The following is a 57,374-nucleotide window of genomic DNA, read 5'->3' as shown; positions in this document are numbered from 1 at the left end:
GGCCCGGCCCACCGGCGCCACGGCGGGCCACACCCGCGCCACCGGCGGCGAACTCGGCCCGGTCGAGAACGAGGACTACGTCAACTGCCTGCTGCGCTTCGCCTCCGGCGCTCGCGGCGTGCTGGAGGCCTGCCGGGTCTCGGTCGGCGAGCAGAACAACTACGGCTTCGAGGTGCACGGCACGAAGGGCGCGGTCTTCTGGGACTTCCGCCGCATGAACGAGCTGGGCGTCAGCCGCGGCACGAGCTACCAGGACCAGCCCGTCAGCACGGTGTACGTCGGCCCGGGCGCGGGCGAGTTCGGGGCGTTCCAGCCGGGTGCCGCGAACGCCATGGGCATGGACGACCTGAAGGTGATCGAGGCCCACCGCTTCCTGCGCTCCGTCGCGGAGGGCAAGCCGCACGGGGCCACGCTCGCGGACGCCGTGCACAGTGCCGCCGTACTGGAGGCGATGGTGCGGTCGGTCGAGAGCGGGTCCTGGGTCAGTCTCCGGGCATAGCGGAGGCCAGCGACTCCACGCCCTTGGCCAGGGCGTCGAGGACCGAGCGCGGGGGTCTGTCCGGCACTCCCGGCGCCCATCGCCTGCGCTCTGTCCTGGCTGCGAGCGGGAGCTCCACCTGGACTCCGCCTCGGCGGGTCAGGTTCACCGGGTTCCTGGAGTGCAGGCCGCGCAGCTTCACGGGTATCTCGTCGAGGTCGGTGACCGGGTCGAACTCCGGCCGCAGGGCGTCGAGTCCGTCGGCGACGAGGCGTGCTGCCCGCCGGTTGCCGCCGCCGAGGAAGATGGCCCGTGGTGTCGCGGTCCTGTTGTGGCCGTGCAGGGAGACCGTGAGCGCCACGCGGGAGAGGAAGTCCCGCAGCAGGGTGCAGTGCCCGACCGCCATACGCGGGGAGGGGATGTGCACCGGATCGGGCACACCCGGCTGGGTGAAGACCAGACTGGTGGCGCCGCACCGCTCGGCGAGCGACCCCGCCAGCTCGGCCGTACCGCCTTCGTTGCTGCCGTGCAGCGCCAGCAGTCCCAGCTCGCTGCCCGTCGTGAGCGTGGCGAGCAGGAGGACGCCCTCGATCTCCACGTATTCGCTGCTCGTCGTCACGCGGCTCCTCGGTTCGTCGCCTGCGGGGGCAGGTTGTACGGCGTCACCACCTGGATCGCCGACGGCAGCGTAGGCCCCGCGGGCCGCAGCGCGCCGTGGGCGCGCATCACGGTGTGGCAGGCCTCGCGCATGTCCTGGCGCAGGTCGTGGTGGAGGACGGCGGACAGGCGGTGCTCGCGCAGCAGGCGGGTGTTGTCGTGGTCGAGGTCGTGCGCGACGAACACCGCGCACTCGCGGCCCAGGTCCTCGAAGGCGCGCAGGGTGGCGTTGTTGCCGCCGCCGATCGAGTAGACGGCACGGATGTCGGGGTCGCGTTCGAGGGCGGCGCGGACCAGGTCGTACTGGGTGGCGTCGAGGCCGTGGCCCTCGGCGATCTCGACCAGGGTGCGGTCCGGGTGGCGGGTGCGCATGGCGCTGCGGAAGCCCATCTCGCGCTCCTCCTCGTTGCGGAAGAAGCCGCTGCTGAGGCTGGTGAGCACGTTGCCCGGGCGGTCGCCCAGCCACTGGCCCATGAGGTACGCGGCGGTCGCTCCGGCGGCCCGGTTGTCGATGCCGACGTAGGCGAGGCGGGCGGTGGCGGGCAGATCGGTGACCAGGGTGACGACGGGGATGCCTGCCTCCGCGAGACGGCCGACCGCGGCCGTCACCTCGGGGACGTCCGGGGCCTTGAGGATCACGCCCTGCGAGCCGCGGCGGGCGATCCGGTCCAGCGTCCTCGTCAGCTCCGCCACCGGGCCGGTCTCGCGGAAGTGGAAGCGCGAGCGCACGACGGCCGGGTGCAGGGAGGGCAGCTCCGCCTCCAGCGCGGCCCGCACGGCGGTGGAGAACCGCTCCGGTGTCTGCATCACTATGTCGATCATGAAGGTGCGGCCGACCAGCCGGACCTGGGTGCGCTGCCGGTCCAGGTCGGCGATGGCCTGCTGGACCTCCCGTGCGGTGCTCTCTCGGACGCCGCCCCTGCCGTTCAGGACCCGGTCGACGGTGGCCTCACTCAGGCCGGCCTGACGTGCGATCTCCCGGATGGGGAAGGGGTGGCCCACCGCGGGCTCCTTTCATCGGCTCTTGAGGGGTTTTTGATGGCCGCCTGCTGGTTGTTCGACGGGATTGTCATGACAAGAATGACAGGGCTGAGTCGCCCCTGTCACCGAGAGGACACCGATGTCCTTCACCGCCGTACACCACCGTGCCTGGCTCTCCGAGCAGGACTGCGACCTCGACTCGTTCCGCGCGCTGGTCGAGCGGACGGCCGACCCCGCCGACTACCCGCACGCCTCCGGGGTGGAGCGGAACGTCCTGCTGTACGACGCCGAACGCGTCCGTGCCGCGAAGGACCGCCGGGGCGTCCAGGAGGAGCTCGTCAGGGCCCTCACCGACGGCCCCGGAGTGGTCGTCCTCCGGGGCGCCTTCCCCGACCACGCGGTGGTCGACCGGGCCACCGAGGTGTTCGACGCACTGATCCGCGAGCAGGACGCGGCGGGCACGACGGCCGGCGACCACTTCGCCAAGCCGGGCGCGAACGAGCGGGTGTGGAACGCGCTGGAGAAGGCGGCCCTCTACGACCCCGCGGCCTTCGCCGACTACTACGCCAACCCGGTCCTCGCGCTGGTCTGCGAGGCCTGGCTCGGCCCCGGCTACCAGGTGACCTCCCAGGTCAACGTGGTCAACCCGGGCGGCCTCGCGCAGACCGCGCACCGCGACTACCACCTCGGCTTCCTCTCCGACGAGAGCGCCGCGGCCTATCCGGCGCACGTCCACCGCCTCTCCCCCGTACTCACCCTGCAGGGCGCGGTCGCGCACTGCGACATGCCCGTGGAGTCGGGACCGACGCTGTACCTGCCCTTCTCGCAGACGTACGAGCCGGGCTATCTGGCGTGGCGGCGGCCCGAGTTCCAGGCGTACTTCAAGGAACACCACGTCCAGCTGCCGCTCGCCAAGGGCGACGCCGCCTTCTTCAACCCGGCGCTGTTCCACGCCGCCGGGACCAACCGCACCACGGACGTGCGGCGCATGGCCAACCTGCTCCAGGTCTCCTCGGCCTTCGGCCGGGCCATGGAGACCGTCGACCGGGAGGCGGTGGCGAACGCCGTCTACCCCGTGCTGCTGCGCCGCAAGGCGGACGGCGCGGACGAGGGCTGGCTGGAGAACGTGATCGCCGCGAGCGCCGAGGGCTACCCCTTCCCCACCAACCTCGACAGCGACCGGCCGGACAGCGCTCACTTCGGGCTGGCCCCGCCCTCCCAGGCGGACCTCGTACGCCGGGCGCTGCGCGAGGGCCGGCTCCCGCGGGCGCTGCGGGACGAGCTGCGGGCGAGCGCCGAACGCCGCACCAGCTGACGCAAGCCGAAAGGACAACAGAGATCCATGGGACTTCTCGACGACAAGGTCGTCCTCGTCAACGGCGGCAGCCAGGGAGTCGGCGCGGCCATCGCGCGCGCCGCCGTCCGTGAGGGGGCGGTCGTGGCCGTCACCGGCCGGCGTGCGGAACCCGGCGAGGCGCTGGTGACCGAACTGACGGCCGCGGGCGGCAAGGCGATGTTCGTGCGCGCCGACCTCTCCGACGCCGAACAGGCGAAGGCCGCGGTCGGTGACGTGGTCGCCGCGTACGGGCGGATCGACTGCCTGGTCAACTCCGCGGGCCTGACCTCCCGGGGCACGCTGCTGGACACCACACCCGAGCTGTTCGACCAGCACATCGCGATCAACCTCAAGGCGCCGTTCTTCGCGATGCAGGCCGCCGTCGCCGACATGGTCTCGCGCAAGGCGCCCGGCACGGTCGTCAACATCATCACGTCCTCGGCACACGGCGGGCAGCCGTTCCTGGCCCCGTACGTCGCCGCCAAGGCGGGTCTCATCGGCCTGACCCGCAACGCCGCGCACGCGCATCGCTGGGACCGCGTGCGGATCAACGGCCTCAACATCGGCTGGACGGCGACCGAGGGCGAGGACGCGACACAGAAGACGTTCCATGGTGCCGACGACAACTGGCGGGACGAGGCCGCGGCCAAGCTGCCGATGGGCAAGCTGGGCCAGCCGGACGAGATCGCGGACTTCGTGGTCTTCCTGCTGTCGGAGCGGTCGGGCGTGGTGACCGGATCGGTGATCGACTGGGACCAGAACGTGCTGGGCGGCCTGGACTGATTTTCAAGCCCGTCCGGCGTTTGAGGACGAGCCCGAAGGGCGATCGGGGTCCGGGGCGGAGCCCCGGCAACGGACCGCAACAACACACCAGAAAGCAGCGGAGCTCATGCGTATCGGAATCCTCGGCCTCGGCCGCATCGGCGCCTTCCACGCCGAGACCCTCTCCGGGCTCGACGTGGTCGAGTCCCTCGTCCTCACCGACCCGTTCGCGGACGCCGCCAAGTCCGCCGCTGAGCGGTTCGGCGGCGAGGTCGTGGACTCGCCCGAGGCCCTGCTGGCCGCCGGCGTGGACGGCGTCGTGGTCGCGGCCGCGACGGACGCCCACCCGGGGCTGATCCTGGCCGGCGTCGAGGCGGGCATCCCCGTCTTCTGCGAGAAGCCCGTCGCCAGGACGATGGCCGAGGGCGTCCAGGTCCTCAAGGCCGTCGAGGGCACGGACGTGCCGATCCAGATCGGTTACAACCGCCGCTTCGACACCGGCTTCGTGAACGCCCGCGCCGCCGTGCAGAGCGGCGAGCTGGGCAAACTGCACACCGTACGGTCGACCACGCTGGACCCGGCGCCGCCGCCGGCCGCGTACATCGCCGCCTCGGGAGGCATCTTCCGCGACTGTTCCGTCCACGACTTCGACATCATCCGCTGGGTGACGGGCCGCGAGGTCGTCGAGGTGTACGCCGTCGGCGGCAACCGTGGCGCCGAATACATCAAGGAGGCGGGCGACGCCGACACCACCGGCGCGATCCTCACCCTCGACGACGGCACCATCGCGGTGGTCTCCAACTCCCGCCACAACGCCCGGGGTTACGACGTCCGGATGGAGATCCACGGCTTCACGGACTCCATCGCCGTGGGTCTGGAGGACAAGCTGCCACTGCGCTCGGTCGAGCCGGGCGTGACCTTCCCGGCCGGCACTCCGCACGACTTCTTCATGGACCGCTTCACGGCGGCCTACCGCGCGGAACTCACCGCGTTCACGGAGGTCGTGGCCGGCGCCCGCCCGTCGCCCTGCACGATCGCGGACGCCCTGGAGGCCGGCTGGATCGCCGACGCGTGCACGCTGTCGCTGCACGAGCACCGCCCGGTGACCATCGCCGAGGTCCGCACCGCCTGAGCTGCGGCCCCCTCTCTCTCGTGCTCCGGGCGCGGGCCGGCCTCCGGCGCCCGGAGCACGAGTGCGCGAATCGCCACGTTGCCCCTGTCGGCCACGACCACCAGATCTCCTCGTACGACCATGAGGTCCCCACACGTCGGACCGAACGAGGCGCAACGCTTGTGAGCACCGGCGAGATGTCCCGGCCGCACGCCGACACCCGCGAACGTGAACCCGCCCTGCCCGGCGGGCGGTTACGCGGCGAGCGGGGTGTGGTCGTCAGGGGAGCCGGACCGAGCGGCCTCTTCGAACTGATCGAGCGCACCGTCGCCCACGCCCAGGACCTGCCCGCCGCCACTTCCGCCCGCCCGCGGCACACTGACCCTGCACGACCGGACAGAGGAGAAACCGACGTCATGAGCGAACCGGCCCGCGAACCCCTGCGCATCGGCGTCCTGGGCGCCGCCCGGATCACCGAACGCGCCCTGATCGGCCCGGCCCGCACCACCGGGCACCGCCTGGTCGCCGTGGCCGCCCGCGACCGGTCCCGCGCCGAGGCCTTCGCCGCCGAGCACGGCGTGGAGCGGGTCGCGAACTCCTACGCCGCCCTGTTGGCCGACCCCGAGGTCGAGGTCGTCTACAACCCGCTCGCCAACGGTCTGCACGGCCCGTGGAACCTGGCCGCCCTCGCGGCCGGCAAGCATGTGCTGAGCGAGAAGCCGTCGGCGAGCAACGCCGAGGAGGCCGCCGAGGTGCGGGAGGCGGCGGCGAAGGCCGGCACGGTCTTCATGGAGGCATTCCACTACCTCTTCCACCCGGTCACCAGCCGCCTGCACGAACTCCTGGAGAGCGGCGAACTGGGCGAACTGCAGCGGGTGGAGACCATGGTCGCCATCCAGGCTCCGGCCGACGCCGACCCGCGCTGGTCCCTGCCGCTGGCCGGCGGCGCCGTGATGGACCTGGGCTGCTACAGCCTGCACGCCCAGCGGATGCTGGCGCCCCGGGCCGGCGGCGCTCCCCGCCTCGTCTCGGCCCGCGGCGGGGAGCGTGCGGGCGCACCCGGCGTCGACGAATGGCTGGACGCCGACCTGGCCTTCCCGAACGGTGCCACCGGCTCCGCCTGCTGCCACATGGCGTACGACAAGCTGGAGATGAGCTGCCGGATCATCGGCAGCCGGGGCGAGGCACTGGCCCCGAACTTCGTCCTCCCCCAGGTGGACGACCGCATCGTGGTCCGCACGGCGGACGGCGAGCGCACGGAGCACCTCGGCATCCGGTCCTCGTACACATACCAGTTGGAGGCGTTCGCAGGACGCGTGCGGGAGGGCACCCCGTTGCCGCTGGATCCGGACGACGCGGTGGCGACGATGACGCTGATCGACGAGAGCTACCGGGCGGCGGGGTTCGCACCGCGGCCGCGGACCCGGGTGTAGGCAAACCGCCGGTGGGAGGACTTGCGGGGCGCGGAGGGCTGGCGCGCGCCTGCGGACCCCTCGTCGCCTTCACGGACGACGACACCCTCGTCCCGCCGGCACGGCCATGGCTCTGCGATGATCGGCGCCATGGCCGCACGCATCGCCCCCGCGCACGTCACCGACATCCAGCAGGTCCTCGCCGACCACTCCCGCTACTGGGGCGAACGGGATCTCCGGGATCTCCATCTTCTGGCCCTGGTGCAGGAGTTCGGCGAGACCTGTCTGGTCGCTCGTTCCGACGACGGCGTTCTCGGGTATCTGATCGGCTTCGTCACGCCTGGCGGCACCGGATACGTGCATCTGATCGCGACGCGGGACGACGCCCGCGGCAGCGGTCTGGGGCGCGACCTGTACGGCGCCTTTGCCGAGGCCGCGCGTCGGCAGGGGGCCGTCCGGCTGAAGGCCGTCACAAGCCTGGGCAACAAGGGGTCCACGGCCTTCCACCGCAGTCTGGGCTTCGACGTCCGCGTGGTGGAGGACTACAACGGTCCCGGCGAGGACCGGGTGGTGTTCAGCCGGGCGATCGGCTGATGTCGTACAGAGCCGGCCGCTCGACCAGCTCCACCGCCACCCTGCCGCCCTCCTCCAGCGCCCGCACGCCCGCCTCGCACACCGCGGCGACGGCGTAGCCGTCCCACACGCTCGGGCCGACGACCTCACCGCGGCGGGTGGCGTCGACCCATGCCTGGACCTCGCGGTCGTAGGCGTCGGCGAAGCGTTCGATGTAGTCCTGGATGATGGTGCCGCCCCAGCGGCCGGCCATGTTGGTGACCATGGCGTGGCCGTCGCCGATGCGGGCGGTGCCGCGTTCGCAGACCACCTCGGCCTGGACCTGGTAGCCGAAGCCGCAGTTGACGAAGATCTCGACGTCGACGATCGTGCCGCCGTCGGTCTCGAAGACGACGAACTGCGGGTCCTGCACCCCCTCCGGTGCGTTCGCGGACGGTGTCGGGCGCAGGACCGTGACGGCGGTGATCTCCTGGCCGAGCAGCCAGCGCGTCACGTCCATCTCGTGCACGACGGAGTCGTTGATGAGCATCTCGCTGCGCCAGCCGGGCGGGGAGGCGAGGTTGCGGTGTCGGTTGTGCAGCATCAGCGGCCGCCCCAACTGACCTGTGTTCAGAAGGGACTTGAGCTTCATGTATTCGGCGTCGTAGCGCCGCATGAACCCGACCTGGACCCGGCGGCGGCCCAGCTTCTGCTCCGCTTCCAGCACCCGCAGCGCGGAGGCCGCGTCCGGTGTCAGCGGCTTCTCGCACAGCACGGGCAGATCGTGCTCGAACGCCGTCAGCAGGGCCGCCTCGTGGGCGGGCCCCGGGGAGGCGATCAGCACGGCGTCGACGTCGGCCGCCGCCATGGCGGCGGCCGGATCGGAGTAGGCGGTGCAGCCGTCGATACGGGCCGCGACGTCCTTGGCGCGTTCCGCATCGACGTCCACGACGGCGGTCACCCTGGCCCCGCTGATGACCTCCTGGACACGGCGGACGTGGTCGGCACCCATCTTGCCGGTGCCGACGACCGCGACCTGCAGTGTTCCTTGCCGAGCCATGGTCGTTCGTCCCCCTTCGGAGGGTCAGGCGCCGCAGGACCTCAGGAACTTGCGGGTGCGCACCGCGATCGGCAGCGGCTTGTCCGGCTCACACGGGTACATGTCCTGCTCGACGATGGCGAACAGTTCCACGCCGAGCTTCTGCGCGGCCTCCATCACGGGCCCCAACTCGGGGACGCCGACGGGCGGTTCGCACATCACCCCCTGCGCCACGGCAGGTCCGAACGGTGTGCCCTTGGACCGTACGTCAGCGAGGATCTCCGGGTCGACCTGCTTGAGATGCAGATAGCCGATGCGTTCGCCGTAGGTCTCGATCAGCTTGACGCTGTCGCCGCCGCAGTAGGCGTAGTGCCCGGTGTCCAGGCAGAGGTTGACCAGTTCGGAGTCGGTCGAGTCGAGGAAGCGCTCGACGTGGTCCTCGGTGTCGATGTGGGTGTCGGCGTGCGGGTGCACGACGATGTCCAGGCCGTACGTCTCCTGCACCTCGTGGCCGAGCCGCTCCATGCCCTTGGTGAGGTATGCCCACTGCTCGCCGGTCAGCTCCGACGGCTCCAGGATCTCGGCGGTCTTGTCGTCCCGCCAGAAGGACGGGATGACGACGAGATGCTTGGCGCCCATCGCCTGGGTGAGCGCGGCGACCTGGCTGACGTGCTCCCAGGTCGACTCCCACACGGAGGGGCCGCGGTGCAGGCCGGTGAAGACCGTACCCGCCGAGACCTTCAGGTCACGCCTGTTGATCTCGTCGGTGAGGCGGGCCGGGTCGGTCGGCAGATAGCCGTACGGGCCCAGCTCGATCCACGGGTAGCCGGCCTCGGCGACCTCGTCGAGGAAGCGTTCCCAGGGCACCTGCCGGGGGTCGTCCGGGAACCAGACGCCCCAGGAGTCGGGGGCCGATCCGACCCGGATGCGGTCCAGAGCACCTGCCATGTCAGGAGGTTCCTTCCGGGCTGGCCGCCACGGGTGCGGTGAGGTCTTCCTTCTCCGGGAGTTCCTCGACGTCGACGCCGCTGACCTGGGACAGCTCGTGTTTGAGTGCGGCGAGTTCGGCGCCGCCGGCCATGTGGTTGGTCAGCTCCTCCAGCGTGATCTGGCTACGCTCGGCGGAGAGTTCCATGGTGCCCAGGCGCAGCACGCTGAAGTGGTCGCCGACCATGTAGGCGTGGTGGGGGTTGTGGGTGATGAAGATGACGCCCAGGCCGCGCTCGCGGGCGGCGGCGATGTACTTCAGCACCACACCCGACTGCTTGACGCCGAGGGCCGCGGTGGGCTCGTCCAGGATCAGGACGCGGGCACCGAAGTAGACGGCGCGGGCGATCGCGACGCACTGGCGCTGGCCGCCGGAGAGGGTGCCGATGGGCTGTTCCAGGTTGTCCAGGACGATGCCCATCTCGCGCAGCTCGTGATCGGCGGTCTGCTTCATCTTCTCTATGTCGAGGCGGCGCACGGGCCAGGGGCCCTTGGTCATCTCGGAGCCGAGGAAGAAGTTGCGCCACACCGGCATCAGCGGGACGGTGGCCAGGTCCTGGTAGACGGTGGCGATGCCGCGGTCGAGGGCGTCCCGGGGCGTGGTGAAGCGCACCGGAGCGCCGTCGACGAGGAACTCGCCCTCGGTGTGCTGGTGCAGCCCGGAGATGATTTTGATGAGGGTGGACTTGCCGGCGCCGTTGTCGCCCAGCACACAGGTGACCTGGCCCGGGCGGACCTTCAGGCTCACCCCGTGCAGGGCACGGATGTTGCCGTACGCCTTGCCGGCATTGCGCAGCTCGACTATCACGCCGTCGTCCGTGCCAGGGGCGGCGTCCTGGAGGATGGCTCCGTGGGTTTTGCTGGTGTTGTCTGTCATCGCATTCACCTTCGGGTCATGGTGCGCTGGACCCACAGATTGATCAGGACGGCACCCAGGAGCATGACGCCGAGGAAGGCCTTGAACCAGTCGGGGTTCCAGCCGGCGTAGACGATGCCCTGCTGGACCATGCCGAACATGAACGCGCCGAAGACCGGGCCGATCGCCGAGCCGTAGCCGCCGGTCAGCAGGCAGCCGCCGATCACCGCGCCGGAGATGTAGATCAGCTCGATGCCGACGCCCTCACCGGACTGCACGGTGTTGAACGTGAACAGCTGGTGCATGCCCACGAACCAGGCACCGAAGCCGACCAGCATGAACAGCGAGATCTTCGTGAACGCGACGGGCACGCCGACCGCACGGGCGGAGTCCTTGTTGCCGCCGACCGCGAAGGTCCAGTTGCCGTACCTGGTGCGCAGGAGCACCCAGGTCGCGATCGCCGCGAACAGCAGCCACCAGAACACGGTGATCTTCACCTGCACGCCGCCGATGTCGAAGCTGGAGGCGAAGACCTTCCTGGCCTGGTCGAAGCCGTCCATGTTGCTGATGTCGTCGGTGGCGACGTTGCCGGTGACCAGCTTGGTCACCGCGAGGTTGACGCCCTGCAGGATCAGGAAGGTGCCCAGGGTGACCAGGAAGCTGGGCAGCCCGGTCTTGACGACCATCCAGCCGTTGAAGAAGCCGATCGCCAGCGAGACGACCAGCGCGGCGATCACACCCACCCACACGTTCATGGTGAGCTGGTAGCTGATCATGGCCGCGGTCAGCGCCGAGGTGATCACCCCGACACCCGCCGACAGGTCGAACTCCCCGCCGATCATCAACAGCGCCACCGGGATCGTCACGATGCCCAGGGTGGAGGACTGGTAGAGGATGTTCGCCATCGAACTGGCGTCACGCACCGGCGGCGCCGAGATCAGGAAGAACACGTACACCGCGACCGCGCCGAGGAAGACACCCACCTCAGGGCGGGCCAACAGCCGCACGACCAGGGGCCGTTCAGCCGTCCGCCCGTCGGTCTCCTGGGGGCCGGGGGCCGGCGGTGAAGTCACCGCCGGCTCGGCATGCTGGGTCATACTGATCACCGGGTTCCGTTGGCGGCGAACTTGGAGACGGCGTCGACATTGGACTTGTCGACGAAGGCCGGGCCGGTCAGCACCGGCTGCTCACCGCCGCCCATGTAGTTGCCGTTGTTCTTGTACAGCCACAGCGAGTCGATCGCCAGGTAGCCCTGGAGGTAGGGCTGCTGGTCCACCGCGAACTGGATCGTGCCCTTGCTGATGGCGGTCGTCAGGTCCTTGTTGAGGTCGAAGGTGGCGATCTTGGCCTTGCTGCCGGCGTCCGAGACCGACTGCACCGCGGTCAGCGCGTACGGGGCGCCGAGGGCGGTGACGTAGTCGATGGAGGAGTCCTGCTTCAGCTTGGCGGTGATCGTCGACTTCACCGACGGCATGTCCGTGCCGTTGACGTAGAGGACGTCGGTCTTGCCGGAGAAGGTCTTCTTCACGCCGTCGCAGCGCTGGGTCAGGCCGACGTTGCCCTGCTCCTGGATGACACAGACGGTGTGCTTGGCACCGAGGTCGTTGAGCTTCTTGCCGAACGCCTCGCCGGCCACGGACTCGTCCTGGCCGAAGAACTCCATCAGGCCGAGCTTCTTCCAGTCGCTGACACCGGAGTTGAGGCCCACCACGGGTATGTTGGCCGACTTCGCCTTGCCGACGACGGCCTTGAGGGCGTCCGGCTTGGCGAGGGTGATCGCGATGCCGTCGACCTTCTGGTCGATCGCGTTCTGCACCAGGTTGGACTGGTTGCCCGCGTTCGGGTCGGACGAGTAGATCAGCTTGATGTTGTCCTTGGCCGCGGCGGCCTCGGCACCCTTGCGGACGATGTCCCAGAAGGTGTCGCCGGGCGACTGGTGCGTGACCAGCGCGACCGTCATCCGAGGCGTGGTCGCCTTGCCTGCCGATGCGTTGGCGCCGCCCTCCTCGGACTTCTTGCCGCCGGAGCTGCTGGAGCAGCCGGCGAGGGTGAGGGCAGCCGCTGCGGCCACCGCGACAACGGGGGCGATTCTGCGGGAGCGGGGGTGAGAAGAGCGGTCCATCTTTCCTGGCACCTCACTGTGCGTTGCGGGGGAAAGGGAGAGGGGGATCAAGATGATCCAGCGGCCCGGGATCTTGGCATGCCCGGGTCGTCTGCCGCAAACGCGGCGGTCTGCCTGGGACGGGATCAAACCCCTGGCCGCGCCCGCTGTCAATACTTTGTTAAGACATCATTTCACGAGCTAGTCCGAATGTAAGTACAAACTATTGACAGTGTCACCCTTCGCGGCCTAAACCTGGGGGGCGGCAGGCCCTCTGGGACCCGCATCCCCAGACCAGCTCGAGGAGCGTCGCGCATGGCCGAGTCAGACCAGTCCTTCGACTTGATCACTATGGGCCGTATCGGAGTCGATCTCTACCCTCTGCAGTCGGGGGTGCCCCTGGCCCGGGTCGAGACCTTCGGCAGGTTCCTCGGCGGTTCGGCCGCCAACGTGGCGGTGGCCGCCGCCCGGCTCGGCCGGAACACCGCGGTGATCACCCGCACCGGGGACGATCCCTTCGGCGCCTATCTGCACGAGGCGCTGAAGGAGTTCGGCGTCGACGACCGCTGGGTTGCGCCCGTCGCCGCGTACCCGACCCCGGTGACCTTCTGCGAGATCTTCCCTCCGGATGACTTCCCTCTGTACTTCTACCGGCAGCCTAAGGCTCCTGACCTGGAGATACATTCCGAGGAACTGGACTACTTCGCCATCAGGGCGAGCCGGGTCTTCTGGATCACCGGCACCGGCCTGAGCGAGGAGCCCAGCCGCTCCGCCACGCTCGCCGCCCTCAAGGCGCGTGACAAGGCGGGTACGACGGTCTTCGACCTCGACTGGCGGCCCATGTTCTGGCGCGACCCCGAGGAGGCCCGCCCGTACTACGCGGAGGCGCTGGGGCACGCCACGGTCGCGGTCGGCAACCTGGACGAGTGCGAGGTCGCCACCGGTGTCCGCGAACCGCGCGCCTGCGCCGAGGCGCTGCTGGAGGCGGGCGTGGAGCTGGCGGTCGTCAAGCAGGGCCCCAAGGGCGTCCTCGCGGTGCACCGCGACGGCACCAGCGCCGAGGTCCCGCCGGTGCCGGTCGAGGTGGCCAACGGCCTCGGCGCGGGCGACGCCTTCGGCGGCTCGCTCGTACACGGACTGCTGGCCGGCTGGGAGCTGGCCGAAATCATGCGGTACGCCAACGCGGCCGGCGCCCTGGTCGCCTCCCGTCTCGCCTGTTCCTCCGCGATGCCCACCGAGGCCGAGGTCGAGGACCTCCTCGCGCGAGCCACCCTCTGAAACGGAGCTTCCCCTTGTCCCTCAGCATCCCCGACCTCGTCTCGGTCAGGGCCCGCCATCCCGAGGCCGTCGCCGAGGCGGCCGCCCGGCGCACCCGCCGCCCGCTCATCGGCGACAGCGGCCGACTGATGATCGTGGCCGCCGACCACCCGGCCCGCGGCGCGCTCGGCGTCGGCGACCGGCGGCTCGCCATGGCCGGCCGCGCCGAGCTGCTGGAGCGCCTGTGCATCGCGCTGTCCCGGCCGGGCGTGGACGGGGTGCTGGCCACCGCGGACATCCTGGAGGACCTCCTCCTGCTCGGAGTGCTGGAGAACAAGGTCGTCATGGGTTCCATGAACCGTGGGGGCCTGGCGGGCGCCGTCTTCGAGATGGACGACCGCTTCACCGGCCACCGCGCCGAGGACATCGCCCGGCTCCGCTTCGACGCGGGCAAGCTGCTGCTCCGCATCGACTACGACGACCCGGGCTCGCTGACCACGCTGGAGTCCACGGCCCGCGCGATCGACGACATGGCCGCGCACCGGCTGCCGCTGTTCGTCGAGCCGTTCCTCTCCCGCCGGATCGACGGCCGGGTTGTCAACGACCTGTCCTCCGAGGCCGTCACCAAGTCCATCGCGATCGCCGCGGGCCTGGGCGGCACCTCCGCCTACACCTGGCTGAAGCTCCCCGTCACCGACGACCCGGACGACATGGGCGAGGTCCTGGAGACCTCCACGCTGCCGACCGTCCTGCTCGGCGGCGAGGTGGGCGGGTCCGCAGAGGCACAAGCGCAGGCGTACGAGCGCTGGCGCAAGGCCCTCAGGCTGCCGACCGTGCAGGGCATGGTCGTCGGGCGGTCGCTGCTCTACCCGGCCGAGGGCAGTGTGGAGACGGCGGTCGACACGGCCGTGGGCCTGCTGTGACATGGAGGAGTGCTGTATGACATACCACCGGAGTGCCATATGACATACCACCTTCCCGCCGGAAAGGCCCTGGGCGGCCCGTACGTCGTGGACGTCACCCCGGAGAAGGCCGGCTGGGGCTACTCCAGCCTGCGCGTCCTGGAGCTCCCGCCGGGTGGCACGCACACCTTCGACACCGGCGACAGCGAGTGGATCGTGCTGCCGCTCAGCGGCGGCTGCACCGTCGCGACGGCCGACGACTTCGGCCACGACACCTTCGAACTCACCGGCCGCGACAGTGTGTTCAGCGGCGTCAGCGACTTCGCGTACGCGCCGAGGGACGCCCGTACGACGGTCACGTCCGCCGGCGGCGGACGGTTCGCGCTCACCGGCGCGCGCTGCACCCGGCGTCTGCCCGCCCGCTACGGACCGGCTTCGTCGGTGCCGGTGGAGCTGCGTGGCACCGGGAACTCCTCGCGGCAGGTCAACAACTTCGGGGCTGCCGCCCGCGCCGGAGGCGCTGATGGACAGGGTTTCGAGTGCGACAAGCTGATCGCAGTCGAGGTGATCACCCCGGGCGGCAACTGGTCGTCGTTCCCGCCGCACAAGCACGACGAACACCGGCCAGGGGAAGAATCAGTGCTCGAAGAGGTCTACTACTTCGAGTTCGCCGACCACGACGGCATCCCCGGCCTCGGCTACCAGCGGGTCTCCCCCTCCGGGCAGGGCCGCAACACGGATGTGCTGGCCGAGGTGCGCGGCGGCGACATCGTACTGATCCCGGACGGCTGGCACGGGCCCTCCATGGCCGTGCCCGGCCACCACATGTACTACCTCAACGTCATGGCGGGCCCGGAGCCCGAGCGTGCCTGGCTGATCTGCGACCACCCCGATCACGCCTGGGTCCGCGACACCTGGCCCGAGCAGCCCGTCGACCCCCGCCTCCCCCTCTACACGGCACCGGAGAAGTCCTGATGAGCACCACCACCCGCCGCCTGACCGTCGCCCAGGCACTGGTGCGTTTCCTGTCCGTCCAGTACACCGAGCGCGACGGCGTGCGCCGGCGGCTGATCGCGGGCACCTGGGGCATCTTCGGCCATGGCAACGTTGCCGGGATCGGCCAGGCCCTGCTGGAGGCGGGCGAGGACGCGATGCCGTACCACCAGGGCCGCAACGAGCAGGCCATGGTGCACGCGGCCGTCGGCTACGCCCGCCAGCTCGACCGCCTCTCCGCGCAGGCGGTGACGACGTCCATCGGCCCTGGCGCGACCAACCTGGTCACCGGCGCCGCGCTCGCGACCATCAACCGCCTGCCGGTCCTGCTCCTGCCGGGCGACTACTTCGCCACCCGGGTGGCCGACCCGCTGCTGCAGCAGCTGGAACACCCCACGGAGGCGGACGTGTCGGTCAACGACACCCTGCGCCCGGTCTCCCGCTACTTCGACCGCATCACCCGCCCCGAGGCCCTGATCCCCTCCGCCCTCAACGCCATGCGGGTCCTCGCCGACCCCGCCGAGACCGGCGCGGTCACCCTGGCCCTCCCCCAGGACGTGCAGGCCGAGGCGTACGACTGGCCGGAGGAGTTCTTCGACGAGCGCGTCTGGCACGTACGGCGGCCCGCGCCCGACCCGTACGAGCTGGCGGAGGCGGTGGCGGCGATCCGCGCCGCCGAGCGCCCGCTGATCGTCGCGGGCGGCGGCATCCACCACAGCCGGGCGGAGGAGGCGCTGAAGGCGCTGGTGGACGCGACCGGCATCCCGGTCGCCTCGACGCAGGCCGGCAAGGGCTCGCTCCGCCACGACCACCCCGCCGACCTCGGCGGCATCGGCCACACCGGCACGGCGGTCTGCGACGACATCGCGCGTACGGCCGACCTGGTGATCGGCGTCGGCACCCGCTACACGGACTTCACCACCGCCTCCAACACGCTCTTCCAGCAGCCGGGCGTCCGGTTCGTCAACCTCAACATCGCCGCGTTCGACGCACACAAGCTGGCAGCGCGGACTCTGGTCTGCGACGCGCGCGCGGGGCTCACAGCGTTGACGGAGGCCCTCGCCGGACAACGTGTGAACTCGGTTTACGAGACCGAGTACCGCACCGGCAAGGAACGCTGGGAGCAGGTGGTCGACGCCGCTTTCACCGCCGCCGACGAGAACGCCGTACCCACCCAGACCCAGGTGCTCGGCGCCCTGGACGCGGTGGTCGGCGACGAGGACGTCGTGATCAACGCGGCCGGCTCGCTCCCCGGCGACCTGCACAAGCTGTGGCGGGCACGCAGCCCCCGCCAGTACCACCTGGAGTACGGCTACTCCTGCATGGGCTACGAGATCCCGGCCGGCATCGGCGTCCAGCAGGCCGCTCCCGGCACCCCGGTCTGGTCCCTGGTCGGCGACGGCACCTACCTGATGATGCCGACCGAGATCGTCACCGCCGTCCAGGAGGGCCTGCCCGTCAACCTCGTCCTCATCCAGAACCACGGCTACGCCTCCATCGGCGGTCTCTCCGAGTACGTCGGCGGTGAGCGCTTCGGTACCGCCTACCGCTACCGGGCCGCCGACGGCACCTTCTCCGGCGCGCCGCTCCCCGTCGACCTGGCCGCCAACGCGGGCAGCCTCGGCATGGACGTGCTGCGCGCCAAGACCGTGCGCGAACTGCGCGAGGCGCTCGCCGCGGCCCGCGCCTCCGACCGCCCGACCTGCGTCTACGTCGAGACCGACACCGTCACCTCGACCGCTCCCGGGGCCGAGGCCTGGTGGGACGTCCCGGTCGCCGAGACCGCCTCCCGCGATGCCGCCGTACAGGCCCGCGAGGAGTACGACCGCAACGTCACCGACCAGCGTCGCCACCTCTGACCTCCCCCCCCGCACAACCCCTTTGTGAAAGGCCCCCGCACATGAAGACCATCACCCACTGGATCGACGGCAAGCCCGTCGAGTCCGCCTCCGGCCGGCACGGCGCCGTGTACAACCCGGCGACCGGCGCGCAGGAGAAGCAGGTCGGATTCGCGACCGTCGACGAGGTGGACGCCGCCGTCGCCGCCGCGAAGGCCGCCTTCGAGACCTGGGGCGTCTCCTCGATCGCCAAGCGCACGGCGATCCTGTTCAAGTACCGCGAGCTCCTCGACGCCCACCGCGACGAGATCGCCGAGCTGATCACCGCCGAGCACGGCAAGGTCCACTCCGACGCGCTCGGCGAGGTCGCGCGCGGCATGGAGATCGTCGAGCTGGCCTGCGGGATCAGCGTGCAGCTGAAGGGCGAGCTGTCGACGCAGGTGTCCACCCGTGTGGACGTGGCCTCGATCCGGCAGCCGCTCGGCGTGGTCGCGGGCATCACGCCGTTCAACTTCCCGGCCATGGTGCCGATGTGGATGTTCCCGCTGGCCATCGCCTGCGGCAACACCTTCGTGCTCAAGCCGAGCGAGAAGGACCCCTCGGCCTCGTTCCGCCTGGCCGAGCTCGCTTCCGAGGCGGGTCTGCCCGACGGCGTACTGAACATCGTGCAGGGCGACAAGGTGGCCGTCGACCGCCTCCTGGAGCACCCGGACATCGAGGCCGTCTCCTTCGTCGGCTCCACGCCGATCGCCAAGTACATCCAGCTCAAGGCGGTCGAGCACGGCAAGCGCGTCCAGGCCCTGGGCGGTGCCAAGAACCACATGCTGGTGCTGCCGGACGCCGACCTGGACTTCGCCGCCGACCAGGCGATCAACGCGGCGTACGGCTCGGCGGGCGAGCGCTGCATGGCCGTGTCGGTGGTGGTCGCGGTCGGCGACACGGGCGACGAGCTGGTCGCGAAGATCGCCGAGCGGGCGAAGAACCTGAAGATCGGCCCCGGCAACGACCCGTCCTCCGAGATGGGCCCGCTGATCACGCGCGAGCACCGCGACAAGGTGGGCTCCTACGTGACTTCGGCCGCCGAGCAGGGCGCGGAGGTCGTGGTGGACGGCAGCGGCTTCACGGTCGAGGGCCACGAGGACGGCTTCTTCATCGGCGTGACGCTCCTCGACAAGGTGCCGGTGACGGCGGACGCGTACCGTGACGAGATCTTCGGTCCGGTCCTGGCGGTGGTGCGCGCGGAGTCGTACGACGAGGCCGTCAGGCTGATCAACGACTCCCGCTGGGGCAACGGCACCGCGATCTTCACCAGGGACGGCGGCGCCGCCCGCCGCTTCCAGCTGGAGGTCAAGGCGGGCATGGTCGGCGTCAACGTGCCGATCCCGGTGCCCGTCGGCTACCACTCCTTCGGCGGCTGGAAGGACTCCCTCTTCGGCGACCTGCACATCTACGGCAACGACGGCATCGCCTTCTACACGCAGGGGAAGGTGATCACCACGCGCTGGCCGGACCCGGCCGACGCGGGCATCAACCTCGGTTTCCCCAGCCACTCCTGACGCTGCGTCAGTTCTCCAGAGGGAGGTACGCCCATGGCGAGGACCGGCGGCACCGCACGTGCCGCGACGGCCGCTGCCGACTCGCTGGACTTCGCCCTGGACCGGGGCAGTCCGGTGCCGCTGTACTACCAGCTCGCACAGCAGCTGGAGGCGGCCATCGAGCACGGCGCCCTCGCCCCGGGCAACCTCCTGGGCAACGAGATCGACCTCTCGACGCGCCTGGGCCTGTCCAGGCCCACCGTCCGCCAGGCCATCCAGTCCCTGGTCGACAAGGGGCTGCTGGTGCGCCGCCGAGGGGTCGGCACCCAGGTGTTGCACAGCCAGGTCAAACGCCCGCTGGAGCTCAGCAGCCTCTACGACGACCTGGAGTCGGCCGGGCAGGGCCCCACCACGCGGGTGGTGCGCAACGAGCGCGAGCCGGCGTCCCCGGACGTCGCGGCCGCGCTCGGCATCGCGGAGGGCAGTGAGGTGATCGTCCTGGAGCGGCTGCGCCTCACCCACGGTCAGCCGGTCGCCCTGCTGTGCAACTTCCTTCCCGCGACCCTCCTCGACCTGGACACCGCCCGCCTGGAGGCGACCGGCCTGTACCGGATGATGCGCACCGCCGGCATCACCCTGCACAGCGCCCGCCAGACCATCAGCGCTCGCTCCGCCACCGCCGAGGAGGCCGCCCGGCTCGACGAGGAGGAGGGCGCCGCCCTGCTGACCATGCAGCGCACCGCGTACGACGACACCGGCCGACCGGTGGAGTACGGGACACACATCTACCGGGCGTCCCGCTACGCGTTCGACTTCCAGTTGCTGGTCAGGCCGTGAACCGGTCCCCTTGACTCCAGGGGCCGAGGAGCGCACTGTCGTAGATATACGCCGTAAATATACGACGTCACACTCCTCAGGCCCGACGAGGAACCGTGGACAAGGACAGGCGAACGCGCGTACGCCGGGGGGGCGCGCCCTGCTGGGCTCCGTCCACCGTCCTCGTCACCGGCGGCGCCGGATTCATCGGCAGTCACGCCTGCGTCGAGCTCCTCGACCACGGTTACGAGGTGATCGTGGTCGACGACTACGCGAACAGCACCCCCCACGTCTTCGCCCGGGTGGAGCGGATCGCGGGCCGGTTCGTCGGGGCCGTCTACGAACTGGACATACGGGACCGGCGCGCCCTCTCGGCCGTATTCGACCGGCATCCGGTGGACGCCGTCATGCACTTCGCCGCGCACAAGTCCGTGAGCGGGTCGGTCGAGTCACCGGTCGAGTACTACGACACCAACGTGGGCGGCACCACCGCCCTGCTGAGCACGATGCACGAGCACGGGGTCCACCGGCTGGTGTTCTCCTCCTCGTGCTCGGTCTACGGCGACGCGGGCGCGGACCCGCTCGACGAATCCACCCCGGCCGGGCCGACCAACCCCTACGCGGCTTCGAAGTGGGCCTGCGAGCAGATCCTCGCCGATGTCTGCCGCCGCCGCCCCGAGTACACAGTGCTGTGCCTGCGCTACTTCAACCCGGCCGGCGCGCATCCCAGCGGGCTGCTCGGCGAGGACCCGCAGAGCGCCCCCGACAACCTCATGCCGCACGTGGCGCAGGTCGCCCTCGGCCACCGGAAGCAGCTGCAGGTGTTCGGCGGAGACTACCCGACCCCCGACGGCACCGCGGTCCGCGACTACATCCACGTCATGGACACCGTCGAGGCGCACCGCGTCGCGCTCGACCACCTCGTCGACGCTCCCGGCATGCGCGTGTTCAACCTCGGTCTGGGACAGGGCAGTTCGGTCCTGGACGTCGTCGGTGTCTTCTCCGAGGCCAGCGCCAAGCCCATTCCGTACGAAGTCGGGCCCCGCCGCCCCGGAGACGTCGCCACACTCGTTGCCGACGCGAGCGCCGTCACCCGTGCCTGGGGCTGGCGGCCCACCCGCACTCTCGTGGACATATGCCGGGACGCGTGGCATTTCCAGCGGCTCAACCCGCACGGGTACGCCGGTGCCGCGCGACGCCCGAACTCGAAGCTCTGAGGGCGAACGCCGCCTCCACCAGTGCGATGTGGCTGAACGCCTTGGGCGCGTTGCCCAGTTGACGGCCCGCGTCGGGATCCCACTGCTCCGAGAGCAGTCCGACGTCGTTGCGCACAGCGAGCACGCGCTCGAAGAGATCTTGGGCCTGTTCGAAATCGCCGGTCGCCGCAAGGGCCTCCGCGTACCAGAGAGAGCACGACACGAAAGCGCCTTCCGAGCCGTACACCCCGTCCACCCCTTGGCCACCGTCGCCGTCCGGCGCGTAGCGCCGCACAAAGCCCCCGAGTTGCAGTCGCCGCATCGCGCGGACGGTGCCGCGCACCCGCTCGTCCCGGGCCGGCAGGAAGCCCAGCCGTGGCATCAGGAGCGCGGAGGCGTCCAGGGCCGGCGAGCCGTAGGCCTGCACGAAGGAGTGCTGCCGGGGGTCCCAGCCCTCCCGGCACACCTGACGGTGCACCTCGTCCCGCAGGGCGCGCCATTCGCCCGAGGAGCCGTTGCGGCCGAGCAGCCGCCCCATCCGCAGAGCACGGTCGGCAGCCACCCAGGCCATGACCTTGGAGTGCACGAACTGCCGCCGGGGGCCCCGTATCTGCCACAGCCCCTGGTCCGGCTCGCGCCAGTGCCGCTGCAGATAACCCATCATCGCCTCGACCAGATTCCACACATGGGCCGGCATCGGGATGCCGGCCCGCAGCGACAGGCAGAAGGCGTCGAGGACCTCGCCGTACACGTCCAACTGGAACTGGTTCGCCGCGGAGTTGCCGAACCGGACGGGCCGCGAGCCCTCGTAGCCGGCCAGCCACGGCGCCTCGGTCTCGGGCAACAGGCGCTGCCCGCCGACGCCGTACACGGTCTTCAGATCCCAGGGGTTGCCGGCGATGGCCCGCACCAGCCAGTCCAGCCAGGCCGTCGCCTCCTCCCGGTAGCCGCTGTGCAGGAGACAGGACAGGGCGAAGGTGGAATCGCGCAGCCAGCAGTAGCGGTAGTCCCAGTTGCGCTCGCCGCCGATGCATCCGGGCAGGGAGGTGGTGGGGGCCGCCACGATGCCGCCCGTGGGAGCGTAGATGAGGGCCTTCAACGTGATCAGTGATCGCACCACGGCGTCCCGCCAGGGCCCTTCGTAGCGGCACTGGGCGGTCCAGGTCCGCCAGTAGTCGGCCGTCTCCTTGAGCAGCGTCTCGGCCGGGACGCTCAGTGGCGTGGGCGGTTCGGGCTTGTGCGAGGGCGACCACACCAGGGTCAGCGCGAGTCGCCGTCCGGCCGGGACGGTGAAGTCGTGGACCGTGGCGTCAGCACCGCCCCGTTCCCGTACGGCCCCGTCGGCGCCCAGCCAGACGGCGTCCGGGCCGGCGACCGCCACCGCGCACTGGCCGACGGCCCGGACCCAGGGCACGACCCGACCCTGGTGGAAGCGCAGCCGCAGCTCGCTGCGCATGGACACGGAGCCCGACAGTCCCTCGACCAGTCGGACCAGACACGGCACCCCCGCGCGCGGCGGCATGAAGTCCGTGACCCGCACGGCCCCCGTCGGGGTCTCCCAACGCGATTCCAGGACCAGCGTGTCGGGCCGGTACGACCGGTGCGAGCAGGGGCCGCCGCCGGCGGGGGCGATCCGCCAGAACCCGTTGCCCGGTGTGCCGAGCAGCGCGGCCAGACAGGCGGGCGAGTCGAAGCGGGGCAGACACAGCCAGTCGACGGAGCCGTCCCGGCCGATCATGGCCGCGGTCTCCAGGTCGCTGATGAGGGCGTAGTCCTCGATGGGTGCGTTCATCGCCGGAGCCACTCGTGGTCATACCGCGCAAACTCGTATGTTTACGCTGTATACGTACATCATCTCTCCTCGAACCTGCCGGGTCAACCTCAGGGCGCCCACCGAGGCATGGCCCGGCTGACGGATCGACATCGACCGGCCGACGGGGGCCGTTAAAGGCAATTCGATGCACATATGACCGAATTACTCCACCGTGTGGCGGACATCACCAGAGGCGGCTCGATGCGGCCAACTCGCCTGCGGGGCAGGAAATTCGGAGCGCCGGCCGGCACTACCACCCCGAACAGGCTCTTGCGGATCGAATGCACCTCACGCAGAGTCCATGACCGTTCAGTTCGCCATTTGCTTCGTGCAAAAGCGGGCTCTGCTGCCGCAGGGGTGGGGTGAAAGGTCACGCCGTACATGCCGATGGAACACAAAGCTGGAATTCCGCGACATCGTCGCCCCTTCGCGGTGCGGACGAAACTGGGCGCCCTCGCGCTCGCCACCGCCGCCCTCGCAGGGGGCGCGCTCGTCCAAGTCGGCCAGGCGAATGCCTCGACGACAGACGTCGCCGTCGACTCCCTGTCCACGTCGGCGACAGCGGACGGACAGTTCAAGGCCACCGCGAAGGTGCACGCCACAAAAACGATCAAGTTGCAGGCGCTGGCCGTCACGGCGCGATCTGCGGACGGCAACATCTATGACTTTCCCGGAGCCGCCGCGACCACGGTGGGAACTTGGCCCACCACCTACACCTCAGGCAGTCGCACATTCCCCGCGGGCACGTATACATACTTCGTCTCATACAAGCTGCACAACAGCTGGCACAATCTTTCTCCGGTGAATTCCTTCACCTCCGGCGCCAACCCCACGCCCACGCCCACCCCGACCCCGACCCCGACGGCAACGACATCCGCTCCCACCAGCACGCCGGCGCCCACCTCCACGTCCACGCCGACTGCCACGTCCACACCAACGGTGAGCGAACCGTCCTCGGCGCCTTCGACGACCGCCGTCGCACCGCTCGGTATTCCCGGGACATGGCGCAATGTGTTCAGCGACGAATTCGACGGCACCGGCCTTGACGGCTCCAAGTGGAATCCGAACTGGCTCGGGTGCTCCGGATGCATCACGCCGCCCGTGAACTCATCCGAAGAGGCCGCCTACTCTCCGTCACAGGTCGGCGTCAGCGGAGGATATCTCCACCTCAAGGCCATTCAGCAGTCGACGACCGTCGGCGGTAAGACCTATCCCTATGTCTCCGGCCTGGTGGAGAGCGACGGCAAGGCCCAGTTCACCTACGGCGCCTTCGAAGCCCGTATCTACACGCCCGCGTCCGGCACACAGATCGCCAACTGGCCCGCCTTCTGGACGGACGGGCAGAATTGGCCGGATGACGGCGAGATGGATGTCATGGAGGGCCTGAGCGGCTCTGCCTGTTACCACTTCCATTCCGCAGCCGGCGGTCCCGGCGGCTGCGCCCCCGGCACCTACACCGGATGGCACACCTACGGTGCGGAATGGAAGCAGGGGGCGGTCACGTACTACTACGACGGCAAGCAGGTCGGTCAGATCACGTCAGGGATCACCTCGGCTCCGATGTATCTGATCCTCAACAACGCCGTCAGTTCCACAAACGGCGGGCCCACCCAGGTCCCGGCCGACATGATGGTCGACTACGTGAGGGTCTGGCAGCACTGACCCGGCCCGTCAGGCGGGAAGGGCCCGGTACGGTCGTCCGGCCCATTCCCTCGTCCGGCGGTACGCCCGCCAACCACGAGTCCGCGCTCCCTCGGCGAACGGCGCGACGGGGGCGCCCTCTCCACGGGTCCACAGCGTGAAGCGTTCCCGCCCGGTGTCGGCCCGCACCATGAGCCGGGCGAACCACAGCGGATCGTCCCGGACCGAACTGAAGGCGGAAGCCCGGATGGCGGCGGCCGAGGTCCAGCCGGCCTCCCCCACCATCGCGCGAACCCGGCGGCTCGAATAGCCGTGCGGGTACGCGAAAGAGGTGAGGGAATGCCCAAGGGCGTCCTCCAGCTCGCGCTTGCATCCGCCGACTTCCTCCCTCACCGCCTTGCGCGGCAGGGTGTCGAGCTGCGCATGGCTCCTGCTGTGCCCACCGATCTCGACGCCTGCCGCGTCCAGCTCCCCGACCTGGGCCCAACTCAGCATCGCGACGGACGGAAAGGGTCCGCGACGTGACGGCGTACCGGGGTTCGTCAGGGCATTGGTGGTGACGTACAAGGTGGCGGGAAGCCCCCTTGCGGCGAGCAGCGGAGCCACCGTGGACGCGAAGTCCGCGTATCCGTCGTCGAAGGTGAGCACGGCGCACCGGGGCGGCAGTTCGGGGCCGCCGTGCAGCGCCGCGACCAACTGCCGCAGCGGGACCAGGTGCAGGCCGTTGTCGGCGATCATGTCCAGGTGCTCCACGAACGTGCGTGGACTCACCGTGTACGGAGCAAGCCACGCGGGTGGGTCGCAGGACACCGCGTGGTAGAGGAAGACGGGTATGGCGTTCACGGGCCGTCCCACAGCGCCTGGACCGATACCGGCGGACGCCAGGTGAAACGCCCGGGGCCCGGGGCCCGGAGCCGTCCGACGAGATAGCCGGTGCCGGTGACGCACACTCCTGCGGCCAGCGCCCCCAGGGTTCGCACGGCACCGGGGCGGCCGGTCCGGCTCAGGCTCCGGACGAGTGCCCGCGGAATGGTCGACCGCAGATAGGCGCGTTCGCTGGCCAGGGCGGGCCCGGTGCCGTCGTACCGTGCCACCAACGCCTTGCTCAGCCCCTCGCCATAGCAGCGGGACCGGAAGTAGGACCAGCGGGTACGGGCTTCCGGGACCCGATGGCGCACCTCCGCGTCCGGCTCGTAGACGAGGATGGCGTCCGGGCGGCGGGACGCGATCCGCAGACACAGCTCCGTCTCCTCGCACCCCGCCGTCGGCCGGGTGCCCACCCGCCCGAGGGTCGTGAGGAAGCCGCCTACCGCAAGCAGCTCCGTTCTGCGGAAGGACATGTTGGCTCCGATGAAGTTGCGTACCGCGGCGGTGTGCTCGGGCAGCCCCCGGTAGGAGCAACCGACCACCCAGTCGAACTCCGGGGGGAACCACACCGGCCGCCGGGTGGACCAGCGGGGTCTGACCAGTCCGCCGACGCCGGCCACCCTGGGGTTGGCGTAGTGCGCCAGCAGACGGGCGGTCCATTCCGGTTCGGCGGCCGCGTCGTCGTCGAGGAAGGCGACCACGTCGCCGTGCGAGGCCGCTACGCCCGTGTTGCGTGCCCCGGACAGTCCACGGGGCCCACGACTGGGCAGGACCCGGACCGCCGGCATCGCCTGCGACGCCCGCTCGTACAGGGCCCGGCAGTGGTCGACGACCAGCACGACCTCGTCCGGGGGCCGGTTCTGGGTCAGCACCGACGCGATCGCGCCCCGCAAGTCCTCCCACCGGTCCATGGTGTACGCGCAGACGACCACCGACAGGGTCGGGCCAAAGTGAGCGGCGGACATCGTGTCGTTCATAATGGCCTCTGGGTTGCCGAACGATCCGGCCTCGTCTGCGGCGCGGCGCCCCGGCGCAAGCTCCGATGGGCCCGCGCCACGTCTATGGCCACGCCCGGTGGAGCGAGTCGCCCGCGGAGATAGCCGCAGGGGCCGTATGCCATCCCGCGCGCCTCAAGAAGGGCCAGTCGTCCGGACCAGGCGGCCTCGGGATCGGCGCTCCGTTCACGTGTCCTCGTCACTGCGTGGCGGATGCCGCCCGGAATCCGGTGCAGCAGGGCAGGAAGGCTGCGCGGATTCCGCAGCACGGCGCCTGTGAGGTAAGCGGCGAACCCGGCGCCGTATCCGAAAACCTGTGCCTCCAAGGCTGCCTGTGTTCGGTGGTGCCGGTGCCAGACGACGGCGCCCGGCTGGTAGGCGAGCGCGTGACCGGCGGTCAGGACCTCGAAGAAGGCGAGCAGATCATCACCACCGCGGGCCGGGGTGCCGACGCCGGTCGCGGGGTCGAAACCGCCCATGGAGCGGAGTACGTCGGTACGGAAGGCCATGTTGGCGCCGGAGCCGAAGTGCCCCGCCGTGAAGGGGAACAGCGGGTCCGGCGGCGGATCGGCCGACGACCAGACACGAGGCTCATATCCCTTGGCGAAGCCACCTTGTCGCTCAAGAGCGATCTGCGCCGGGGTCTCCAGCTCAGCGGGGACGATCAGCCCGGTGACACAGCCGATCCGTGAGTCGTCCTCGAACGTCCCGGCCAGGGCGGACAGCCATCCCGGGTCGACGAGGGTGTCGTCGTCCGTGAAGGCGACGAGGGATCCGCTGGCGCGCGCCAGCCCTCGGTTGTGGGCGCGGGCCAGGCCGGCGACGGGTTCGTCGACGTAACGGACCTGTTCCAGGAAGACTCCGCGGACCAGGGCCTCGGCCGCACCGTCGGCCGGGGCGTTGTCGACCACGATGATCTCGAACTCGGGGTAGTCCTGCCGCAGCAGCGAGTGCAGGCAGCGGCGCAGTTGCTTCGGCCGGTCGTGGGTGGCCACGATCACGCTGATGGCGGGTGGCCGCTGGGTCGCGTGGCGCTGCCGGCAGGGCCAACCGTCGGTGCCTGCGTCCGGGGCTGCGGCCCGGTCCGCGGCCCGGTGCCGGGCTGCGCGCGCCGCGAGTTCCTCCTCGGCGGCGTGTGCGACCGCCCGCCACAGACCATCGGCCCCGGAGAGGTCCGCTGCACTGACCATGCCGAGCGGATGACCGTGCAGTCGCACGAGGGCTCGCACGCGCCCCTGCGGTTCGGCCAGCAGCGGCCCGGCCGGGAGCCTGAACTCGCCCGGCCGGGCCAGGTCGACGTCGACCACTCGGACCGGGGCGAGAACGGGGGCGGGGCGCATGGCGACAGACGTCATGAGGCGCTCCGCACGCCCGCGGTGGCGGAGTGTGCGCCCGGCCGCTCGGAGAGCAGAGTGTGCAGCACCCGGCGCCCGTCGGATATGGCGTGCAGGTTGGAGGAGCCGCTGCGCCGAGGCAGTTCGAGGCTGGGGACCTCCGCGATGCGCAGCCCTGAGCGCAGGGCGTGCACGATCATCTCGGTCTCGATCTCGAAGCCGGAGGCGTGCAGGTCCAACTGGTCCAGGAAGCTGCGCCGGAAGGCGCAGAAGCCGTAGCAGAGATCGGTGAGGGAGGTGTGGTAAAGCCGGTTGACGGCGGCCAGGAGTACATGGTTTCCCATCCGCCTGAAGCGGGTGATGTCCAGGGAGCCGCCCCCCGCGACGAATCTCGAACCCTTGACGAAGTCGTAGCCGTGCTCGAGGAAGTGCAGAAAATGCGGGATCTCCGCCGGCGACATGCTGCCGTCGGCATCCATCATCACCACATAGTCGCCGGTCGCGGCGAGGAAGCCGGTGCGCAGGGCGTTTCCCTTGCCGGGGCCGTTCTGCCGGACGAAGCGCACGCTCGGCAGGCAGTGCCGGGCCATGGGCACCGTCGCGTCGACGGAGTCCCCGTCGACGAGGATGACCTCGTCCACGCTCTCCGGGATCTGCTCGAAGACCCAGGGGATGTTCCGGGCCTCGTTGCGCGCCGGCACGACCAGGCTCACAGTGGCGGGCTTCCTGCCGCCGTTCCCACTGTCGGTGATCGGGTCGCTGTACATAGTCAGGTGCCTCCGAACGAATACGCCATACGCATACGGCGTATATTCACACTTTCGTCCGGTTTGCCCCTCACGTCAAGAGAAAGTAAGGACGCTGTCGTCTCGATGCCGGTCCGTCACTGCTGCCAGACGCGCACCCAGTCGATCTTCATCTGTGCCGAGTTCACGGAGCGCGGCGGGACCTGCGGAACGCCGACGGCCAGATTGAACAGGAGCTCCATGGGAACCTGCGGAACGCGCTGAGCCCCGGTCAGGCGGAAGCGCTCGACACCATCCACGAACCAGGTCAGTTCGTCGGGCTTCCAGAGCAGCGCGAAGACGTGGTACCTGGCGGGGAAGTCGATCGGACCGTACTTCTTCTCCGCTTGCTGTACGAAACCGCTCATCCCTCGCCAGTGCACATTCATCAGGACCCGCTGCGTGGTCCCGAAGAACTCCATGATGTCCAGTTCCGGGGGGACATACCGGGACGCGGGCATCATCCAGAAGGCCGGGAACATACCGGCCTGCGCGGGAATCTTGACGGCAGCCTCGAAATACCCGTAGGTGAAGGTCCGACGGGGACGAGCATCCCAGTTGTCACGACCTGTGGAGATCATGCCCGAGACCCAGGGGTAGTCCCGGCCGTCGCTGCCCCGAGTGGTACGGCGGTCGGCCCTCAGGGTGAGCGCTCCTCCCTCCAGTGAGACCTGGCCGGGGAGGTACCACTCCTTTTCTTCGTTGCCGCCGTTGGTGCACCCGTTCACATTCCAGTCGTAGCAGGTGGCCCAGCGGTCGGTGTCGAGTTTCGAGCCCTGGAAGTCGTCCTGGAAGACCAGCCGCCAGTGTCCCGGCGGCTTCGACTGTGAAGTCGTCGTGTGGCCACCGCTGTCGCCGCCACCCCCACCGCCGTCGCCGACACCACTGCGGCAAGCCACCGCGAGCAGCAGCGCACCTGCGGCCAGCGCCCGCTGTACCCGACGCCACCGCACGGTCACCTCCGGATCCCGGCCACGACCGCGGCGGCGATCCGACGGGCGATGGGGCCGGCGGCGGTGAATGCGCCCATGACCGGCCCAGCGTCCCGTTCCCGCACGGATGGCCCGGTCCGGTCAGCGGCAGCCGGCGACGAACCATCGTCCGGAGCGGCTCGGCGTGTCGGACCACGGGTGCCGCGAGGACGCGGCAGCAGCGCCAGGAGTGACGTGAGGACGGCGAGTGCGAGCAGCGCTCGGGTGATGGTGAACACGCCGCTCAGGAACAGGACCTCCGCGACGAGCACCGACAGCGACATGCTGACCACGAGAGCCAGGACAGCCGTCTCCAGGAAGATCGCCGGATCCGTGGCACGCGAAGCCGGCGGGCACCGCAGTAGGGCTGCCAGTCCCGGGCAGACCAGCAGGAACGCCGTCGTGAGGATCACGCGCAGGACGGCGGCCTCCGGCAGGAGGGCGACCGCCGCCAGGGCCACCCAGCCGGATGCCGCGAGCCCCCAGCGCAGCGGGCTCATGGCCCCGCTCCCCCTGCCGGATTCGCATACACATAGACGACAGCGTCCCTGTTGCGGTAGACCGGCGCGAAGCCCGGTGCCCGAGCCATGGCGGCGTCCATCCGCTGCGTCGTGTCAGCGGGCAGGGTCCCGTTGAGGTATGTCTCGGCAGTCTGCGCGCGGCTCAGGATGATGTAGGCCGGTTGGCGTGTCGTGGCCCCTTGGATGAAGGGCTCAAGGCCGGACACCGGATCTCTCACCAGCTCTCGCCGGGCATGGATGTCCTGCTCGTCCATTTCCACCCGGGGATGCTCGTCGTAGTGCGTGAACAGGCCGGGCACCGCCGAGGTGACGGAGATGATCAGGGACTCGGGTGGTGCCGTGGCCGTGACGAAGTGGGCGGCGGCGACCTCGTCCTTGGTGAAGTAGTTCGCCGCCTCCTTGCCGTAGTAGCCGAAGACCAGCCCGCCGAGCATGGCCATGAGCAGCGGATACGAGACGAGGACGTGGAGACGCGGCCGCCTGCCCCACTGGAAGAGCAGGGCGGCGATGAGGAAGGCGGCAGCCGGGAGTGCGAACAGATAGGAGCGGAGGACCATCTCACCGCCGTAGGCGTTCGCGACCAGGAGCGGCAGTGGCGACAGTACGAGCAGCGGGAGGCCGGTGCGGCGGACCCAACGACGACGCACGAAGGCCACGGCCGCCAGCAGGAAGACGGCGGCGGACAGGGCACGGTCGACCCAGGACACCACGACCTGTCCCGGCGCCGAGGTGCCCAGCGCGGCCAACCCCGAGACGACGTTGGTGCGGGGCTGCACCAGCGACTGGACGAAATTGTTCAGATTGGCCGAGATGTAGGGGCGCGCGACGGTGGAGTCCCAGACCAACGTCAACAGCGCCGCACCGGCCAGGACAGGCAGGACCACACGTCGGTTGCGGCGTGGAATCGACAGCGCCACGAGCGCGCTGATCAGCATCAGCGGTGTCAGCGGGTGGGAGGTGACGATGGCAGCCGCGATCAGCAGCACCATGACCAGCCTGGCGACAGGCCAGGGCGCGGGCGGGCCGTCCGGACGGTGCGGTGTGTGCAGTTGTCCCATGACCAGCGCGATCAGGGTCACGAACAGCAGAAACGCAAACGCCTGGGGCGCGAAGTAGTCCTGCCCCACCCAGGAGCACGAGTAGTAGATCCACGCGGCTCCCCAGACCAGTCGGCGGTCATGGGTCACCGTCCTGTACAGCAGCAGCAGGGGGACGAGCAGCAGGGCGTTGAAGACGGGCGGGGTCCAGGCTGCGTAGGCGAGCGCCGACTGGAGGCCCGTTGCCTTCAGGAACAACGCGTTGAGCTGGAAGAAGCCCGGCCATTGGTTGTAGAGGGAGAGCTTGTCCGCGTTCGGAACCGTCCCGCCGTTGCGGATCACCGCGTCGATGATCGCGACGTGCTTCCACGCCCAGCCGTAGCGCAGTGTCGGGTAGAGCAGCGTGGGTGTTGCATGGAGGACCGCGATCAGCCCCAGGACATAGCCGGCGAACCAGCCGCTTCCGGTGCGCCGGTCGATCATGGACAGACAGAAGCCGAGGGTGAGCAAGCCGAGGGCGACCCAGTAGAGCGCCGGCAGCACCTGCAGGAGGCCGTAGTCGTGCATCCCGCGCAGGTTCACATGGCGCAGGGACAGCAGCCAGAGGCCGAGCGCGACAGGCAGAGCCGTCCATGCCGCCCACTGGCGTGCCGTGGCGCGCTGCAGACGGCGCCGGTTGGCCACCGCCGCGACCGGCCATCGCACCGCGGCGCTGGTGAGGGACGCCCCGCGGTTGCCCACCGGCATGGTGCCCTTGCCCATGGAGACGCCTCCACGATCGCACCCTTTTTAGACTGAAATAAGATGACAGCGACGAGAATCACGTTACTTCCGTTTGCCGTACACGGCAGTTCGCGCCGCGGCCCGTGCGGGAACAGCCGAGCGAGGACAGTTCTGCAGTGAGGGAGAGCCGTGAGCTCACGACCGAGGTCCAAACGACCGGGACCGGGGCTCCGATCCAAGATGAAGCCGATCGCGGGAGCCGTCGTGCTGGCGAGCCTCCTGTCCGCGGCGGGCTGCGACGCGCCGAAAACGACGCACCACGCCATCCCCCGCCCTGACCACATCGTCGTGGTGGTGGAGGAGAACCGCTCATACGGCGACATCATCGGCAGCCCGCAGGCCCCCTACCTCAACCAACTGGCCCGGCGAGGTGCCTCCCTCACCGAGTTCTACGCCATCACCCACCCGAGTCAACCCAATTACCTCTCACTCTTCTCGGGCTCCGGGCAGGGAGTCGTCGGGGACTCGTGTCCCTTCAACAGCACGGCGCAGAATCTCGGTTCCCGGCTCCTGAAGTCGGGGCTCACCTTCGCCGGTTACGCCCAGAGCATGCCTCGGGTCGGCTTCACCGGTTGTACCAGCGGCGCTTATGCGCGCCGGCACAACCCATGGGTGGACTTCGGAAACCTCCCCGCCTCCGTCAACCGCCCATGGACCCACTTCCCGCGCGACTACTCCCGGCTGCCGACTGTCTCGTTCGTCGTTCCGGACGTGGATCACGACATGCACAACGGCAGTGTGCGGACAGCCGACACCTGGCTCCGGGACAACCTCGGCGACTACGCGCGCTGGGCGGCGGTCCACAACAGTCTGCTGGTGGTGACGTGGGACGAGAGCTCCGACGGGACCAATCACATCCCGACGATCCTCGTCGGCGCGCACGTCCGGCCAGGCGCCCACACTCAGCCGAACAACCTGTTCGGACTCCTGCGCACGCTCCTGGACGCCTACGGCTTGAAGTCCCTCGACCACAGCTCCGAGTCCGACCCCATCGACGTCTGGGAGTCGAGCGCGTCACGCGCCGCGACGTGATCCTGGGGGCGGCCCCCGCGGGGCGTACTACAGCCCTGGCAGCCAGGAGGACCTGCGCCACCACAGGACTCCCGCGGCGGCGGTCTGAGCCAGGAGCCACGCCGCTCCCACCCCGGTGATGCCCATGACGGGCAGCAGGACGTAGGTGAGAACGGTGGCCAGCGTGCACACCGCCCCGAGGATGCCCACCAGCAGGCGCAGCCGACGCTGGACCCGGCACATGCTGACGGCCGCGACCGTCACGATGTTGGGCAGGGCGGACAGTGCGGTCAGCCGGAGGAGGTTGGCGCCGTACCGGGCGTACTCCGGTCCGAAGATGCGCAGGATCAGCGGCGCGGCAACACACAACAGGGTGACGCCGCCCACCAGCAAGGCACCGGTGTGGCGAAGTACCAGCTTGCAGTGAGCGGCAAGCCGGGACGGATCGTTGGTCGCCTCCACTATGAGCGAGGCACCCATGTTCGTGTTCAGCTGGTAGAGCGAGAAGGCGACGAGCCAGGCGAGCGAGAAGTAGGCGGCCTGCCTGGCGCCGAGATGGTTGAGGACGATGATCGGCAGGGACGCGGTGGCGGCCAGCCAGAACAGGGCCGCCAGGTAGTCCGCGATGATGTAGCTGCCGGTGGGGCGGCTGGTGTCCGCGCGATCGTCGGTCGGGGCGTCGGCACGCCGGGGCAGAAACCGGGCGAAAAGCAACGTGTTCGTCAGCGCGATGGCGACGACGACCGCGAGGGCCCAGGACCACAGGATCCCCGTGGCCGCCAGGAAGGCCAGGAGCACCACGAACCCTATCTTCACCAGGGCGAAGACGAGGTTCTCCAGCACCACCCAGCCGGGCCTGCGCAAGCCCGTCAGCACCCCGTCCTGCAGCACGAAGATCGCGTAACCGATGGTCGCCAGCACGTAACCGCAGGCGGCAAACGGGTGGCGGAGGAACATCAGGCCCGGCGACACGGCCGGGATCAGAAGCACCCACCCGACGGCGAGGACGGCTGTGGTCAGACACGCGGCCAGATAGGCGGCGGCGACCAGGCGGCGGCTGCGATGCCCGGCCCCCGGAGTGAACCTGATCATTACGTTGGCCATATTGAGCTGGCCCACTCCGGCCAACAGCATCATCGCCGCCACCGCGGAGTAGTTCCGCCCGAGGCTGTCGACGCTGTAGGAATGGGCGGCCACCGCCCAGTACAAGGCTCCCAGGAGCGAGGTGAGCAGCGAGCTCAAGGTCAGCATGTGACCGTTGCGCACCACCGTTTCCAACGACCAGATCTCCAGCGAGCGGATGCGCCGGGGCCCGATGTCCGGCCCCCGCTTCAGCAGGCGGGTGATGACGGGACTTCTCATCATGACCGCCTCTGCGGCCCGACCGCCGCGGCCCCTGGAGCCGGTGCCGCGGCGGCCGGGCCGTCCGTTCCCGAGGACCCGGCCATGGCCGCGCGGGCTCTGGCGAACCGGGCCAGCCGGCCAGGCATCCCCGCCCAGCCGGCCTCGGACACGGCCAGGAGCGCCGTCAGGGCCGCATCGGCGGGTGACAGCGCGGGCGCGCAGCAGACAGGGCAGGAACCCGGGACGTGCCCGAGCAGCCGGCCCACCGCGTCGGCCAGCCCGACCTGGTACGGCCGACGCAGTACCGGGAGCCCCGCCGCCCGTACCGCGGGAGCCGCATTGCCCGGCGCACAGCCGTACCGGGCCCGCCGCAGCAGCGGGATGTCGGTGGCGCTGTCGCCCACGGCGAGCACGGGGCGAGTTCCCGGCGGGGCGCCGAGCCGTTCCAGCAGCGCCTCAAGGCCCGTCCACTTGTCCACGCCCACAGGAACGAAGTCGGTCTGCGTCTCGCCCTGTACGGCAGTGAAGCCGACGGCCTCCTGGCCACCGCTCACCTGGCGCACGGTCCGGGCGTCGAGCGCCGTACGGCCCGCACCGCATCCCCGGCACGCGCGCAGGCAAACGCGGTACTGGGAGTCGAGCGTCACGGACGGCAGCCCGGAGAGCACTCGGGCCAGCGCCGATCGGCCGTGCCCGGTCACGAGCGGAGCGCAATGATCGCGCTCGGCGTCGTACACGACGGCGCCGTACTCGGCCACACCGCCGAGCAGCCCGTACACACGGCAGCGGTCGCGCACCTCTGGCACGGGACGCCCGGTGGCGAGGAGCACCTGGTACCCGTGGGCGCGCAGCCCGCGCAGGGCCAGCATTCCGGTCGGCGAGGGCGCGGCGACACCGAACAGGTCTGACTCCAGGACGCCATCCACGTCCAGTACGCACCATGCCTGTGAGGGCGGTGCGGACGAGGCCGCGAACGTGACGTCATCGAGGTCACCGAGGTAGAGACCGGCGAGATATCGCTGGACCGCCCGAGATCGCGCCCGCCGGGCGGCAGCCTCGTCCATACCGGTGCCCGCACCCGAGCAGAGCAGCCGCTCGGCGTTCCAGCCGAGCGCAGCCCCGTACACGCACCACCGCGCGGCCGGTACCCGGGTGCCGGTGAGACGCTCGTAGTCGGCCAGCAACTGGTCCTCGTGCTCGGGCAGGGCCTGCGTGGCGCCCGCCAGATCGTAGGCCGCGTCGTATTCGGCCAGGTCCAGATGGCTGAAGTGCCCGTCGTCGAAGTCGGTCTTAGTCCAACCCTCGGGGCCGTGCCACCAGCGTCCGAACACCATGTGCCCGTCCGCCAGGGACGCTGACGAGGTGCGCAGCAACTCGCGCAGCAGCGGGTCGATCAGCAGCGGGCGCAGGGGGGCGGCCAATCGGCCACACCTGTGGGCGAACAGCCGTGCGCCGACCTCCCAGACCGGTTGTCGGCCCGTCAGCAACGGGCTGCGGTCCTCGTTCAGCGGCAGACGCTCACGGCGTTCGATGACATAGCGAAGGACGTCCGCCGCCGGCACCAGTTCCGTGGGGACGGGGTCCGACGATCGGCCCGGCTCCGCGGGCTGCCGTTCCCAGAGCAGCACTCCGTCGTGGAACCCGTGGACCTGTGGCACCAGCCCGTCGAGCGCCCGAGCCGCCGCAAGGCTGTGGCGTCCGAAGTACCCGGTCCCCGCGCCCTGCGCGACCAGGTGCATTTCCCGGTCCCCGCGGTCGGTGTGCGCCAGGACCGTGAACGGCACCTCCAGATGGCTCCAGCGGGAGGGGTGTCCCGGCTCGGCGGCCGACAGGCCGAGCACCTCATGGTCCGGCAGGAGGGCCGCCAGGGTGCGGTGCAGCCCCTGCTTCCGCAGCCGCTCGCGGATGTACCAGTCGCCCGGGGGCAGTACGACGCTCGGGTGGGCGGCGATGGGTGCGGGAACCGGCCGGTCGTCGAAGGCGGCGAAGAGCATGACGACCCGTTCGGCGGGAAAGCCGGTCCGCAACAGCCCCTGTGCCACCGTGGCCAGACTGTCGCCGGAGCGCGGCGGATCGTCGATCAGGAGGACGAGGGCGCCGTCGCGCAGGGCGGAACGCAGTTCCGCGTGGTCCGCCCGCGAGCCCGCGCCTGCCGGTCTCGTCGTGCGGACTGCGACACGCGCGTAGCCCTCGGCGCGGAGAGCGGCCCCGGTGAGCGGCGCCAGGTAACTCCCCGACGTACGCAGTCCGATCACCATGAGGCGGCGGCTCCGATCGGGGTACCGGTCGATGAAGCGTGCGACCAGCTCGAGAACGTCACGGGGATGCTGGTCGAAGCTGCGGAAGCAGGAAGGGGACCTCAGGGTGCTGCCTTCCAGCAGAGCGGCGGCAGGCTCCGGCCCCTCTGTGCCGAGGCGCTCCAGCAGTGTGGACACCCGCCCGGTGAACGCGCCCCGGTGGGCCGTGCCGTACGAACCGGCCGTCACGGCGCTCGCGAGTGCGTCGGTCAGCTGTCGCACGACCGACAGCCAGGACCGAAGGCAGCGACTGGCGGGCGTAAGTCCGGCGGTGGCCACGGCGCTGTTCAGGACGAGGCGCACCAGGGGCCTGGCAGCAGTGTCCTCGAGCTGCTGTGCGGCTCGGCTGAGCAGCCAAGGGGTGCCGTTCAGGCGGTCCTCGCAGACCTGGACGATGCCGGCCGCGAAGAGGTAGGCGTCGAGGGCGTCGCCGCGCACTGAGGCGTCCAGCAGCCCTCGATGCAGCTCCGCCACACCGGCGCAGAGGTCGGGAACCACCTGCCGGGGGGTACGAGTGCTGCCGTGAGAGATCGGGACCACTCCTCTCGTCGTGAACCGCTCGCGTTGCCGCCTGGAGAACCCTGACGTGCCGGCTCTTTGAGACCGGTCCCGAAACCTGGTGGCGTCCCGCACCTGGTGGGAGCGGAGCGTCAGGCGTCCCTGAAGCCGATCGCGCGTTTGACGGCCGCCCGCAGCCAATGGTCGGCCGCTGTGACGGGAAGCCGCTCACGGAAGTAACGGGGGGACGAGCAGTTGTCTGCTCCGAAGCCTGCCTTGAAGAGGGCCAACGAGGACCCGGGGGCGGACTCCCCCATGTCGTACCACCTGCAGCCCGCGGCGCACGCGTCCTCGATCGCCAGCCTGTGCAACAGCGGAACGGCCCGGACCGGATGAGCCAGGTCCCGGTTCATGGCTCCGCGCCAGTACTTCGCGCAGGCGCCGTGGCGCAGGACGACGATCACCGCGGCGGGCTCGCCGGCGCACCAGGCCATCCAGATGGCGCAGGATCCGTCGAGCCGGGATGCCACCGCCTCCATCCGCCGCATCGGGAACTCTCTTCGCCTTCGCCACCGGGCCAGCGCCAGCGGTTCGTGCTGCTGCCGGGCCCAGCGCACGATCGAGTGCTCGTACAGGTGAGCGAAGGGAGGAATGAATCTGCCGGTGGTGTCCACCTCCACCTCGACCTGGGACCTTTCGGCCCTTCGGACGTCGCGCCGCACCCGGTCGCGGAGCCGGCCCATCCAGACAGTGCCGAACCCGCCGTCCAGGTCCAGCACCTGAGTCATGTGAGGCTCCTGCCGGAGGCTCACCGGTGCGGCGCCCGCCCAGACGTCCTCGTCTCCGGGCCGGAAGCGCACGCCGGTCCGGAACACCGGTCGCCGCGCGAGGTCGTCGAGGACCACCCGGGCCTTCGCCGGGCTGACGTCGCCCTGGAACAACGGCCCTCCTACGCCCCAGCCGGCCGGCCATGATTCCTCCGCATCCAGCCACCCAGGGCGCTGCCTCCTGCCGACGAGGGGCAGCACGAGACGGCTGCCGTCCTGGAACTCGTAGAGTCGGCTCGCGTCTCGGTACGGTCCCGTGGCGCAGATACAGTCCAGCCAGGCCGGGGTCTGTGTGACCTGGGTACGCGGGTCCTGACGGGCCAGCGCCGACCAGGTTTCCCGCGGCGCCGGTGCGGTGACGTGAGTGGGACCGTCCGGCGTGTGGATCAGGAGTACAGCAGGTGCGTTCACAGCCTTCTCCCGCCGGTGTACGGGCTCCACGAGGACGACACCAGCGGAGCGAGGATCCTCGTGCCCCCACACCCCGATGCTAGGCCGGGTGGGTGATGCAGGCATCTCAGGCGCCCGGGCGCCCGGCAGCGCATGCGCGGTCAGGGGCCCGCCTGCGCGGCCACCTCGCTGAGCACGGGAACGACGTTCTCGGCGACCCAACGGTGGCTGCGCCCGTATCTGGCCGATTTCGCCGCGTTGCCCGCCACATGCCACAGCCAGGTGAGGAGCGCGAGTGCGGTCTCGCCCTGGCCGTCCGTCGCGAGTTCCCCCGCCTCGGCGAGCAGCCGTCGGTCCTCGGGCCGCAGGGACGCGTGGCGCACCGCATCGGCCACGACCCGCCCGAACTGGCTTCCTGTGTTCTGGTGCCGCATGGTCAGCACGAAGGTGTAGCAGTCGATGGCGGACGGGCCGTCGGGGACGGCGCCCGACCAGTCGATCACTCCGAGCACTCCGGCGTGCTCCCGCGTCAGCAGCACGTTTCCCGGGTGGAAGTCGCCGTGCGTCCACCCGACGAGCAGGCTGCGACCGGACAGACTCCGCAGCAGACGGTCCCTCAGCACCGACATGGCGTGCGCGCCAGAGCCGCCGCGACACCAGCGCACCTCCCGTGCGAGGACGGCCAGCCGGGGGTCGATCCAGTCACCCAGGCGAGCCGTCACCTGCTCCGTTCTCCCGGTGGCCAGGTGCAGTCCGCGGATCGCGCGCAGCGCGGACATCGCAGCCTGGTGGGTGAGCTGCGGGAAACGCCGCAGCAGGGCGTCCCCTTCCACGCCCGGCAGACACCGCTGCGCCACCAGGGGCAGCGGCCCGTGCAGCCGCCGTTGCTCCACCCTGGGCACGAACCGATGCCAGGAGCCGAGGCGCTCGTCGCGTTCCAGGCCTTGTACGACCTCGCACTCCCGCGCGAGCGCCGCCATGGCGCGGGGGCTGCGTGGGTGCTTGACCACCAAGGGAGGCGCGGCGCCGCCGTCGAGTCGGAAAACCAGGAGATCGGAGACCGTCCGCCGCGGCGCGCGCGGACCTCCGCAGGAGAGGCCGTCCACGCGGAGGGAAGCTGCCAGCCGACGAGCGGTCAGGAGGTCGGCCGGACGGGTCAGGAGACCGGCGGGATACATCGGCAGGAATCCGCGCAGCTGCGCTGTGAGACCCATGCGGCCCTCCTCCCTGCCGGACAGTCGCGCAATGTCCTGGTCCCCTTCTCATCATCGCCGCCGGTCCCGGTGTCGGCAGCGGGCCGGTGATCCCACGTGCCCGCTCATGCGTGTTTACGCTGTACGTGGACGCGGCGACCAGCCTGGTCACCGGGTGAGGAGGCAGGCGCATGGCACGTGACTCCGGGGCCGGCGAAGCGCGCCGTGCCAGCGACCGCGGCCGCTACGGACGGCTGAGCCGGGAGCGTGTGCTGGCCAGCGCGCTGCAGCTGGTCGATCGGGAGGGCCTGTCGGCGCTGAGCATGCGCCGGCTGGGAGCGGAACTCGGCGTGGAGGCGATGGCGCTGTACCGGTACGCGGCGAGTAAGGACGCTCTTCTCGACGGCCTGGTCGAAGCGTTGTACCTGGAGCTGGAGGAGCGCCTGAGCGCCGAACCCGAAGCAGGCCGGGCCGACGCCGCGCCCGCCTGGCGAGACGGGCTCCACCGCATCGCCCGCGCCACCTACGACGTCTGCCTCGCCCACCCCCAGGCGGTCCCCCTGCTCACCACCCGCATGCTCGCCGTCCCGCTCGCGCGTCGCCCGCTCGCCGTGCTGAAGGACCACGAGCGCGTGCTCGCCCTGCTCAGGGAGGCCGGGCTCGACGACGCCGGTACGGCCGCCGCCTTCCGGGCCCTCACGGCCTGGCTGCTGGGTTATGTGTCCGTGGAGCTGCGGCCGATGGTGGACAATTCCGACGAGCAGGACCCGGCGTTCCGCCTCGGCCTGCACCGCATGCCGCCCCAGGAGCTGCCCGGGCTCCGGGAGGCCGCCCCCGCCCTCACCGAGCCGGGCGGACCGGCGGGCCTGGCCGCGGGCCTGGACGCGCTGCTCGACCGGTTCGTGGAGACCGCCGGAAGGTAGGCACCCGTCGGATCGTATTCTTCGACGGTGGCTGAGACCGAGCCGATGCGGCTTCCCGACATGCCCCTGCACGATCCGTTCATCGTCGCCGACCAGGCAACCCGCACGTACTACCTCTACACCTCCAACGAGTCCTCCGTATCAGGCGTGGACGGCACCGGCACGATGGTCTACCGCAGCCACGACCTGCGCGACTGGACGAGCCCCGTGGTGGTCTTCCGCGCCGCCGGGCAGAGCGGAATCTGGGCGACCGACGGCGGATGGGCACCGGAGGTCCATGAACTGGGCGGCAGGTACTACCTGTTCACCACCCTCCACAACGAGGCCAGGCCGCTCCCGGTGCCACCCGCCGACCAGTGGGGCACACCGTTCCAGCTCCGCAACTACATGCGCGGCACGATCACCGCTGTCTCCGACTCACTGCTGGGTCCCTTCACCGCCGTCGATCCCGCACGTCCCACCCCGCCCGAGAACCTGATGACCCTCGACGGCACGCTCCACGTCGACCCGTCCGGTCAGCCCTGGATGGTGTACGCCCACGAGTGGCTGCAGACCATTGACGGGACCATGGAGGCGATCCGGCTGGCCCCGGACCTGTCGGGAACGGTCGGTGATCCGGTCTTCCTGTTCAAGGGCTCGGACGCGTTCTGGCTCGGCGAGCAGATCCCCGCCGGCGTCCCGAACCAGCTGCCGCCCTACATCACCGACGGCCCCCAGCTGTACAACACCCCTGACGGGTCGCTGCTCATGCTGTGGTCGACGTACGAGAAGAACGCAGTCGGCAAGGACGGCACCGTCAGCGGTGGCTATGTGCAGACGTGTGCCGTCTCCGAGTCCGGCGAGATCACCGGGCCCTGGCGGCAGCACCGGCCGCTGGTCCGCGAGGACAGCGGTCACGGCATGCTGTTCCACACCTTCGACGACCGGCTGATGATGGTCCTCCACCGCCCGTTCGAGAACGCACGCGGGAAGCTGTACGACATGCAGCTCGTCGGCCACGAACTACGAGTGCTCCGGCAGCGGACGGACCTCGACGGCGGCGGATGACGCCGCTCGAACACACGTGGCCGTCCGGCGGCGACACCGGACGGCCACGGGGCTGGGAAGAGCGTCAGCTCTTGCCGACAAGCCTCCAGATCTGGTTCTTCTTGGTGCTCAGCGCGCTCGCGGGGTCGCAGGTCCACTGATGGATCAGCGCGCCGGCCGTGGTCGAGACGTTGCTGACGTCGACGCACTTGCCACTGTGGGCCGCGACCAGCTGGTAGTCCTTGCTGTTGCCGAGCGCGGTGACGGGGTTGAGGGTGAACTGCTGGTTGGTGGCGCCGTTGCTGCAGGTGTACTGGATGACGGCGGCCCCGTCTGCGGTGGACGCCCCGGAGACGTCCAGGCACTTACCGCTCAGCTCGTTGACCACGGTGTACGTGTTGGTCTTGCCGGCGACCGGCTTGAGGTCGAGCATCTGCTGGTAGCCGCCCTCGCAGTACCACTGCTGGTACTGGGTGCTGTTGGCGGTGCTCAGGTTGGTGTCGTCCAGGCACTGGCCGCTGTTCTCGCTGACGGCCACCGTGGAGACGGTGGTGTCGGACGGCGGAAGCAGGGTGACGGTGTAACCGTCCTTGGCGTTCGTCCAGGGGAGGCTCACCGAGGCCGCGTTGTTGCTGACGTTCAGGGTCGTGTCGGAGATCGTCTCGGGACCGGCCACCGCGCCGCCGTTGTTGTACGGGACGCGCTGGACCACCGCGCGGACCTGGCCGTTCTCCACCACCGACGTGCTACTCAGGCCGGTGAGGTTGACCGTGACCGTGCCGGTGTTGCCGCTGCTGCCGAGCAGGACCTTGGCGTTCTTGGCGGTGTTGTCCTTGGTGGCCAGACCGTCGGTTCCGGTGCCGGGGACGAGGTTGACGATGTTGCCGCTCTGCGAGCCGTAGTAGCGGTACATGAACCACTCGCCCAGCGGCAGGTACTGGCCCGCGCTGTTCTTGGTGAGCAGGTTCGCCTCGTCGTCGTGCAGACCGGTCCCGGAGGCCCAGTTGCCGCGCAGGCCGTCCGCGCCGGCGCGCTCCAGGCGGCCGATGAACCAGGCGCCGCCGCCCGGGGACTGCATGGACAGGGTGGCGTACTCGTTGATCTGGTACGGGCGGGTGTTGGTCAACCCGGCAGCGGCGATGGTGGAGTTGGCGCGGCCGACGTCGACCGCCGGGTCACCCGGCTCGTCATGCCAGCTGTAGATGTCCGGCGCGACGTTGTTGGCCTTCACGTAGTTCAGGTACGTCGTCCACCAGGTGTTGGACGAGTTCGGCTGGCCGGCGATGCTGGGCCCGACGATCAGCTGGCCGGGGAACGCCGCCCGCACCCGGGCGTAGAACCGCGACCACATCTGGAGGTACTGCGCCTGCGAGGGCTTCCAGAAGCCGGCGCCGTCCGGCTCGTTCCACAGGTCCCAGTCGACGGTCATGTTGTTGGCTTTGACGTCGCCAATGAGCTGGGTGACGAAGTTGTCGAACTGCGTCCAGTCCCCGTTGTCACCGGGGAAGGCCTGACTGGTCGTACCGTCGGCGCCCCACAGGTCGTGCGGCAGCAGCACGAAGGTGCCGCCGAGGGCGGCGGTGCGCTTGTACTGGGCGAGCGTCGAGTTCCAGCGGGTCCGGTAGTCGGCGAGGCTGGTGGCGTAGCCGCCGCTGTTGAGCTGGGCACCGCCGGCCCGCATGAAGTGCCACTTGATGTCCTTGAAGAAGTGGTCCTGCGGGAGTGAACCGTCCGGCGTCATGCCGTAGATCATTCCGGAGGCGTGGTACGTCGGGGCACCGCCGGCGGTGGCGAAGTCGACGGTGACGCTGGTGTCCGCGGCCTGGGAGGGGGTGGCCGGCACCAGGGTCGAGGCCAGCGCGGCCATGAGGACGGCGACGGAGGAGATCGCTCGGCGCCGGGTGCGGGTCGTGGATCTGGGAGGGGGTATGGACGATTTCATTGTGCGGCTCCTGGGGGAGGAGGTCGACCGGGGCCCGTCCGGCCCCGGGGCTTCGTGGGAGGCGGCCGCTCAGCGGCCTTCACGGTGCGCGTGTGCTTCGGCCAGCAGGAGGTAGCTGCTGGCGGTCCAGGTGTAGGCGCGGTCGCGCAGGCCCGTGCCGGTGAGGGCGTCGAAGTTCTCGGCGAAGCCGTGGGTCTCGCACAGGGCGCGGAAGCGGGCGCTGATGTCGTCGGCCAGCCGGTGGTGACCGGCGCGGCGCAGGCCGTCCTCGACCAGGACGGTGGCGGGTGCCCAGATCGGGCCGCGCCAGTAGCCGTCGGCGAGGTAGTGCGGCGAGCTGGGCAGTTCGGTGGCCAGGCCGTACGGGGTGAGGTGAGCCTTGATGTGGTCGGCCAGCGCGCTGCTGACCTCACCGGGCAGGTGCTCGCCCAGCACGATGGGCATCAGGTCGAGGAGGCTGGCACTGCTCCAGGTGTCCCCGCCGGCGGCTCCCCGGGCGACGAACCGCTCGCCGGTCCACAGCTGGTCGAGCAGCGCCGTCTGCGTCTCCTCGGCCACGGCCGTCCACCGCTGCGCGGCGTCCGTCTTGCCCAGCTCCCGGGCCAGATCGGCGAGTTCGCGCAGCTGCAGAACGAGGAAGGCGGCCAGGTCGGCGGTGACGACCACCCGCTCGGGGTCGAAGGTGGTGGCGTTGTCCCAGCCGCTGTCGTTGCCGTGCTGGTAGTAGGCCAGTTCCGCGCCGGGGGCCCGTCGCGCGGTGAGCCAGAAGTCCGTCCAGCGCTCCAACCGGGCGTATGCCTGGGCCAGTTGAGCCTGGTCGGGAGGTGCCGGCAGGCGGTGGCGCAGGTGGCCGAAGGCCCAGCCGTGGATGGGGGGCTTGACGAAGTTGTACAGGACCTCGGAGTGGGTGACCGAGTCGGGCAGGGCGCCGCTGTCGTCCTGGTGATCGAAGGGCAGGGCGAACTGGTCCAGGGCCAGTTCGGGGCAACCCGGCGCCAGGGCAAGGGCGTTGAAGCAGTGGTCCCAGCTCCAGACCTTGTCCATCCAGTGCTTGGACATCAGCACGGCGGGCCGGGTGACCAGGCCCGCCGGCCGTACGGTCGCCGACCAGACGACGTAGGCGGCGAGTTCGGCGGCCGGTGCGGCGGACGAACGCCAGGGGGCCACCGCGTCGACGAAGTCCGCGAACGCGCCCTGTGCGGTCTCCAGGATCTCGTCGAAGGTCGCCGAGGACCTGTACGGCGGGCGGGCGGTGTCCAGTTCCTCGACCGCGATCTCCCACCCGCCGCCCGCCTCCTCGGTGATGGCGAGTCCGCGGTCGGCGCTGCCGAGGGCCTGGGCTCCGGCAGCCTCGGCGAGGGAGCCGGACAGCACTGTGACGCGATAGCGGCGTCCGGTCTCGTACGACGTGAAGACGTGCGCGTTCGCCGCCGGGTCGTGGAAGAAGTACGTCCCGCTGAACGGGGTCAGTCCCTGCGCGGCGGCGAAGACGCCGAAGCCCAGGCCGCTCCCCCGCAGCCGTACGGTGTCCGGCGACTCGTAGGCGAGGTCGACACGCCCGCTCTCGCCGATCCAGCTGAGAAGCCCCGGTGTCGCCTCGACACGGGTCCCGGCACGGTCGCCCCCGGGTGAACTCAGGGGAACCAGGCGCAGCACACCGTGCATGCCGTTCTGATGCGAGACGAGATGGAGGTCCTCGGCGTACGTCTTCTCCGCCACCACGGGCGAGATGTCGAACCAGGATCCGTAGGTACTGAACGGAATGTCGTGGACAGAGAAAGCCTGGCCGGATCGGGCGGCGGTCATGGTGACGTGACTCGTTTCTGGAGCAGGGGGCAACAACGGGGGCTCTGAACAGGCCCGGGGGGAAGCACAGCGCCCTGAAGGGGCGCGGGGCCGTGTCTGATGTGCGGCTACCGCCGCGCGGGCGTGACCAGCCACAAGGCAGCCGCAGACACGCGACGGCAATCGCGGCACCAGCGGCTCAGTCCTTCACCGCACCGGCGGTCACGCCGGCGGCGACGTAGCGCTGGGCGAGAACAAGGATCACCGCGGCCGGCAGGGAGGCCACGACGGCGGTGGCCATGATGGCGTTCCACTGCTGGTTGTTGTTGCCGATGTAGTGGTAGATGCCGAGGGTGATCGGCTCATGGGCGCCGCCGTTGGCGAGGGTGCTGGCGAAGACGAAGTCGGACCAGGACCACAGGAACGCGAACAGCGACACGGTGACCACGGCGTTGCGGCTCATGGGCAGGACGATGGACCGGAAGGTCCGTAGAGCCCTTGCGCCGTCCATCTGCGCGGCCTGGATCAGCTCGCCGGGGATGCCGGACATGAACGCGGTGAAGATCAGGACCGCGAAGGGGACGGCGAGGGTCGAGTCGGCGACGATCAGGCCGGGGACGGACTGCAGCAGGCCGAGCTGGAGGTAGATGGCGTAGAAGCCCATCGCCATGATGATGCCGGGGATCATCTGCGCGGCCAGCAGGACGAAGCTCAGGAATCCGCCGCCGCGCGGCCGCAGCTTGGCCAGCGCGTAGCCGGCGGGGGCGGACAGGAGCACGGTCAGCAGGACGGTGCCCAGGCCGATGACCAGGCTGGTGCCGAGGTAGGGCAACTGCTCGTCGAGGACGGTGCGGTAGCCGGCCAGGGTGCCGTGCAGCGGCAGCAGGTCCGGCGGGCTCTTGCGCATGTTCTGGTCGCGGGTGAGGGACACGTTGAGCATCCAGTAGACCGGGAAGAGCATGACCCCGGTCAGCACGACACCGATCGTGGTCTTCAGCCACGTACGCCTGCGGCTTCGGCTCATGACAGGGCCTGCTTTCTCTGCACCCGGACGTAGACCAGGCCGAAGACGAGCGCGGCGACCACCAGCAGGTTGCCGACGGCCGCGCCGGGGCCGAAGGCCGGCAGGAGGTTGCCGAAGCCGAGTTGGTAGGACCAGGTGGCGAAGGTGGTGGAGGAGTCGGCCGGGCCGCCCTTGGTCATGATCCAGATGATGTCGAAGACCTTGAGCGTGTAGACCAGGCCCAGCAGCAGGGTGATCGCGGACACCGGACGCAGCAGCGGGAAGGTGATGCTCCAGAACCGGCGCCAGGAACCCGCCCCGTCCAGCGCGGCGGCCTCGTACAGGCCTGCCGGGATGGACTGCAGACCGCTGTAGAGCACGACCAGGTTGAACGGGACGCCGATCCAGATGTTCGCGATGATCACCGAGGTCAGCGACCAGGACGGCGAGGTCAGCCAGTTGACCGGCCCGATGCCGACGGCGTGCAGAGTGGCGTTGACGACACCCGATTCGCTGTTGAGCATCCACGACCAGGTGGAGGCCGACACGATCAGCGGCAGCAGCCACGGCACGAGGAACAGGGCGCGCAGGGTCGCGGAGAGCCGGAAGTTCTGGTTGAAGAAGACCGCGAGGGCGAGCCCGATGGCGTACTGGAAGACCAGGCAGACGGCGGTGAAGAGCGCGGTGTGCAGCAGGGCCGGGGCGAAGGTCGGGTCGTCGAAGACCTTGCGGTAGTTCGCCAGGCCCGTGAACGGCGCGTCGCCCTGGACGAAGGAGCGGACGGTGTAGTCGCGCAGGCTCAGGTCGAGGTTGCGGTAGAGCGGATAGGCGTAGAAGAGGGCCAGGTAGAGGGTCACCGGGGCGAGGAAGCCCCAGGCGGCCCACTGGGTGGAGGGGGGCCGGCGGCGCCTCCTGCCGCGGGCCGGGGGCGGGGCGGCGTGGGCCGCCCCGTTCCGGACGTCTGCGGGCCGGTGGTCCGGCGGATGTGTCGTCTGCTTCATCGATCCCACGTCACTTGGCCGCGGCCTGCGCCGAACTCAGCGCGTCCTTGGGCGACTTGGAGCCACTGAGGGCGGACTGGACGGCCTTCCACATCTGCTCGGAGATCTTGGGATACTTGGTGCCCAGGTCGTCGCTGGTGCGTCCCTTGGCCGCCTTGACCGCGGCGACCCACGGCTTCAGGTCGGCGTTCGCGGTCACCTGCTTGTCCTGGATCTCGCTGGTGGGGGCCACGTAGGACAGCGTGGTGTCGGTGTTGTAGAGGTTGTCGCCGCTGGTCAGGCACGTCACCAGCTTCTGCGAGGTGGCGTAGCGTCCGGTGTCCTTCTGGACCGGGAGGGTCACGAACTCGCCGCCGGTCGGGGCCGCCGCGTTGCCGCCCGTGGCCGCCGGGACGGGGATCACGCCGTAGTCGAAGCCGGCCTTCTTGACGTTGGCCAGCTGCCAGGTGCCGTTCTCGCTGAACGCGTAGTCGCCGCTGGCGAACTCCTGCCAGCTGGTGGTCTGGGTGTTGTTGAGGACCGAGTTCGGGGCGTAGCCCTGCTTCAGCCAGTCCTTCCACAGGGACAGCGCCGACACGGCCTGGGAGGAGTCGAGTTCGGTCAGCTTGGCACCCGAGCCCCAGAACCAGGGCAGGAACTGGAAGCTGCCCTCCTCCGTGCCGATCGCGGAGAACGTGATGCCCTTCTTGCCGGCCTTCTTGACCTTCGCCAGCGCCGCGGTCAGTGACTTCCAGTCCTTGACCGAGGCCACGTCCACGCCGGCCTTCTTGAGCACGTCCTTGTTGTAGTACAGGGCGAGGGTGTTGGCGCCGATCGGCGTGCCGTAGGTCTTACCGCCCGACTGGCCGGCCGCGAGCAGGTTTTGGTCGACCTTCGAGGTGTCCAGCTTGTTGTCGTCGGTCGTGGTGAGCACGCCGGCCTCGGCCAGGGTCGACACCACCGGGTTGTCGACGATGAGGACGTCCGGGGAGTTGCCCTGCTGGGCCGCGAGCAGCGTCTTGTTGCCCAGGTCGCTGGTGTCGAAGGCGGTCCGCTTGACCTTCACCCCGGCCTTGGTGCCGCACTGGTCCAGCAGCTTCGCCCAGTCCGAGGTCTTGTCGAACTGCGGGTACGGGTCCCAGATCGTGTACGTGCCGCCGCCGGCGCCCTTGGTGTCGGTGCTGCCCGAACCGGAGGAGCAGGCGGTGGCGGAGACGGCCACGGCGAGCGCGGTCACGGCGGCGGCGGTCAGACGGCGCTGTCTGGAGGAGCTGTTCATGGCGAGGGTTCCTTTGTTCTGGGCATGCGGGTGCCGAGGCACGGGGTGGTGAGCGACACGGGGTGACGCGGGAGACGGGCACGGCGAACGGACCGTTGAGCGGTTCGGGCGCCCGGTGAAGTGAAGTCAGGAGATGTACGCGGTGAGTTACGCGGGTGAGTGACGCCTGTGAGTGGCGCGGGTGAGTTACGCGGGGACGGTCAGGGTGTGGTCAGGACGCGGTCGCGGGCCCGGTGCTGGCCCGCAGGGAGATCGGCGGTGCGAGGAGATGGTGCCGGGACGGCCCGTCGGGATGGTCGAGCCGCTCCACCAGCAGGTCGACGGCGTGTCGGCCCATCTCCTCCGCCGGTACGTCGGCCGCGGTGAGCTGCGGGGTCACCGTCTCCGCCCAGCGGCCGGCGACGACCCCGGTGACGGAGAAGTCGCGCGGCACATGGCGACCCGCCTGGGCGAGCCCCCGGTAGAGGCCGCCGAGAGCAGCCTCGTTGAGGGTGACCAGGCCGGTTGTGGCCGGGTCGTCGTGCAGGATCCGTTCCAGGCAGGCCTGGCCGGACGCCGCGTCGTCCCCGCAGCAGTACGTCCGCACGGTCAGCCCGCGTTCGGCCGCGGCCTTGGTGAAGCCGTCCAGGCCGCGGTGCGCGGACTCGTATCCGGCCCGCAGCAGCTGCTCGGGACGGTTGACGAAGGCGATGCGGCGGTGGCCGAGGTCCGCCAGGTGGTGGACGCACGCCGCCGCCAGCGCGGTGTGGTCCAGGCCGACCCACCAGCCGCCCTCCGGGTGGGCGGTACGGCCGATGGCGACGGAGGGGAAGCCCAGCTCGGCCAGGTGGTCGACCCGGTCGTCCTCGAGCCTGATCTCCATCAGGATCGCTCCGTCGACCCGCCGCTCCCCCAGCAGCCGCTGGAAGGAGCGGTCGCTGTCGACGCCGCTGGGTGAGAGCAGTACGTCGTAGTCGTAGGCCGCGGCGGCCTCCACCACGCTGCCGATGAAGTCGAGCTGCATGCCGGTGTAGTGGTTGCCGGCGGGCGGGAAGACCAGGCCGATGGTGTTGGTGCGGCCGTTGGCGAGGGCGCGGGCGCTGGCGTTCGGGCGGTAGCCCAGCTCGTCGATGACCTGCTGGATCTTCCGGCGGGTGTCGTCCGAGACCGGGCGCTTGCCGCTCAGCGCGTAGGAGACGGTGCTCCGCGAGACACCGGCCCGGCGGGCGATCTCTCCGATGTTCACGGGCGGCTCCTTGCTCGAAATCAGGCTCGAACCGGTTCGACTTCTCGATGGAGAGAGTACTCGTCGGTTCACGAGGGCGGGTGGAACTGCGAGGCCGATCCGGTTGTCGAACCGGTTCGCGTGAAGCGACCGTAGGAACTGGCCGGACGCCTGTCAACACCTCTGACAGCACTTTCGTATCCGTCGGAAGGCCCCGTTTTCCTCGGGTCGAGGGGATTGCTGGCCCGGATTCCCGATGCTAGCTTCCCCGAACCGGTTCGATGAAGTGATCCTTCCGACGACACCAGCCCCGTTCCGCACCTGATCGAACCGGTTCGACGCATACCGATACGCAGATATGCCGATCCACAAGGATTGAGGACGCAATCCATGCCATCCGCTGACAGATCCGCCCGGCGCCGGGCCCCGGCCGCCATGGTGCTGGCTCTCGGCGCGGGGCTGCTGGCCGCACCGGCCGTCCCCGCGCAGGCGGCCGATACGCCCCAGCCCGCCGCCCACTACACCTTCGACCAGGACGATCTCGCCTCCGGCAGGATCACCGACAGCTCGGGCAACGGGCTGACGGCGACCCTGGTGAACGGCTCCACCGCCCAGTCCGTCGCGGGCCCGGACGGCGGCAAGGCGCTGTCCCTGCCCGGCGGGGCACCCACCTCGGACGGCGCCTATGTCCGCCTTCCCCGCGAAGTGCTCGGCGACGCGGGCGACTTGACGGTCTCGGCCCGCGTGAAGTGGAGCGGCGACAAGTCGGACTGGCAGCGGATCTTCGATCTGGGCGCCGACACCAGCAGGTACCTGTTCACGACGCCGTACAACGGCAGCGTGCTGCGCACCGCCGTGACCACCGGCGGCGGAGGCGCGGAGGCACAGGTCTCCGGATACGCCCCGCTGCCCGCCGACGGCTGGCGGACCGTGACCGTCACCCTCGACACGGCCGCCCACCGGGTCATCACCTACCTCGACGGCGTGGCGGTCTCCTCCGCCGCGACGACAGTCAAGGCCAGGGACCTCCTGGACGGTTCGGCCACGGCGGCCGGCTACATCGGCAAGTCCTTATACCCGGACCCGCTGCTCAAAGGCGCGGTCGACGACTTCGCGGTCTGGCACTCTGCGCTGACCCCCGAGCAGGTCGCCGGCACGGTCGCAAGCGTGCCCACCCTCCAGCAGCTCTCGCAGACATCCTTCGACGTCCGTACGACGACCGGGACGGCCCCTTCCCTCCCCGCGGCCGTCCGCTCCGCCTTCTCCGACGGCTACGACCGCGATGCGCCGGTCACCTGGGACGCCGTACCGGCCGAGGAGTACGCCCGGGTGGGCACCTTCACGGTCGCCGGAGCCGCCGCCGGACACGCGGTGAAGGCGACCGTCACCGTGGTCCGCGAGGGGGCCCTGACCGTCGACCTCGGCTCGGACACCGGCAAGTTCCACGGCGGTGCCTCCGGCACCCTCTATGGCGTGTACGGGCCGGACGTCCCCACCAACAACCTCATCGAGGGCATGGGGCTGCGGACCGTCTCCACCAAGGCACAGGACGGCCCGCAGCACCCCGGCGCCGACGCGCTGGACGTGGTCAAGCCGCTGGCCGACTCCACCGACGGCGACGTCTACATCTACATGACGGACATCAACCGCGGCTTCCCGTACGAGTGGCCCGGCGACACCCCCGCGGAGAAGCTCAGGCTCTACGAGGAGAAGATCGCCAAGCAGGTCGACCAGGTCCTGCAGCTACCGAAGCGGTACCAGGACAACATCGTCTTCGTGCCGTTCAACGAGCCCGAGGGCAACATGTTCGGCACCGGTGACTGGAGCTACGACAAGGTCAGCTGGCTGACCGACCCCAAGGACTACTTCGCCGCCTGGGACTCCGCCTACAAGCTCATCAAGGGCAAGATGCCGGAAGCCCGTATAGCCGGTCCCAACACCAGCGTCCTGTTCGACCAGGTGAAGGGCTTCCTCACGCACACCCTGGCCGCGGGGACGCTCCCCGACGTGATCACATGGCATGAGCTGAGCCACCCGGAGGCGGTGCGCGAGAGCGTCGCCAAGTACCGGGCGTGGGAGAAGGACCTGTTCAAGGGCACCGACCGTGAGGGCACCCAACTCCCCGTCAACATCAACGAGTACGCCTTCAACTACCACACCTCCGTGCCCGGCCAGATGATCCAGTGGGTGTCCGCGATCGAGGAGTCCAAGGTGGACGCCGACATCGCCTACTGGAACATCGACGGCAATCTCTCCGACTCCGCGGTGCAGTCCGACCGCGGCAACGGCCAGTGGTGGCTGCTGCACTCGTACGCCTCGATGAGCGGGCACACCGTGAAGGTGACCCCGCCGTTCCCGGGCCAGAACTACACCATGCAGGGCGTGGCCACGCTCGACGAGAAGAAGAAGCAGGCCCGGCTGATTTTCGGCGGGTCGACCGGGAAGGGCCACATCACCTTCTCGGGCGTCCCCAGGAAGGTCTTCGGGGACCAGGTCCACGCCTGGGTGCGGGAGATCGACTGGAGCGGGCAGGTCGGGGACAACTCCGGCCCGAAGCTGCTGACGGAGACGAATCTGAAGGTCGGTGACGACGGGACGGCCGTCGTGGACTTCGGCGACGGCGCGCTGCCGAAGCTGAAGGAGTCCTCGGCCTACGAGATCGTCCTCAGCCCGGCCGGAAAGGCGAAGGCAACACAGTCCGCGCCCGTGCGCTGGCAGGGCTCGTACGAGGCGGAGGACGCCGCCCACACCGGGTCCGGCTACTCCAGGAACGGCCCGGAGGGCTCGACGGCCGACGTGTCGAAGTTCTACACCTCCGGCGGCTACGACGTGGGCGGTCTGCGCACCGGCTCGGACGTCACGCTCGACTTCGCCGTGGACGTGCCCGAGGACGGCACGTACGACCTGAGTGTCTTCGCCAACTCCCTGAACACCTTCGACAAGGTGAAGGAGCAGGGCCCCACCAACGTGTTCCTGCGGATGGACGGAGAGGCGGACAGCGAGCAGGAGCTGTATCTGCCGCTCGGCTACAAGTGGGTGGTGTGGGACCACGGCGACACCAAGGTGCATCTCACCAAGGGCCGGCACACCCTGACGCTGGCCGCGAAGAGTCTCGACGGCGAGCGCGCCACCAAGGGCGACGCCATCGTCGACCGCCTCACCCTGTCCCTGCCGGACGCCTCGGCGGCCACCGAGGTCTACGAGGGTGAGCTGGCCTGGCCGGGCGGCGGGGCGCGGCCCGTCTACGACCTGCCCAAGCACACCCCGGCCCCGGCCACCGGCTCCGGCGCGGTCCGAGTCGCGAAGGGACAGACGGCCACGTTCTGGGTCTACTCGCCCGCCGACCGCGAGGCCACCCTCGATGTCGGCACCCTGGGCGGGGCGGACGCGCGGCTGTCGGTCAACGGGCACGACGTCCTGCACGTGTCCAGGGCCGGGCACGAGGTCGCCGTCTCCCTTTCGGGCGGCATCAACAAGGTGACCGTGACCGGCGGTTCGGCCGCCACCCTCGTGGACCGGCTGACGGTCACGCCCACCGACGGCACGCTCAAGGCACGTACGTACGAGGCGCAGGACGCCAAGCTCGCGGGCTCGGCCACGGTGACCTCACTGCCCCTGGCGACCGACGGTACGGCGATCACGGGCATCGGCGGCGACCCGGGCAACGGCAACACGGCGACGTTCACGGTCGCCGCGGACAAGGCCGGGCTGTACGCGCTGCGCATCCGCTACTCGAACCCGGAGCAGTCGGAGGCGACGCACTACAACCCGGACCCGCTGGCCCGCCACGCCGACATCACCGTCAACGGAGGCGCCGTGCAGCGCGTCGGCTTCCCGCACACCTTCCACCAGGACAACTTCTGGGAGCTGACCGTCCCGGTCCAGCTGAAGAAGGGGCAGAACACGATCGCCTTCCGCTCCGAGGAACTGCCGAACTTCGACGGCACGACCTACGCCTCCGACACCTTCCCGGGGGTGCTGCTCCGCTCCCGCTACGCGCCGCTGATCGACCGGATCGTCGTGGCGCCGTTTGCGCGGGAGGTGCGATGAGTCAGCCGCCGGTGCCGCAGGCAGAGGCCCGGTTCCGCCACCCGAGGCGGGACCGGGCCGCCGGCGTTTCCGACCGGGCCCGGGTCAGGCGCGCCGGCGGACCACTGCGAAAGTCCTCCGGCCTCAGGAATCACGCCCTCGCCGCTTACGGCGCCGCCCTGACGCCGAGCGAGTCCAGGGCGGCGGTCACGGTATTTCGCAGCGTCGCGGCGTCGGCACCGGCACGCGAGCGCAGGTTGACGCCGTAGGCGAGCAGCGCCAGCAGATCCGCGGAGGCGCCGGGCGCGGTCCCCGGGGCAAGCTGCCCCTGGCGCTCGGCGGTCACCAGGGCCGCGTACAGCGCCTCGCACAGCTCCCGGTGGTGCTGGTCCAGGACGGCACGTACCGCCGGATCGCTGTTCTCAGCCCCGGCGTGCGCGTTGGAGACCATGCAGCCCCAGCGGGCGTACTCGCCCGAGCAGCGGGTCTCGATCAGGCCGTCGAAGAACTCGGAGACGGCCGGCAGGCCCCGCTCGTCCTCGGCCAGGCGCCGAAACACCGGCTGGGACCGCTGCTCCAGGTAGCGGCGCAGCGCGGCCAGGTAGAGCTCCTGTTTGCCGCCGAACGTGGCGTACAGGCTGGAGCGGTTGAGCCCGGTCGCGGTCACCACGTCCTGGATCCCGGTCGAGGCAACGCCCTGCCGCCAGAACAACCGCACCACGGTCTCCAGGCTGGCGTCCGGATCAAAGTGCTTGATGTCCGGCATGATCCACCCCACCATCCTGAAATAAGGATTCCAAGATACTCCCCGGTTCGCGTCACCCCCTCCGCGCGGCTGGCGCGAGGGCGCGCATACCCTTATCTTGGAACGGTCATTTCAAGATTTTGCCCCGCTCCAGCCGTCAGCCGGGAGGAACGAGCACCATGACCACCTTGACCGCGGAACTGCGCACCTTCTACGAAGCGCGTCAGCAGCAGATCCCCACCGAGATCCGGGAGATCATGCAGCGGGCCGGCCGGGAACTCGCCGACTCCGGCCAGGCCGCCCACGCCCTGACCGTCGGCGCCCAGGCCCCACGCTTCCACCTCCCCACGGCCACCGGACAGACCCTGGCCCTGGACGACCTGCTCACCGACGGGCCGGTCGTGTTGACCTTCTACCGCGGCGCCTGGTGCCCCTACTGCAACATCGCCCTGCGCTGTCTCCAGCAGCACCACGAGGCCATCACCGCCCGCGGCGCCCGCCTGTTGGCCGTGTCCCCGCAGATCCCCGACGAGTCCCTCACCCTGGCGGAGAAGCACGACCTCGCCTTCGACGTCCTCAGCGACATCGGCTCCGAAACCGCCAAGCAGTACGGCCTCGCCTTCGACCTGCCCCACGACCTCGCCGCCGTCTACGACAGGCTCGGCTTCGACCTCCAGCGCGTCAACGGCGGACACCCGCGCACGCTCCCGCTGCCCGCCACCCACGTCATCGACCGTGACGGCGTGATCCGCTGGTCCTTCGTCGACACCGACTACACCACCCGCGCCGAACCGGCCGACATCCTCGCCGCCCTCGACTCAGTGAACTGATCCCCGGGCAATCGTGTGGGCGCTCCGGCTGACGACCGCGAACGCCCACGCATCGCCGGTGCTGAGAGACGGCCGTCCGATCCACGTCCGCGTGGCGATGGGCGGCGCGGGAGGCGAAAATGAGGGGGACAGCGGGGCGCTGCAGCCTTGTGACCGGCGGACTCGTTGAAGACTCCGGACGCCGCGGGCGGGACTTCAGGGCTTTCCCGCAGATGCAGGCAGGAACACAGGTGATCGCTCATGTGCCGATGGCTCGCTTACTCGGGAACACCCCTGCTTCTCGACACCATCCTCTACAAACCGGCCCACTCGCTGATCGATCAGAGCCTCCACTCCAGACTGGGTGTCGAGACGACGAACGGCGACGGTTTCGGCGTCGGATGGTACTCGCAGTCGCAGGAGAGCATCGACACCCCGGCCCTGTTCAGGGACATCGGCCCGGCCTGGAACAACCGCAATCTGAGGGAGCTCGCGGATCATGTCCGTTCCCCGTTGTTCTTCGCCCACATACGGGCGACGACCGGCACGGCGGTGCAGCAGACGAACTGCCACCCGTTCCGGCACGGCCGTTGGATGTGGATGCACAACGGCGTCATCACGGATTTCCACCTCATGCGTCGCGAGCTGTCCCTGCTCGTCGACCCTGCGCTGTACTCGGACATCGAAGGAACGACGGACTCGGAGGTGATGTTCTACCTGGCGCTCACCTTCGGCCTGGACGAGGACCCGCCGGGCGCCGTGTCCCGGATGGTGGGAGTGGTGGAACGCAGCGGCCGCGACCACGGTGTGGAGTTCCCGGTGCAGATGACGGTCGCCGTGAGTGACGGCGGCCGCGTCTGGGCCTTCCGCTACTCGAGCCAGGGTGCTTCCCGGTCGTTGTTCTACAGCACCCGCGTGGACGCCCTGCGCAGACTGCACCCCGATGCGGCCTTCCTGCGGGAAGTGTCCGACGAGACCCGCCTCGTCGTCTCCGAGCCTCTCGGCGACCTGCCTGGCGCCTGGAACGAGGTACCGGAAAGCAGTTACGGCGTCGTACAGGCCGGTGCCGACGAGTTGCATCCGTTCGTCCCCGAACCTGCATGACGCGTGGGCCGTGCGTGGGCCGTTCCTCATCGGCCCGAGGTCCTGGCACGACTCACGCGGTTCTTGTGGCGGACCGCTTCGCGGTCCTACCCCTGCCGCGCGACGGCGCTGTACGGGGCGGTGCGGTCGGCCACTTGAACTCGATCTCCAGCTCGATCTCCCCGTCGCCGACCTCGACTTCCAACTCGCCGCGAAGGTCGTCGGGAATCCGCAGGCTCAGCGTCCAGGGGCCGAGTTCCAGTTCGGCATCCCCGCCTTCTCTCAGCGCAGTCGCAAGTGCAGTGAGCTGATCGGCCGCCTCAATGCGTGACAGCGAGCTCTTCTGCTCGACCTTGAGATCCTTCATGGATACCTCCGATCCCCGATCCGGAACAAGCAGGGCATAACGTCCATTCTGAGGCCATGCCCGGGATCGGACATCCTCACGACCGCAGCGCGGGCCCCGTCGATCTCCGGGGCGTCCGGGGAGGGGCCCGAGCCGGCCTTTCGTCCATTAGGCGCCTCCCCGCCCCGATCATCGCGGGCCTCGACAGGCACAGCGGGACGCGCACCGATGTCCTCTCTGTCAAGTTCAGCGTGTGAAGCCGAGGTGTTTCTCTGCATCCGCCCCGGCAAAGCGACGGCGCGTCGGCCGTGTTGAAGGTTGTTGACGGAGTTCGCGAGCGACGGCATGATGACCGACTGCGTGGCCTACGCCGAACCTCCCGCGACCGTCCCCAGCACGGTCTCCCCTCGGAGGCAAAGGGACCAGCGTCTCAGGCCGTTGCCGCAGCCCGATCGCCTCGGGCGAGGTTGCCGGGGAGCCGTCGCTCAAGGCGTGGAAGGCCGCGATGACAGCCCGTAGGAACTTCAAGCGCCAGGTACGTGCCCGCGCCGCCAAGACCGGCGAGTCCTACACGTCCGCCCTCCGGCACTTCCGTCCGACTCCATCGGGAGACGTCATGCCGGAAGCAGGGAATCCCAAGAACGTGCGGCTCGCCGCAGCACAGACCACCGTCCGCGAAGACCCCCGCGACGTCGAAGCGCTGCACGAGAGCGGCCGTGGGGTCCGTGCTCTGATGCGCCAGGCCAGCGCCCGGCAAGCGAGGATCGTGCACTTTCCGGAAGGCGCGATCTGCTTTCCCAGCAAGCTGGTCATGTCGGTCGACGGCCCGGACGCGGCCGGCCCCGCGGACTGGAATCGGTGCCAGTGGCCGGTCCTCCGATCGGAGTTGGCGGCGATCGCCGAGTTGGCCCGCGAGTTGCGGCTGTGGACGGTGATCCCGTCGGTGCACCGCCTGACCGGCCCGAACCGCCCGCACAACAGCCTCTCTGCGCCACGAGGCGCAGTGCCGTATAGCCCGCGCAGCGGGCAGAGATTGGAGGAATGTCTCTGGATCTGATGGCTTACCCAAGATCCGAAAGGTGAAGGGGACGATAGCATGCCAGG

At 69.9% G+C, this 57,374-nt stretch carries 48 protein-coding genes (1 of these 48 running past the window's edge); 21 read left to right on the top strand and 27 right to left on the bottom strand.

The genetic code is table 11. The features are described 5' to 3' along the window. A protein-coding gene (locus LJ657_RS30435) for a Gfo/Idh/MocA family protein (RefSeq protein WP_232652053.1) crosses the window boundary here: on the top strand, positions 1–499 show its 3' portion. 659 nt of this gene lie to the left of the window's left edge; only the last 499 of its 1,158 coding nucleotides appear in the window; its start codon lies off the left edge, out of view; the stop codon is at positions 497–499. Here LJ657_RS30435 and LJ657_RS30430 read toward each other — a convergent pair. Together LJ657_RS30430 and LJ657_RS30425 are read right to left on the bottom strand one after the other, a co-directional pair. Then, the gene (locus LJ657_RS30430; RefSeq protein WP_232652052.1) at positions 483–1,097 is read right to left on the bottom strand and encodes a poly-gamma-glutamate hydrolase family protein; all 615 of its coding nucleotides are present in this window, start codon (positions 1,095–1,097) and stop codon (positions 483–485) included. The genes LJ657_RS30435 and LJ657_RS30430 overlap by 17 nt on opposite strands. Beyond that, positions 1,094–2,137, bottom strand: coding sequence for a LacI family DNA-binding transcriptional regulator (locus LJ657_RS30425; protein WP_232652051.1), 1,044 nt, complete (start codon positions 2,135–2,137; stop codon positions 1,094–1,096). Before LJ657_RS30425 ends, LJ657_RS30430 begins: the two co-directional genes overlap by 4 nt. Before the next feature lie 118 nt (positions 2,138–2,255). On the opposite strand from LJ657_RS30425, the gene LJ657_RS30420 reads away from it, so the two are divergent. The 5 genes from LJ657_RS30420 (at position 2,256) to LJ657_RS30400 (ending at position 7,331) form a co-directional block, all read left to right on the top strand. Continuing rightward, on the top strand, positions 2,256–3,431 hold the full coding sequence (locus LJ657_RS30420; protein ID WP_232652050.1) for a phytanoyl-CoA dioxygenase family protein: 1,176 nt from the start codon (positions 2,256–2,258) through the stop codon (positions 3,429–3,431). 27 nt (positions 3,432–3,458) lie between these two features. Further along, positions 3,459–4,235, top strand: a complete 777-nt coding sequence (locus tag LJ657_RS30415; RefSeq protein ID WP_232652049.1) for an SDR family oxidoreductase — start codon at positions 3,459–3,461, stop codon at positions 4,233–4,235. Between the two features lie 106 nt (positions 4,236–4,341). Then, positions 4,342–5,346: a Gfo/Idh/MocA family protein gene (locus tag LJ657_RS30410; protein ID WP_232652048.1), complete on the top strand. Its 1,005-nt coding sequence runs from the start codon at positions 4,342–4,344 to the stop codon at positions 5,344–5,346. A gap of 395 nt (positions 5,347–5,741) precedes the next feature. Further along, the gene (locus tag LJ657_RS30405) at positions 5,742–6,758 is read left to right on the top strand and encodes a Gfo/Idh/MocA family protein (protein ID WP_232652178.1); all 1,017 of its coding nucleotides are present in this window, start codon (positions 5,742–5,744) and stop codon (positions 6,756–6,758) included. A 129-nt stretch (positions 6,759–6,887) separates the two neighbouring features. After that, on the top strand, positions 6,888–7,331 hold the full coding sequence (locus LJ657_RS30400) for a GNAT family N-acetyltransferase (protein ID WP_232652047.1): 444 nt from the start codon (positions 6,888–6,890) through the stop codon (positions 7,329–7,331). On the opposite strand, the gene LJ657_RS30395 is transcribed toward LJ657_RS30400, so the two are convergent. From LJ657_RS30395 to LJ657_RS30375, 5 genes are read right to left on the bottom strand one after another with little or no spacing between them, the layout of a single operon-like run. Then, the gene (locus tag LJ657_RS30395) at positions 7,312–8,349 is read right to left on the bottom strand and encodes a Gfo/Idh/MocA family protein (protein ID WP_232652046.1); all 1,038 of its coding nucleotides are present in this window, start codon (positions 8,347–8,349) and stop codon (positions 7,312–7,314) included. The two genes, LJ657_RS30400 and LJ657_RS30395, sit on opposite strands and share 20 nt — an antisense overlap. Positions 8,350–8,373: 24 nt before the next feature. After that, a complete protein-coding gene (locus tag LJ657_RS30390; RefSeq protein ID WP_232652045.1) occupies positions 8,374–9,276 on the bottom strand; it encodes a sugar phosphate isomerase/epimerase family protein in 903 nt (300 codons plus the stop codon). 1 nt (position 9,277) lies between these two features. Further along, complete coding sequence (locus LJ657_RS30385) at positions 9,278–10,192, bottom strand: ATP-binding cassette domain-containing protein (RefSeq protein WP_232652044.1); 915 nt, start codon at positions 10,190–10,192, stop codon at positions 9,278–9,280. Between the two features lie 5 nt (positions 10,193–10,197). Next, positions 10,198–11,274 (bottom strand): ABC transporter permease, encoded by a 1,077-nt coding sequence (locus tag LJ657_RS30380; protein WP_232652177.1) that lies wholly within the window; start codon positions 11,272–11,274, stop codon positions 10,198–10,200. Beyond that, positions 11,274–12,293, bottom strand: coding sequence for a sugar ABC transporter substrate-binding protein (locus LJ657_RS30375; protein WP_232652043.1), 1,020 nt, complete (start codon positions 12,291–12,293; stop codon positions 11,274–11,276). The genes LJ657_RS30380 and LJ657_RS30375 overlap by 1 nt, the downstream gene beginning before the upstream one ends. A gap of 294 nt (positions 12,294–12,587) precedes the next feature. Between LJ657_RS30375 and iolC the strand changes: the two genes are divergently transcribed. The 7 genes from iolC (at position 12,588) to galE (ending at position 20,830) form a co-directional block, all read left to right on the top strand. After that, positions 12,588–13,550: a 5-dehydro-2-deoxygluconokinase gene (gene iolC / locus LJ657_RS30370; protein ID WP_232652042.1), complete on the top strand. Its 963-nt coding sequence runs from the start codon at positions 12,588–12,590 to the stop codon at positions 13,548–13,550. Positions 13,551–13,564: 14 nt separating this feature from the next. Beyond that, entirely contained in the window at positions 13,565–14,452 is an 888-nt protein-coding gene (locus LJ657_RS30365; RefSeq protein ID WP_232652041.1) for a Cgl0159 family (beta/alpha)8-fold protein, read from the top strand. Between the two features lie 39 nt (positions 14,453–14,491). Further along, on the top strand, positions 14,492–15,406 hold the full coding sequence (gene iolB / locus LJ657_RS30360; protein ID WP_232652040.1) for a 5-deoxy-glucuronate isomerase: 915 nt from the start codon (positions 14,492–14,494) through the stop codon (positions 15,404–15,406). Then, positions 15,406–17,283 (top strand): 3D-(3,5/4)-trihydroxycyclohexane-1,2-dione acylhydrolase (decyclizing), encoded by a 1,878-nt coding sequence (iolD, locus tag LJ657_RS30355; RefSeq protein ID WP_232652039.1) that lies wholly within the window; start codon positions 15,406–15,408, stop codon positions 17,281–17,283. The genes iolB and iolD overlap by 1 nt, the downstream gene beginning before the upstream one ends. Positions 17,284–17,324: 41 nt before the next feature. Next, positions 17,325–18,818 carry a CoA-acylating methylmalonate-semialdehyde dehydrogenase gene (locus LJ657_RS30350; RefSeq protein WP_232652038.1) on the top strand — a complete coding sequence of 498 codons (1,494 nt, stop codon included), beginning with the start codon at positions 17,325–17,327 and terminating at the stop codon, positions 18,816–18,818. Positions 18,819–18,851: 33 nt separating this feature from the next. Further along, a complete protein-coding gene (locus LJ657_RS30345) occupies positions 18,852–19,634 on the top strand; it encodes a GntR family transcriptional regulator (protein WP_232652037.1) in 783 nt (260 codons plus the stop codon). Positions 19,635–19,729: 95 nt separating this feature from the next. Continuing rightward, the gene (gene galE, locus LJ657_RS30340) at positions 19,730–20,830 is read left to right on the top strand and encodes a UDP-glucose 4-epimerase GalE (RefSeq protein ID WP_308117091.1); all 1,101 of its coding nucleotides are present in this window, start codon (positions 19,730–19,732) and stop codon (positions 20,828–20,830) included. Here galE and LJ657_RS30335 read toward each other — a convergent pair. Then, positions 20,778–22,601 carry a glycoside hydrolase family 15 protein gene (locus tag LJ657_RS30335; RefSeq protein WP_232652036.1) on the bottom strand — a complete coding sequence of 608 codons (1,824 nt, stop codon included), beginning with the start codon at positions 22,599–22,601 and terminating at the stop codon, positions 20,778–20,780. The genes galE and LJ657_RS30335 overlap by 53 nt on opposite strands. Before the next feature lie 612 nt (positions 22,602–23,213). On the opposite strand from LJ657_RS30335, the gene LJ657_RS30330 reads away from it, so the two are divergent. Next, positions 23,214–24,284, top strand: a complete 1,071-nt coding sequence (locus LJ657_RS30330) for a glycoside hydrolase family 16 protein (RefSeq protein WP_232652035.1) — start codon at positions 23,214–23,216, stop codon at positions 24,282–24,284. Positions 24,285–24,293: 9 nt separating this feature from the next. Here the strand turns inward: LJ657_RS30330 and LJ657_RS30325 are convergent, their stop codons facing one another. From LJ657_RS30325 to LJ657_RS30295, 7 genes are all read right to left on the bottom strand, one after another. Further along, complete coding sequence (locus tag LJ657_RS30325) at positions 24,294–25,106, bottom strand: polysaccharide deacetylase family protein (protein WP_232652034.1); 813 nt, start codon at positions 25,104–25,106, stop codon at positions 24,294–24,296. Continuing rightward, a complete protein-coding gene (locus tag LJ657_RS30320) occupies positions 25,103–26,095 on the bottom strand; it encodes a glycosyltransferase family 2 protein (RefSeq protein ID WP_232652033.1) in 993 nt (330 codons plus the stop codon). The genes LJ657_RS30325 and LJ657_RS30320 overlap by 4 nt, the downstream gene beginning before the upstream one ends. Before the next feature lie 8 nt (positions 26,096–26,103). Continuing rightward, entirely contained in the window at positions 26,104–27,480 is a 1,377-nt protein-coding gene (locus LJ657_RS30315; protein WP_232652032.1) for a glycosyltransferase family 2 protein, read from the bottom strand. Beyond that, positions 27,477–28,226 carry a glycosyltransferase family 2 protein gene (locus LJ657_RS30310; protein ID WP_232652031.1) on the bottom strand — a complete coding sequence of 250 codons (750 nt, stop codon included), beginning with the start codon at positions 28,224–28,226 and terminating at the stop codon, positions 27,477–27,479. Before LJ657_RS30310 ends, LJ657_RS30315 begins: the two co-directional genes overlap by 4 nt. 116 nt (positions 28,227–28,342) lie before the next feature. Then, complete coding sequence (locus tag LJ657_RS30305) at positions 28,343–29,197, bottom strand: glycoside hydrolase family 16 protein (protein WP_232652030.1); 855 nt, start codon at positions 29,195–29,197, stop codon at positions 28,343–28,345. Positions 29,198–29,199: 2 nt separating this feature from the next. Beyond that, positions 29,200–29,715, bottom strand: a complete 516-nt coding sequence (locus LJ657_RS30300; protein WP_232652029.1) for a hypothetical protein — start codon at positions 29,713–29,715, stop codon at positions 29,200–29,202. Then, positions 29,712–31,535 (bottom strand): glycosyltransferase, encoded by a 1,824-nt coding sequence (locus LJ657_RS30295; protein WP_232652028.1) that lies wholly within the window; start codon positions 31,533–31,535, stop codon positions 29,712–29,714. The genes LJ657_RS30300 and LJ657_RS30295 overlap by 4 nt, the downstream gene beginning before the upstream one ends. Positions 31,536–31,760: 225 nt before the next feature. On the opposite strand from LJ657_RS30295, the gene LJ657_RS30290 reads away from it, so the two are divergent. Beyond that, positions 31,761–32,588, top strand: coding sequence for an alkaline phosphatase family protein (locus tag LJ657_RS30290; RefSeq protein ID WP_232652027.1), 828 nt, complete (start codon positions 31,761–31,763; stop codon positions 32,586–32,588). Positions 32,589–32,615: 27 nt separating this feature from the next. On the opposite strand, the gene LJ657_RS30285 is transcribed toward LJ657_RS30290, so the two are convergent. The 4 genes from LJ657_RS30285 to LJ657_RS30270 all read right to left on the bottom strand — a co-directional run bounded on the left by LJ657_RS30285 (position 32,616) and on the right by LJ657_RS30270 (position 39,137). Further along, positions 32,616–33,929, bottom strand: coding sequence for a lipopolysaccharide biosynthesis protein (locus LJ657_RS30285; RefSeq protein ID WP_232652026.1), 1,314 nt, complete (start codon positions 33,927–33,929; stop codon positions 32,616–32,618). After that, entirely contained in the window at positions 33,929–36,706 is a 2,778-nt protein-coding gene (locus tag LJ657_RS48710) for an HAD family hydrolase (protein WP_232652025.1), read from the bottom strand. Before LJ657_RS48710 ends, LJ657_RS30285 begins: the two co-directional genes overlap by 1 nt. Positions 36,707–36,858: 152 nt before the next feature. Continuing rightward, on the bottom strand, positions 36,859–37,944 hold the full coding sequence (locus LJ657_RS48705; protein WP_232652024.1) for a GNAT family N-acetyltransferase: 1,086 nt from the start codon (positions 37,942–37,944) through the stop codon (positions 36,859–36,861). 140 nt (positions 37,945–38,084) lie between these two features. After that, a complete protein-coding gene (locus LJ657_RS30270; RefSeq protein ID WP_232652023.1) occupies positions 38,085–39,137 on the bottom strand; it encodes a phosphotransferase family protein in 1,053 nt (350 codons plus the stop codon). 170 nt (positions 39,138–39,307) lie between these two features. Between LJ657_RS30270 and LJ657_RS30265 the strand changes: the two genes are divergently transcribed. Continuing rightward, complete coding sequence (locus LJ657_RS30265) at positions 39,308–40,039, top strand: TetR/AcrR family transcriptional regulator (RefSeq protein WP_232652022.1); 732 nt, start codon at positions 39,308–39,310, stop codon at positions 40,037–40,039. A 45-nt stretch (positions 40,040–40,084) separates the two neighbouring features. After that, entirely contained in the window at positions 40,085–41,086 is a 1,002-nt protein-coding gene (locus tag LJ657_RS30260) for a glycoside hydrolase family 43 protein (protein WP_232652175.1), read from the top strand. A 64-nt stretch (positions 41,087–41,150) separates the two neighbouring features. Here LJ657_RS30260 and LJ657_RS30255 read toward each other — a convergent pair whose 3' ends face one another. The 6 genes from LJ657_RS30255 to LJ657_RS30230 all read right to left on the bottom strand — a co-directional run bounded on the left by LJ657_RS30255 (position 41,151) and on the right by LJ657_RS30230 (position 49,279). Then, the gene (locus LJ657_RS30255; RefSeq protein ID WP_232652021.1) at positions 41,151–43,007 is read right to left on the bottom strand and encodes an RICIN domain-containing protein; all 1,857 of its coding nucleotides are present in this window, start codon (positions 43,005–43,007) and stop codon (positions 41,151–41,153) included. A 69-nt stretch (positions 43,008–43,076) separates the two neighbouring features. Beyond that, positions 43,077–44,813 (bottom strand): amylo-alpha-1,6-glucosidase, encoded by a 1,737-nt coding sequence (locus LJ657_RS30250; RefSeq protein ID WP_232652020.1) that lies wholly within the window; start codon positions 44,811–44,813, stop codon positions 43,077–43,079. A gap of 178 nt (positions 44,814–44,991) precedes the next feature. Further along, on the bottom strand, positions 44,992–45,816 hold the full coding sequence (locus LJ657_RS30245; RefSeq protein ID WP_232652019.1) for a carbohydrate ABC transporter permease: 825 nt from the start codon (positions 45,814–45,816) through the stop codon (positions 44,992–44,994). After that, positions 45,813–46,796 (bottom strand): carbohydrate ABC transporter permease, encoded by a 984-nt coding sequence (locus tag LJ657_RS30240; RefSeq protein WP_232652018.1) that lies wholly within the window; start codon positions 46,794–46,796, stop codon positions 45,813–45,815. The genes LJ657_RS30245 and LJ657_RS30240 overlap by 4 nt, the downstream gene beginning before the upstream one ends. A 10-nt stretch (positions 46,797–46,806) precedes the next feature. Beyond that, the gene (locus LJ657_RS30235) at positions 46,807–48,054 is read right to left on the bottom strand and encodes a sugar ABC transporter substrate-binding protein (RefSeq protein ID WP_232652017.1); all 1,248 of its coding nucleotides are present in this window, start codon (positions 48,052–48,054) and stop codon (positions 46,807–46,809) included. A gap of 211 nt (positions 48,055–48,265) precedes the next feature. Continuing rightward, entirely contained in the window at positions 48,266–49,279 is a 1,014-nt protein-coding gene (locus tag LJ657_RS30230) for a LacI family DNA-binding transcriptional regulator (RefSeq protein WP_232652016.1), read from the bottom strand. Between the two features lie 414 nt (positions 49,280–49,693). On the opposite strand from LJ657_RS30230, the gene LJ657_RS30225 reads away from it, so the two are divergent. Next, the gene (locus LJ657_RS30225) at positions 49,694–53,308 is read left to right on the top strand and encodes a LamG-like jellyroll fold domain-containing protein (RefSeq protein WP_232652174.1); all 3,615 of its coding nucleotides are present in this window, start codon (positions 49,694–49,696) and stop codon (positions 53,306–53,308) included. 145 nt (positions 53,309–53,453) lie between these two features. Here the strand turns inward: LJ657_RS30225 and LJ657_RS30220 are convergent, their stop codons facing one another. Further along, entirely contained in the window at positions 53,454–54,053 is a 600-nt protein-coding gene (locus LJ657_RS30220) for a TetR/AcrR family transcriptional regulator (RefSeq protein ID WP_232652015.1), read from the bottom strand. Between the two features lie 158 nt (positions 54,054–54,211). Here LJ657_RS30220 and LJ657_RS30215 point away from each other — a divergent pair, with 158 nt between their 5' ends. Both LJ657_RS30215 and LJ657_RS30210 read left to right on the top strand, forming a co-directional pair. Continuing rightward, a complete protein-coding gene (locus LJ657_RS30215) occupies positions 54,212–54,862 on the top strand; it encodes a peroxiredoxin-like family protein (RefSeq protein ID WP_232652014.1) in 651 nt (216 codons plus the stop codon). Between the two features lie 240 nt (positions 54,863–55,102). Further along, positions 55,103–55,945: a class II glutamine amidotransferase gene (locus tag LJ657_RS30210; protein WP_232652013.1), complete on the top strand. Its 843-nt coding sequence runs from the start codon at positions 55,103–55,105 to the stop codon at positions 55,943–55,945. Positions 55,946–55,997: 52 nt separating this feature from the next. On the opposite strand, the gene LJ657_RS30205 is transcribed toward LJ657_RS30210, so the two are convergent. Further along, on the bottom strand, positions 55,998–56,291 hold the full coding sequence (locus LJ657_RS30205; RefSeq protein ID WP_232652012.1) for an amphi-Trp domain-containing protein: 294 nt from the start codon (positions 56,289–56,291) through the stop codon (positions 55,998–56,000). A 595-nt stretch (positions 56,292–56,886) separates the two neighbouring features. Here LJ657_RS30205 and LJ657_RS30200 point away from each other — a divergent pair. Then, entirely contained in the window at positions 56,887–57,327 is a 441-nt protein-coding gene (locus LJ657_RS30200) for a carbon-nitrogen hydrolase family protein (protein ID WP_232652011.1), read from the top strand. Positions 57,328–57,374: the final 47 nt, after the last annotated feature.

Source organism: Streptomyces guryensis (assembly GCF_021261325.1).
Taxonomy (GTDB): Bacteria; Actinomycetota; Actinomycetes; order Streptomycetales; family Streptomycetaceae; genus Streptomyces; species Streptomyces guryensis.
Note: the sequence above shows the minus strand (reverse complement) of the source record. Positions and strands in the feature narration are given on the sequence as shown.

Coding starts and splice junctions, on each gene's coding strand:
- LJ657_RS30420 (WP_232652050.1), top strand. CDS start 2,256: ATGTCCTTCACCGCCGTACACCACCGTGCCTGGCTCTCCGAGCAGGAC.
- LJ657_RS30415 (WP_232652049.1), top strand. CDS start 3,459: ATGGGACTTCTCGACGACAAGGTCGTCCTCGTCAACGGCGGCAGCCAG.
- LJ657_RS30410 (WP_232652048.1), top strand. CDS start 4,342: ATGCGTATCGGAATCCTCGGCCTCGGCCGCATCGGCGCCTTCCACGCC.
- LJ657_RS30405 (WP_232652178.1), top strand. CDS start 5,742: ATGAGCGAACCGGCCCGCGAACCCCTGCGCATCGGCGTCCTGGGCGCC.
- LJ657_RS30400 (WP_232652047.1), top strand. CDS start 6,888: ATGGCCGCACGCATCGCCCCCGCGCACGTCACCGACATCCAGCAGGTC.
- LJ657_RS30395 (WP_232652046.1), bottom strand. CDS start 8,349: ATGGCTCGGCAAGGAACACTGCAGGTCGCGGTCGTCGGCACCGGCAAG.
- LJ657_RS30390 (WP_232652045.1), bottom strand. CDS start 9,276: ATGGCAGGTGCTCTGGACCGCATCCGGGTCGGATCGGCCCCCGACTCC.
- LJ657_RS30385 (WP_232652044.1), bottom strand. CDS start 10,192: ATGACAGACAACACCAGCAAAACCCACGGAGCCATCCTCCAGGACGCC.
- LJ657_RS30375 (WP_232652043.1), bottom strand. CDS start 12,293: ATGGACCGCTCTTCTCACCCCCGCTCCCGCAGAATCGCCCCCGTTGTC.
- iolC (WP_232652042.1), top strand. CDS start 12,588: ATGGCCGAGTCAGACCAGTCCTTCGACTTGATCACTATGGGCCGTATC.
- iolB (WP_232652040.1), top strand. CDS start 14,492: ATGACATACCACCTTCCCGCCGGAAAGGCCCTGGGCGGCCCGTACGTC.
- iolD (WP_232652039.1), top strand. CDS start 15,406: ATGAGCACCACCACCCGCCGCCTGACCGTCGCCCAGGCACTGGTGCGT.
- LJ657_RS30350 (WP_232652038.1), top strand. CDS start 17,325: ATGAAGACCATCACCCACTGGATCGACGGCAAGCCCGTCGAGTCCGCC.
- LJ657_RS30345 (WP_232652037.1), top strand. CDS start 18,852: ATGGCGAGGACCGGCGGCACCGCACGTGCCGCGACGGCCGCTGCCGAC.
- LJ657_RS30335 (WP_232652036.1), bottom strand. CDS start 22,601: ATGAACGCACCCATCGAGGACTACGCCCTCATCAGCGACCTGGAGACC.
- LJ657_RS30320 (WP_232652033.1), bottom strand. CDS start 26,095: ATGTCCGCCGCTCACTTTGGCCCGACCCTGTCGGTGGTCGTCTGCGCG.
- LJ657_RS30315 (WP_232652032.1), bottom strand. CDS start 27,480: ATGACGTCTGTCGCCATGCGCCCCGCCCCCGTTCTCGCCCCGGTCCGA.
- LJ657_RS30310 (WP_232652031.1), bottom strand. CDS start 28,226: ATGTACAGCGACCCGATCACCGACAGTGGGAACGGCGGCAGGAAGCCC.
- LJ657_RS30300 (WP_232652029.1), bottom strand. CDS start 29,715: ATGAGCCCGCTGCGCTGGGGGCTCGCGGCATCCGGCTGGGTGGCCCTG.
- LJ657_RS30295 (WP_232652028.1), bottom strand. CDS start 31,535: ATGGGCAAGGGCACCATGCCGGTGGGCAACCGCGGGGCGTCCCTCACC.
- LJ657_RS30285 (WP_232652026.1), bottom strand. CDS start 33,929: ATGAGAAGTCCCGTCATCACCCGCCTGCTGAAGCGGGGGCCGGACATC.
- LJ657_RS30270 (WP_232652023.1), bottom strand. CDS start 39,137: ATGGGTCTCACAGCGCAGCTGCGCGGATTCCTGCCGATGTATCCCGCC.
- LJ657_RS30265 (WP_232652022.1), top strand. CDS start 39,308: ATGGCACGTGACTCCGGGGCCGGCGAAGCGCGCCGTGCCAGCGACCGC.
- LJ657_RS30260 (WP_232652175.1), top strand. CDS start 40,085: ATGCGGCTTCCCGACATGCCCCTGCACGATCCGTTCATCGTCGCCGAC.
- LJ657_RS30255 (WP_232652021.1), bottom strand. CDS start 43,007: ATGAAATCGTCCATACCCCCTCCCAGATCCACGACCCGCACCCGGCGC.
- LJ657_RS30250 (WP_232652020.1), bottom strand. CDS start 44,813: ATGACCGCCGCCCGATCCGGCCAGGCTTTCTCTGTCCACGACATTCCG.
- LJ657_RS30245 (WP_232652019.1), bottom strand. CDS start 45,816: ATGAGCCGAAGCCGCAGGCGTACGTGGCTGAAGACCACGATCGGTGTC.
- LJ657_RS30240 (WP_232652018.1), bottom strand. CDS start 46,796: ATGAAGCAGACGACACATCCGCCGGACCACCGGCCCGCAGACGTCCGG.
- LJ657_RS30235 (WP_232652017.1), bottom strand. CDS start 48,054: ATGAACAGCTCCTCCAGACAGCGCCGTCTGACCGCCGCCGCCGTGACC.
- LJ657_RS30225 (WP_232652174.1), top strand. CDS start 49,694: ATGGTGCTGGCTCTCGGCGCGGGGCTGCTGGCCGCACCGGCCGTCCCC.
- LJ657_RS30220 (WP_232652015.1), bottom strand. CDS start 54,053: ATGCCGGACATCAAGCACTTTGATCCGGACGCCAGCCTGGAGACCGTG.
- LJ657_RS30215 (WP_232652014.1), top strand. CDS start 54,212: ATGACCACCTTGACCGCGGAACTGCGCACCTTCTACGAAGCGCGTCAG.
- LJ657_RS30210 (WP_232652013.1), top strand. CDS start 55,103: ATGTGCCGATGGCTCGCTTACTCGGGAACACCCCTGCTTCTCGACACC.
- LJ657_RS30205 (WP_232652012.1), bottom strand. CDS start 56,291: ATGAAGGATCTCAAGGTCGAGCAGAAGAGCTCGCTGTCACGCATTGAG.
- LJ657_RS30200 (WP_232652011.1), top strand. CDS start 56,887: ATGCCGGAAGCAGGGAATCCCAAGAACGTGCGGCTCGCCGCAGCACAG.